36 protein-coding genes are annotated in these 48,255 nt (G+C 36.9%); 24 read left to right on the plus strand and 12 right to left on the minus strand.

All coding sequences use genetic code 11. The features are described from left to right. Positions 1 to 224: 224 nt before the first annotated feature. Positions 225 to 1,169: a hypothetical protein gene (locus tag Rain11_RS09485; RefSeq protein ID WP_133121560.1), complete on the minus strand. Its 945-nt coding sequence runs from the start codon at positions 1,167 to 1,169 to the stop codon at positions 225 to 227. A gap of 121 nt (positions 1,170 to 1,290) precedes the next feature. On the opposite strand from Rain11_RS09485, the gene Rain11_RS09490 reads away from it, so the two are divergent. Continuing rightward, positions 1,291 to 2,343, plus strand: coding sequence for a cytochrome-c peroxidase (locus Rain11_RS09490; protein ID WP_101359127.1), 1,053 nt, complete (start codon positions 1,291 to 1,293; stop codon positions 2,341 to 2,343). A gap of 8 nt (positions 2,344 to 2,351) precedes the next feature. Here the strand turns inward: Rain11_RS09490 and pseC are convergent, their stop codons facing one another. Both pseC and pseB read right to left on the minus strand, forming a co-directional pair. Further along, the gene (pseC, locus tag Rain11_RS09495) at positions 2,352 to 3,500 is read right to left on the minus strand and encodes a UDP-4-amino-4,6-dideoxy-N-acetyl-beta-L-altrosamine transaminase (protein WP_101359128.1); all 1,149 of its coding nucleotides are present in this window, start codon (positions 3,498 to 3,500) and stop codon (positions 2,352 to 2,354) included. Beyond that, entirely contained in the window at positions 3,497 to 4,543 is a 1,047-nt protein-coding gene (gene pseB, locus Rain11_RS09500; RefSeq protein ID WP_101359129.1) for a UDP-N-acetylglucosamine 4,6-dehydratase (inverting), read from the minus strand. The genes pseC and pseB overlap by 4 nt, the downstream gene beginning before the upstream one ends. 183 nt (positions 4,544 to 4,726) lie before the next feature. On the opposite strand from pseB, the gene ppk1 reads away from it, so the two are divergent. Next, positions 4,727 to 6,847, plus strand: coding sequence for a polyphosphate kinase 1 (ppk1, locus tag Rain11_RS09505; protein WP_101359130.1), 2,121 nt, complete (start codon positions 4,727 to 4,729; stop codon positions 6,845 to 6,847). Here the strand turns inward: ppk1 and Rain11_RS09510 are convergent. Continuing rightward, the gene (locus tag Rain11_RS09510; RefSeq protein WP_101359131.1) at positions 6,844 to 7,257 is read right to left on the minus strand and encodes a tellurite resistance TerB family protein; all 414 of its coding nucleotides are present in this window, start codon (positions 7,255 to 7,257) and stop codon (positions 6,844 to 6,846) included. The two genes, ppk1 and Rain11_RS09510, sit on opposite strands and share 4 nt — an antisense overlap. A 117-nt stretch (positions 7,258 to 7,374) precedes the next feature. Between Rain11_RS09510 and Rain11_RS09515 the strand changes: the two genes are divergently transcribed. The 4 genes from Rain11_RS09515 to Rain11_RS09530 all read left to right on the plus strand — a co-directional run bounded on the left by Rain11_RS09515 (position 7,375) and on the right by Rain11_RS09530 (position 11,590). Further along, entirely contained in the window at positions 7,375 to 8,406 is a 1,032-nt protein-coding gene (locus tag Rain11_RS09515) for an aldo/keto reductase (protein WP_101359132.1), read from the plus strand. 93 nt (positions 8,407 to 8,499) lie between these two features. Further along, complete coding sequence (locus Rain11_RS09520; RefSeq protein WP_101359133.1) at positions 8,500 to 9,660, plus strand: homogentisate 1,2-dioxygenase; 1,161 nt, start codon at positions 8,500 to 8,502, stop codon at positions 9,658 to 9,660. 67 nt (positions 9,661 to 9,727) lie between these two features. Beyond that, on the plus strand, positions 9,728 to 10,378 hold the full coding sequence (locus tag Rain11_RS09525; protein WP_101359134.1) for an ATP-binding cassette domain-containing protein: 651 nt from the start codon (positions 9,728 to 9,730) through the stop codon (positions 10,376 to 10,378). A gap of 21 nt (positions 10,379 to 10,399) precedes the next feature. Next, entirely contained in the window at positions 10,400 to 11,590 is a 1,191-nt protein-coding gene (locus Rain11_RS09530) for a phosphoglycerate kinase (protein ID WP_101359135.1), read from the plus strand. A gap of 49 nt (positions 11,591 to 11,639) precedes the next feature. Here Rain11_RS09530 and Rain11_RS09535 read toward each other — a convergent pair whose 3' ends face one another. Next, positions 11,640 to 12,329 (minus strand): peptidoglycan DD-metalloendopeptidase family protein, encoded by a 690-nt coding sequence (locus tag Rain11_RS09535; protein WP_207764448.1) that lies wholly within the window; start codon positions 12,327 to 12,329, stop codon positions 11,640 to 11,642. 54 nt (positions 12,330 to 12,383) lie between these two features. Between Rain11_RS09535 and Rain11_RS09540 the strand changes: the two genes are divergently transcribed. Continuing rightward, positions 12,384 to 13,223 carry a dienelactone hydrolase family protein gene (locus Rain11_RS09540; RefSeq protein ID WP_101359136.1) on the plus strand — a complete coding sequence of 280 codons (840 nt, stop codon included), beginning with the start codon at positions 12,384 to 12,386 and terminating at the stop codon, positions 13,221 to 13,223. A 55-nt stretch (positions 13,224 to 13,278) separates the two neighbouring features. Here the strand turns inward: Rain11_RS09540 and pabB are convergent, their stop codons facing one another. Both pabB and Rain11_RS09550 read right to left on the minus strand, forming a co-directional pair. Continuing rightward, entirely contained in the window at positions 13,279 to 14,538 is a 1,260-nt protein-coding gene (pabB, locus tag Rain11_RS09545) for an aminodeoxychorismate synthase component I (protein WP_101359137.1), read from the minus strand. Further along, positions 14,513 to 16,645 carry a sensor histidine kinase gene (locus Rain11_RS09550; RefSeq protein WP_101359138.1) on the minus strand — a complete coding sequence of 711 codons (2,133 nt, stop codon included), beginning with the start codon at positions 16,643 to 16,645 and terminating at the stop codon, positions 14,513 to 14,515. Before Rain11_RS09550 ends, pabB begins: the two co-directional genes overlap by 26 nt. A gap of 137 nt (positions 16,646 to 16,782) precedes the next feature. On the opposite strand from Rain11_RS09550, the gene Rain11_RS09555 reads away from it, so the two are divergent. From Rain11_RS09555 to Rain11_RS09575, 5 genes are all read left to right on the plus strand, one after another. Continuing rightward, entirely contained in the window at positions 16,783 to 18,708 is a 1,926-nt protein-coding gene (locus Rain11_RS09555) for a putative porin (RefSeq protein ID WP_165778111.1), read from the plus strand. A gap of 50 nt (positions 18,709 to 18,758) precedes the next feature. Next, positions 18,759 to 18,971 carry a hypothetical protein gene (locus Rain11_RS09560; protein WP_101359140.1) on the plus strand — a complete coding sequence of 71 codons (213 nt, stop codon included), beginning with the start codon at positions 18,759 to 18,761 and terminating at the stop codon, positions 18,969 to 18,971. Further along, positions 18,971 to 19,153 (plus strand): type II toxin-antitoxin system PemK/MazF family toxin, encoded by a 183-nt coding sequence (locus Rain11_RS09565; RefSeq protein WP_101359141.1) that lies wholly within the window; start codon positions 18,971 to 18,973, stop codon positions 19,151 to 19,153. Before Rain11_RS09560 ends, Rain11_RS09565 begins: the two co-directional genes overlap by 1 nt. A gap of 241 nt (positions 19,154 to 19,394) precedes the next feature. After that, positions 19,395 to 20,675 carry an acetyl-CoA hydrolase/transferase family protein gene (locus Rain11_RS09570; protein ID WP_101359142.1) on the plus strand — a complete coding sequence of 427 codons (1,281 nt, stop codon included), beginning with the start codon at positions 19,395 to 19,397 and terminating at the stop codon, positions 20,673 to 20,675. A gap of 77 nt (positions 20,676 to 20,752) precedes the next feature. Continuing rightward, positions 20,753 to 22,912: a tetratricopeptide repeat-containing sensor histidine kinase gene (locus Rain11_RS09575; protein ID WP_133121561.1), complete on the plus strand. Its 2,160-nt coding sequence runs from the start codon at positions 20,753 to 20,755 to the stop codon at positions 22,910 to 22,912. On the opposite strand, the gene Rain11_RS09580 is transcribed toward Rain11_RS09575, so the two are convergent. Continuing rightward, positions 22,875 to 24,200: an O-antigen ligase family protein gene (locus tag Rain11_RS09580; protein ID WP_101359144.1), complete on the minus strand. Its 1,326-nt coding sequence runs from the start codon at positions 24,198 to 24,200 to the stop codon at positions 22,875 to 22,877. The genes Rain11_RS09575 and Rain11_RS09580 overlap by 38 nt on opposite strands. A 46-nt stretch (positions 24,201 to 24,246) precedes the next feature. On the opposite strand from Rain11_RS09580, the gene Rain11_RS09585 reads away from it, so the two are divergent. Together Rain11_RS09585 and Rain11_RS09590 are read left to right on the plus strand one after the other, a co-directional pair. After that, a complete protein-coding gene (locus Rain11_RS09585) occupies positions 24,247 to 25,008 on the plus strand; it encodes a WecB/TagA/CpsF family glycosyltransferase (protein ID WP_243390576.1) in 762 nt (253 codons plus the stop codon). Further along, entirely contained in the window at positions 25,005 to 25,979 is a 975-nt protein-coding gene (locus tag Rain11_RS09590) for an NAD-dependent epimerase/dehydratase family protein (RefSeq protein WP_101359145.1), read from the plus strand. Before Rain11_RS09585 ends, Rain11_RS09590 begins: the two co-directional genes overlap by 4 nt. A 56-nt stretch (positions 25,980 to 26,035) precedes the next feature. Here the strand turns inward: Rain11_RS09590 and Rain11_RS09595 are convergent, their stop codons facing one another. Together Rain11_RS09595 and Rain11_RS09600 are read right to left on the minus strand one after the other, a co-directional pair. Continuing rightward, positions 26,036 to 28,615: a ligand-binding sensor domain-containing protein gene (locus Rain11_RS09595; protein ID WP_165778112.1), complete on the minus strand. Its 2,580-nt coding sequence runs from the start codon at positions 28,613 to 28,615 to the stop codon at positions 26,036 to 26,038. A gap of 14 nt (positions 28,616 to 28,629) precedes the next feature. After that, a complete protein-coding gene (locus Rain11_RS09600) occupies positions 28,630 to 29,004 on the minus strand; it encodes a hypothetical protein (RefSeq protein ID WP_101359147.1) in 375 nt (124 codons plus the stop codon). Between the two features lie 148 nt (positions 29,005 to 29,152). Between Rain11_RS09600 and Rain11_RS09605 the strand changes: the two genes are divergently transcribed. After that, positions 29,153 to 33,238 (plus strand): DUF445 family protein, encoded by a 4,086-nt coding sequence (locus Rain11_RS09605; RefSeq protein WP_101359148.1) that lies wholly within the window; start codon positions 29,153 to 29,155, stop codon positions 33,236 to 33,238. A gap of 1,563 nt (positions 33,239 to 34,801) precedes the next feature. Here Rain11_RS09605 and Rain11_RS09610 read toward each other — a convergent pair. After that, complete coding sequence (locus tag Rain11_RS09610) at positions 34,802 to 35,752, minus strand: tryptophan 2,3-dioxygenase family protein (RefSeq protein ID WP_101359160.1); 951 nt, start codon at positions 35,750 to 35,752, stop codon at positions 34,802 to 34,804. A gap of 385 nt (positions 35,753 to 36,137) precedes the next feature. Between Rain11_RS09610 and Rain11_RS09615 the strand changes: the two genes are divergently transcribed. The 9 genes from Rain11_RS09615 to acs all read left to right on the plus strand — a co-directional run bounded on the left by Rain11_RS09615 (position 36,138) and on the right by acs (position 47,135). Further along, positions 36,138 to 37,565, plus strand: a complete 1,428-nt coding sequence (locus Rain11_RS09615) for a porin (protein WP_101359161.1) — start codon at positions 36,138 to 36,140, stop codon at positions 37,563 to 37,565. A 47-nt stretch (positions 37,566 to 37,612) separates the two neighbouring features. Continuing rightward, on the plus strand, positions 37,613 to 39,202 hold the full coding sequence (locus tag Rain11_RS09620) for an MFS transporter (protein WP_101359149.1): 1,590 nt from the start codon (positions 37,613 to 37,615) through the stop codon (positions 39,200 to 39,202). A gap of 33 nt (positions 39,203 to 39,235) precedes the next feature. Then, positions 39,236 to 39,511: a DUF6814 family protein gene (locus tag Rain11_RS09625; RefSeq protein ID WP_101359150.1), complete on the plus strand. Its 276-nt coding sequence runs from the start codon at positions 39,236 to 39,238 to the stop codon at positions 39,509 to 39,511. Positions 39,512 to 39,604: 93 nt separating this feature from the next. Beyond that, positions 39,605 to 39,799 carry a hypothetical protein gene (locus Rain11_RS09630; RefSeq protein ID WP_101359151.1) on the plus strand — a complete coding sequence of 65 codons (195 nt, stop codon included), beginning with the start codon at positions 39,605 to 39,607 and terminating at the stop codon, positions 39,797 to 39,799. Between the two features lie 35 nt (positions 39,800 to 39,834). After that, positions 39,835 to 41,037, plus strand: a complete 1,203-nt coding sequence (locus Rain11_RS09635; RefSeq protein ID WP_165778113.1) for a PP2C family protein-serine/threonine phosphatase — start codon at positions 39,835 to 39,837, stop codon at positions 41,035 to 41,037. Positions 41,038 to 41,046: 9 nt separating this feature from the next. Beyond that, positions 41,047 to 43,773, plus strand: coding sequence for a sensor histidine kinase (locus tag Rain11_RS09640; RefSeq protein ID WP_101359153.1), 2,727 nt, complete (start codon positions 41,047 to 41,049; stop codon positions 43,771 to 43,773). Positions 43,774 to 43,785: 12 nt separating this feature from the next. Next, entirely contained in the window at positions 43,786 to 44,154 is a 369-nt protein-coding gene (locus Rain11_RS09645; RefSeq protein WP_101359154.1) for a response regulator transcription factor, read from the plus strand. Positions 44,155 to 44,168: 14 nt separating this feature from the next. Then, entirely contained in the window at positions 44,169 to 45,137 is a 969-nt protein-coding gene (locus Rain11_RS09650; protein ID WP_101359155.1) for a PDDEXK nuclease domain-containing protein, read from the plus strand. Positions 45,138 to 45,212: 75 nt separating this feature from the next. Then, entirely contained in the window at positions 45,213 to 47,135 is a 1,923-nt protein-coding gene (gene acs / locus Rain11_RS09655) for an acetate--CoA ligase (protein ID WP_101359156.1), read from the plus strand. A gap of 132 nt (positions 47,136 to 47,267) precedes the next feature. Here the strand turns inward: acs and Rain11_RS09660 are convergent, their stop codons facing one another. Next, complete coding sequence (locus Rain11_RS09660) at positions 47,268 to 47,957, minus strand: hypothetical protein (RefSeq protein WP_101359157.1); 690 nt, start codon at positions 47,955 to 47,957, stop codon at positions 47,268 to 47,270. Positions 47,958 to 48,255 lie beyond the last annotated feature (298 nt).

The raw sequence follows: 48,255 nt of genomic DNA on the forward strand, positions 1-48,255 counted from the left end.
GTCAATTTGTGGTCTGGAATTATTGCCTACAAATTCCTAGATAAAAAGCCCACTATTAGAGATTTTCAAGAAAAAAATCTACTTACAAATTTTGAACTTTTTCAAGATATTGCCGCTTAACTCACGTTGTTTTAGTAGGATTATACAGCGAATAGAAAAATGGTTGTAGCAAAAAAAAGGCTTTGCTTAACTGCAAAGCCTTTTTTTCAATGTATTTTGAAAAACTATTTTCTTACCAAGAAACTTCTCAAATCAGAAACTTTTGTGTGAATTTGCTCAACAGCGGCTTTGTTGATTTCTACTTTTTTAGTAGTTTTCACAAGCACTTTATCACTAATTTCGTCGGCATTTTGCACTTCTGCAATGTCCAAAACATCTATATCGTTACTTGCGTTTTCTACTTTTACACTTTCATAAGCCTTGTAAAGGTCTTTAAGTTTGGTAAGAAGTTGTTTATTTTCTTCGTTTTGCTCCATTTTTCCTACGATATTGATAAGATTTTCCAAAGAGGTTTTCTGACCGCCTATACGCCATAAAGCAAGTTTGTATTTTTCATCTTTATCGTAATTGGGTATTTCTTTGAGCAGACTTGTTCCTAAATACAAACCTTCTACCCAAGCTCCGATAAGCACATAAGTTGCCACATCAGTTCTTTCATTTTTACGCAGGTATTCGTCGATAGAAAAATAGCCTTCGCGGGCAATAGAAAGCAAGGAATCGCGGTTTTCAAGATTTTTTTCAAATTTCAAAACCATTTCTTTGGTTTGCTCATCAAGAATATTGAGTTGGTCAGTGAGTTTTTTGACAGATTTTAGATATTTTAAGCCTTCCTGTGCTTTCATATACAGCGAATTGTAGCCTAAATCTACTAAATATACCCCCAAATTGATAGCACTGCGTTGGGAAGTGCTTAAATACGCCTCAACATTTTCGGCATTGTTGAGATATTTGGCATTGTATTCCAATTTAGCTTGATTGATGTGAGCAATAAAATCCACAGGTGAGGGAAGTTCCGAAGCCACTTTGGCAACTTCATTGCCAATTTTAGTAGTATCTTGGGAAACATTTTGGGTAGAATCAGCTTTTTTTACTTCGCCCCCAGTATTATTTTCTTTGCAAGCCGTAAGCAAACCGCCTGCAATGAGCAGAAAAAGGAATTTTTTTATCATACCTTGCATAATTTTTGTGGCAATTTAGTAAAAAACTCAATACTTGCAAATTTGTATTGAAATTTTCCTTATGTAGAAACTTTTTTTTGTGAAAAAAGTTACATTTGTAGAAAAGTAAAATATGAAAACAAGTGCTTATTATTTATTGATTGTATTTGTTTGGATTGCTTGTCAGAGAAAAGAAGAGCAAAAGCCCGATATTTATGCCTCTATTCGTTTTGAAAAACCTCAAAATTTCCCCGAAACACATTACAATGTGAGCGAAAATCCTCCCACACCTGCGGGTTTTAAGCTCGGCAAAGCACTTTTTTATGATGGCATACTTTCTCGCGATGGTACGATTAGCTGTGGAACTTGCCACCAACAACCTTTTGCCTTCACGCATCACGAGCACGATGTAAGCCACGGCATTGATGATAAACTTGGTATTCGGAATGCTCCTTCTTTGCAAAATTTAGCTTGGCACAAAGAGTTCAATTGGGACGGAGGCGTAAATCACTTGGATTTCTTTTCAATACAGCCCATTGAAAGCCCCGTAGAAATGGACGAAAAGCTAAGCAATATTCTGCAAAAACTTCGTAATCACGCTACTTATCCCAAACTTTTCAAAGAGGCTTTTGGCTCGGAAGAAATTACTACCGAACGCTTTTTGAAAGCTATCTCGCAATTTGTAGTGATGATGATTTCTGCCGATAGCAAATATGATAGATATTTAGCGGGCAAAGAATCGCTTAATGCTGATGAATTAGCAGGTTTTCAGGTTTTTCAGAACAAATGTGCTTCTTGTCATCAAGGGATTTTATTCACAGATTTGAGCTATCGTGATAATGGTCTTGCTCCTTTATCTCGCAATGACACAGGCAGGGAAAAGGTTACCCTTAATCCTGCTGACCGCTACAAATTTAAAGTTCCCAGTTTGCGGAATGTTGCGGTTTCTCGTCCTTATATGCACGATGGCAGATTTTCAACTTTGGAGCAAGTGTTGAACCATTACCAGAATGGGGTTCGGAACAATCCCAATCTGGATAACCTTTTACGCAAACCTAATGGTTCATTGGGAATAGACCTCAACGAAACTGAAAAGCGTCGGATTATTGCTTTTTTGCAAACACTCACCGATGAAAAATTTTTGAAAGATGAGCGTTTTTCAGAGTTTAATCTAACTATCAAATAAACACCCTTTTACGCAAAAAAAGCTTTTATCTTTTCAATAACAAAGCTCTGTTCGTTTTCTGTGAGCGTAGGATACATAGGCAACGAAAGACATTTTTCATAATAATTTTCTACCATAGGGAAATCCCCCTTTTTGTATCCTAAATTTTTGTAAAAAGGTTGCAAATGGACAGGAATGTAATGTACTTGGCAGAAAATTTGATGTGCTTTCAGGTAGTCGTATAATTCCTTTCGTTTTTCAGTTTGAATGATGTACAAATGATAAGCGTTTCCTTTGTCGTAAGGTAAGATTTTTACTTCTGAAAGGCTCTCAAAGGCTTGCTGGTAGCGTAGAGCAATTTGATGACGTTTTGCCAAATTTTCTTTGGCTCTTTGAAGCTGGCTAATACCCAAAGCACATTGCAAATCAGTGAGGCGATAGTTGTAGCCTAAGGTTTGCATTTCATAATACCAGCCTCCGTGATTTTCTTGCAAAAGTTCAGGGTTGCGGGTAATACCGTGAGTACGCAAAAGCAGTAGTTTTTCGTATAGGTCTTGGCGATTAGTGGTAATCATTCCTCCTTCGCCGCAGGCAATATGCTTGACAGGGTGAAAAGAAAAAATAGCTAAATCTGCAAAATTACCATTACCGCAAAATTGCTTTTCGCCTTTGCTATCCACAAAATACCCACCGGGAGCGTGGCAGGCATCTTCCAAAATCCAAAGATTGTATTTTTGGGCAAGCAGTTTGAGCCTTTCTAAATCAACCGCTTTACCCGCAAAATCAACAGGTATGATGCCTTGAAAAAAACCTTTGGGTTTAGATAAAATGAGTTTTTCAACTTTTTTAAGGTCTAATAGCAGAGTTTTTTCATCAATATCAGCAAAGAATACATTTCCCCCTGCATATTTTATGCAATTGGCTGAGGCTACAAAAGTAAGTGGCGAGGTGATAACATTAACGCCTTCTTTTACCCCCAGAGCCAGAGCCGAAAGATGCAGTGCCGCAGTGCCATTGGCTACTGCTACGGCGTATTTAGCTCCAACGTACTCGGCAAATTTTTGTTCAAATTCGGCTATTTTAGGTCCTTGTGTCCAGAAATCAGATTGTAGTGTGTTTATCACAGATTCAATATCGGCGGAAGTAATTTCTTGTTTGCCGTAAGGTATGGGTTTCATAGTTTTTGAGGAACTTCAACGTTAAAACTACTATCTACGTGCAAGCGTATTTGCTCACGAATTTGCTCTACGCTGAGCCATTCGGTATTTTGTCCCGAAGAATAACGAAACCCCTCTTTCACTTTCTTGCCTTTATGGTGAGCCATAAAGCGTGCTAATGTATTTTCATAGCTTTCAAAAGGGAAGTTAGGCACGATAACGTAATATTTATCCAACTCAATGGTATTGAGCGAATCAGTTTCGGTTATCATTTCCTCGTGGATTTTTTCGCCGGGTCGTATGCCCACAATACGTTTCTCGCAAGCAGGGCAAATAGCTTCTGCCAAATCTAAAATGCGATATGAAGGAATTTTAGGCACAAAAACTTCACCCCCCAGAGCGTTTTGCAAAGCGAAAAGCACCAAATCTACACCTTCTTGCAAAGAAATATTGAAACGTGTCATTTCGGGGTGAGTGATAGGCAAAACACCTGTTTTTCTTTTTTCTAAAAAGAATGGCACTACCGAGCCACGTGAGCCTATCACGTTGCCATAACGCACCACTGAAAAAGTAACTTTATGCTCGCCTACCATATTGTTGGCGGCAATAAATAACTTATCTGAGCAGAGTTTGGTTGCTCCGTACAAATTGATAGGTGCGGCGGCTTTATCAGTGGAAAGAGCTACTACTTGCGAAACGCCACAATCCAAAGCGTTTTCAATGACATTCTGAGCCCCGATAACATTTGTTTTGATAGCTTCAAAAGGGTTGTATTCGGCGGTAGGAACTTGTTTGAGTGCAGCAGCGTGAATAACTATATCTACCCCCTCAAAAGCTCTTTTGAGGCGTTCTTTATCGCGTATATCACCTATAAAATAGCGGATTTGAGGATATTTAGAAGGCGAAAATTGTTGTGCCATCTCAAATTGCTTCAACTCATCGCGAGAAAACACAATCAATTTCTTAACATCAGAAAATTTTTCTAAAATAGTAGAGACAAATTTTTTCCCAAAAGAGCCTGTTCCGCCTGTTACCAGAACAGATTTGCCCGCAAAAATACTCATATAAAATATTGATTTTTCCTAAATGAAATGCAAATTTAGAAAAATGACTTCTTTCCTACAAAAAATCATAGACATAATTGTCAAATGATTTTCATAAACATTTTTTAATGCGTATTTAATCTTGTTAGGATTTGTTTTTTTGGTTTTTTGCACTAATTTTGAAAATAACAAAATTTCTACGCTATGTTAGTAAGAGAAAAAGTTAGTTCTACCATAGAGCAAAGCGAATACATCAGTCGTGATTTGAGTTGGTTACAATTCAATTGGCGTGTATTAGACCAAACCCAAGCTGAAAGGAGAAATTTGTTTGAAAAAATGAAATTTCTGGCTATCACCGCCTCCAATTTAGATGAATTTTTTACAATACGAGTAGGAAGTTTATACAATTATCTGGACTACAACAAAGAACGTTTGGATTATTCGGGCTTGAAGGCTCGTCCTTTTCGAAAAGTACTACTTGACGAAGCACACCATTTTGTAGCAGACCAATACCAAGTTTTTCAGGAGCTAATGAGCCATTTTGAAGAAAATGGTTTCCGACTGGCTACCATCCGAGATTTGCGAGAAATAGAAAAAGAGGAAGTAGAACTCTATTTCCGAAAGACTATCTATCCGATGCTTACCCCAATGGTTTATGATAGTCATCACGCTTTCCCAATACTCAGGGCACAAACGCTGGTGTTTGGTGTAGTTACACAAGCCGAAGAGGGGGGGAAATCAGTACGAAAAGCTTCTTTTGTGCAAGTACCGCAAAATTTGCCTCGTTTTTATGAAATCAAACGAAAAGAAGATGAAGAAATACTTTTTGTGCCGATAGAAACGATTATCCGTTGGCAGATTGGCAAACTTTACAAAAATATCAAAATCCTTTCAGTGGATTTATTTCGTATTACGCGTAATGGTGATTTTACGCTTGAAGAAAGCGATGATATAGAAACTGATTTTATCAATGAAATCCGAAGCAAGCTCAAAAGCCGCCGAACAGGGAGAGTAGTACGTGTTGAAGTACTTTCCAAATATTCGGAGTGGCTGATGAAAATTTTGAAAGAGCGTTGGCAAATTGATGATGATAATATTTTCATTGTTGATAAACTTTTAGACCTAACCTGCCTTTGGCAAATTATCAAACACCCTGATTTTGCAGATGAATTGCCACCCTTGCCCAATCAGGTTCTGCCTTTGCGTATGCGAGGTTTTGAAGCAGATACTGATTTGTTTGATATTTTGAAAGAAAGAGATATTTTGCTGCATCACCCTTACAATTCTTTTGAGCCTTTCATTGAGTTGTTGGAGCAAGCCGCCGAAGATGCCCATACTTTGGCTATCAAAATTACTATTTACCGACTTGCTAAAAATTCCCGTATTACGGAGGCTTTGCTCAAAGCCGCTGAAAATGGCAAGCACGTTTCTGTGCTTTTTGAACTAAAAGCTCGTTTTGATGAGGAAAACAATATTCGCGAGGCTCAAAGACTGCAAAAAGCAGGCTGTTATGTAGTGTATGGCATAGGTGGCTATAAAACCCATACCAAATTGTGCTTGATTGTACGTAAAGAAGATAATCAAATTGTACGTTATGTACATCTTTCAAGTGGTAATTACAACGAAGAGACTGCTCGGCTTTATACAGACGTGGGATTGCTGACTACTGATGAAGATTATGCCGAAGATGTTTCCGAGTTTTTCAATGTCATTACGGGGCATTCGGTTCCCGATTATTACAAATGTCTTATCACCGCTCCCCGTGAAATGCGAACTCGTTTAGCCCAACTTATTCGCAATGAAGCTGAAAATGCCCGTAAAGGTTTGAAAGCAGGGATTGCTATCAAGGTCAATTCTTTGGAAGATAGAGAAATTATCAATGAATTATATGAGGCTTCCAAGGCAGGCGTGCCTATCAAATTGATGATACGTGGCATTTGCTGTTTGCGTCCCCAAAGGGTAGGGTTAAGCGAAAATATTGAAGTACGTTCTATTGTAGGGGATTATTTGGAGCATACACGTTTGTATTATTTCTACAACGATGGCAATCCTTTGGTGTATGGGGGGAGTGCCGATATGATGGTGCGTAGTTTTGATAGACGTTTAGAATCATTGTTCCTAATAACTGATAAGTTTTTGCGTATGCAAGCTACGGCTATTTTGGCTTATAATTTCCGTGATAATGTCAATGCTTATGTTTTGCAAGAAGATGGCTCTTACAAGAAAGTGGAGATTAAGGAAGACGAAAAACCTTTCAATATTCATAAAGAGTTTTACAAAATTACAGAGGAAGACGTAAAGCAAGCAAAGATTTTTGATTTTTAGTCAGCAAAATGGCTTTCTTTGAGTATTTGGAATGCTTCCTCAAAAGTTTTACCCTCTTGTATCATTTGTAAAGTGGGCTGAATAATTTGGGGGCTGTATTGGAAAATTTGCGTTAGTTTTTCAACGAAAGCAACTTCTTTTTCGTGAACAACTCCATCGGCAAGAACCATTGTGAGCAAGTCGTACCAATAATGAAACCTATCCAAAGGTTTTTTGGGTAAAGAAAGTGAAAGAGGGTCGGCGTTTTTTTGTAGCTTTTGCAAATACCCCGACGAAACACCAAACTTGCGTGCAATGGCGAGTAAAAGCTCGTATTCGTGTAAGTGGAAAAAACCATCTACTTTCGCTAGACTCAAAAGATTGGTCAGATGTTTTTTGTTTTGTGAAGATACAAATAAATCGTCAAACATAGTTGTTCCTGTTTTTTTACATAGATACGAAAAAACTCAAAAAGGTTTTGCACTTTCTAAATAGAAATGGCATATTTGTAAGATTTCAATTCATTTTCTAATAAAACGCCGAGTAGTATGCTTTACAAACTTTTAGGAAAAAGCGGTTTGCGAGTTTCTGAACTCTGTTTGGGAACAATGACTTTCGGAACAGAATGGGGCACAGGTGCCGATTGGGCAGAAAGCAAAAGAATTTTTGATGCTTATGTGGAAAAAGGTGGAAATTTCATTGATACCGCCAACCGATATACCGAAGGCACAAGTGAAAAATGGGTGGGGGAATTTATTGCTTCGCAAAGAGATTATTTTGTGCTTGCAACCAAATATACTCTTTATGATGATAGAAAAAACCCAAATGCTTCGGGTAATCATCGGAAAAATCTGAAACGTTCTGTGGAGCAAAGTCTCCGAAGGCTCAACACAGATTACATAGATTTGCTTTGGCTGCACGTGTGGGATTTTACAACCTCTATTGAAGAGGTGATGCAAAGCCTCAATGATTTGGTGCGTTCAGGGAAAGTACTGCATATAGGCATCTCTGATAGCCCTGCGTGGATTGTAGCCAGTGCCAACACTATGGCAGAATTGCGAGGTTGGGAAAGTTTTATAGGCTTGCAAATTGAATATAGCCTCATTCAACGTACTCCTGAACGGGATTTGCTTCCTATGGCAAAGCATTTTGGACTGGCAGTACTTGCTTGGTCGCCTTTGGGGGCAGGAGTACTTACGGGCAAGTACAATCAAGGCATTCCCGCAGATGTTCGCCTTACTGAAAATAGCCGAAAACTTATTCCGCAGAACATCAAAATCGCTCAAAAAGTGGGTGAAATTGCTCAAACTTTGGGTTACACACCTACGCAAGTTGCTTTGAATTGGCTTCGCAGTCAGCACCAGCAAGTTTTTCCAATAATAGGGGCAAGGAAATTAAGCCAAATTGATGATTCATTAGGCTGTTTGCGGTTTCAACTGCCTAATGAAATGCTCAAAGAACTTTCAGAATTAAGTGCAGTAGAAATGGGTTTCCCTCACGATTTTATTGCTTATCCTGCGGTGCAAGATGTTATTTTTGGCGATTATGCAGGTAAAATTCAAAATCACAGGCTTAAATGAGGAAAATCAGGGATTTTCCTGAAAGTTTTGCAAAAATTGCAAAGATTTGTAAATTTGAAAAGTCTTTTTTCTAACCTAAAAACGCAACTCTGTATGACCTACTATTATAGAATGGGTAAAATTCCACCCAAACGCCACATTCAGTTTCGTCAGCCTGATAATTCGCTTTATTACGAAGAGTTAGTAAGTTCAAAAGGTTTTAGTGGTATTTACTCCAACTTGTATCATACTTACGCACCTACCCGCGTAAAACGTGTAGAAAAATCTGTGCCTTTACCTTTGAAGATGCTTACAGAAAGACCTTTACTGCAAACACACCTAAAAACTTCTAATGCGGGCTTTACAGGCAAAGATTATTTGGAGGCTCGGAAAATCTTAATGGCTAATCAAGATATTCGCATTGCCATTTGCAATCCTGAAAATCTTTCAATGGATTATTACTACAAAAATGGCGAAGCTGATGAAATGATTTATCTGCACGATGGCAGTGGTTATTTAGACTCTCAATTTGGTAGATTGCGTATCAAAAAAGGTGATTATGTAATTATTCCACGCACAACCATTTATCGCATTCATTTTGATGAAGCACCTGTTCGGTTGCTCATTATGGAAGCAATGGGACCTATTGAAACCGTAAAACGTTATCGCAACGAACTAGGGCAACTTTTAGAACATTCCCCTTACTGCGAAAGAGATATTCACCCTCCCCAAGAACTTATTACTGAAACTGAAAAAGGCGAATATCACGTAAAAATCAAAAAAGGAGGATTTTTACATCATTATGTCTATGAGCATAGTCCTTTTGATTTGGTAGGCTGGGACGGCTTTTTGTATCCTTATACTTTTTCTATTTACGATTTTGAGCCTATCACGGGGCGTATTCATATGCCACCCCCTATTCATCAGACTTTCCAATGCTGGGGGGCTGTGGTATGTTCTTTTGTGCCTCGTTTGTTTGATTATCACCCTCTTGCTATTCCTGCTCCTTACAATCATTCCAATATAGATTCTGATGAGGTGCTTTTCTATGCTGAAGGGGAATTTATGAGTCGTAAAGGCATTGATAGAGGTTCTTTTACACTTCACCCTGGGGGCTTGCCTCACGGACCTCACCCTGGCACCGTAGAAAAAAGCATCGGGGCAAAAGAAACCCACGAATACGCCGTGATGATTGATACATTCAGACCGCTTTTCATTACCGAAGAGGCTTTGTCTTTTGTTGATGAAAAATATCCGATGAGCTGGACGGAGTAAAAACAAAAATCAACGGACTTTTCTTTTTCGCTGAAATTTTGCCAAATTTGCAGGCAAAATTTCAGCTATGCAGATTACCCTTGAAAAAATTGTCCCCGAACCGCTTGCCGAAGTCTTTAATCCGCAATCGGAAGTTTGGAATACTACTATTCGCTTTGAAAAAGGTAAGAATTATCTGATTTACTCCCCTTCGGGTAAAGGGAAATCTACTTTTTTGCATATCATCTACGGGCTTCGCAAAGATTTTCAGGGCAATTTGCTTGTAACAGGCAAAAATAGTCAGCAACTTTCTGCCGAAGAGTGGGCTAATATTCGTCAAAATCATTTTTCCATTGTTTTTCAGGATTTGCGTCTTTTTTTACATCTTACCGCTTGGGAAAATTTGCTTATTAAAGCCGCCCTCTACGCTCATACGCAAGAAAAAGAACTGCAAGAACAGGCTGAGTTTTTGGGGGTTGCTCACGTTTTACACAAAAAAGCTCATACGCTTTCTTATGGCGAAAGGCAACGCATAGCGATTATTCGTGCTTTGATACAGCCTTTTGAGTGGCTTTTGCTTGATGAACCTTTCAGCCATTTGGATAGTGCCAACACCGAAAAAGCTTGCAAATTAATTGCCGAAAAAACACAAAAGCAGAATGCTTCTATTCTGATGACTTCTTTGGGGGCAGAGCAAAGTTATTTTTTGAATTTTGATGAAAAAAAGTTGTTAGGATAAACTAAAACCACTTCAATACTTATGCTAAACATAGAAAATTACAATTTTTCAGGTAAAAAGGTACTCGTAAGGGTAGATTTTAACGTTCCTTTGGATAAAAACACCTTTGAAGTTACAGACCTTACCCGCTTAAAAGCTCACGTGCCTACTATTCGTAAAATTACCCAAGAGGGCGGTTCTGCGATTTTGATGTCGCATTTGGGCAGACCCAAAGGAGGTTATGAAGAAAAATACTCTCTCAAACACGTAATACCCGCTTTGGAGAAACTTTTGGGGCAAAAAGTATCATTTGCAACTGATTGTATTAGTGAAGAGGCTTGGCAAAAGGCTCAAAACTTAAAAGCGGGTGAGGTATTACTTTTAGAAAATGTACGTTTTTACGCCGAAGAGGAAAAAGGAGATGAAGTTTTTGCCCAAAAATTAGCTCGTTTGGGTGATGTATATGTAAATGATGCTTTCGGAACGGCTCATCGCAAACACGCTTCTACGGCAGTTATTGCTCAATTTTTCAAGGAGAAAATGGCAGGGTTTGTGATGAAAGCTGAAATTGATAATGCTCAAAAGGTTCTGGAAAACGCCGAAAAACCCTTTACCGCCATTATGGGTGGAGCAAAGATTTCTGATAAAATTCTCATTATTGAAAGACTTTTAGAAAAAGTAGATAATTTGCTGATTGGTGGCGGAATGAGTTATACTTTTTTCAAGGCGTTAGGAGGCGAAATAGGCAGTTCGCTTGTGGAGGAAGATAAATTAGATTTGGCTAAAAATCTGCTGGAAAAGGCAAAAGCCAAAGGGGTAAATTTAGTTTTGCCCAAAGACTCTGTCATTGCTGATGCTTTCAACAATGAGGCAAATCGCAAGGAAGCAGATAATATGTGTATTCCTGCGGGGTGGATGGGCTTGGATATTGGTGTAAAAGCAGTTGAGGAGTTTTCAGAGCTGATTAAGCAATCCAAAACCATTCTTTGGAATGGACCTATGGGGGTTTTTGAAATGCCTAACTTTGCCAAAGGCACAGCCGCTGTAGCCCAAGCCATCGCAGAAGCAACTGCCAAAGGAGCTTTTTCACTCATTGGCGGTGGTGATTCGGCGGCGGCGGTCAATCAGTTGGGGTTTGGTGAGCAGGTTTCTTACATTTCCACAGGAGGCGGAGCTTTGCTTGAATATATGGAAGGCAAAGAATTGCCCGGTGTGAAGGCTTTGGAAAGTTAATGAATTTGGAGCGACCATATCTGCTAAAATATGGTCGCTTTATGAAAATTTATTCCAAAAGCGAGCTTTTCAAAATTAGATTAGGATTGGGGCAGATTTGTTTGTAGAAATTTAATTTTTCAGCAGAACATACCCCAGGAAAATCCCCTTGCCAGCCTTGCATATCCAAAATAACCTGAAAATGTAAATGTGGAGACCAATCACCATTTTCAGGATAATTGCCTATTTCAGCAAACTGCTCGCCTTGCTTGATAGTTTGTCCTACTTTTTTGTTTTCTAAAGACTTTCGGCTCAAATGCCCGTAGAGTGTGTAAAATTTGATATTTTCAGCTTGATGCTCTAAAATAATAGTAGGTCCATAATCTCCAAAACGATTATTATCTTGGAAACTATGCACTACTGCATCATAAGGGGCAAAAATAGGCATACCCGCCTGTGTCCAAATATCTATTCCCAAATGAAATTCTCGTTTTTCGGTACCATTGTTGAAATGTTTGCTTCGGTGATAAAGAGTTCTTTTTTCCAAATATCCGCCAATAAGAGCTTTTTTGAAAGCGAATTGTAATTGATTATCAATCCATTTTTGCATTTTATCACTTCCCCAAGAATAAATTACTTCACTGACGGCATTGTTTTCGGAAAGGTCTAAAAATAGCGTATCACTTTCATCAAGAGCCAAAGGCAATATGCGAGCAAAAGAAAGCTTCGCTAAAATAATTTCAGCTTCGTATGAACGCATCGTTTTACAATTTTTTTACAAAAAAAACGTTCTTTGAGAAAAAGTACAACTGCAATGAAAAAAATATTTTACCCTTTGCTATTTTGCATAGTTAGTCAGTGGGTGGTAGCACAAACTTGCTGTCAGTTGCCCTCTGCAAATGCTACTTTTGCTCAATTTGCAGAAGACAAAGAATTTCAGATGAGTCATCTTTTGCCATTACCCTACACGCACATTAGCGAAGTAGGCAAAGATATTACTTTCAAAGCCGCAGATGGTACTGATGCTTACGCCTACGAACTGAAAGCTAAGCAGAAAAGTAATAAGTTTATTTTGGTTTTTCACGAATGGTGGGGGCTGAATGATTACATCAAAAAAGAAGCAGAAAAAATTTACAACGATTTGGACGGAAAAGTAAATGTAATTGCCTTAGACTTGTATGACAAAAAGGTAGCCACTACACGCGAAGAGGCTTCGCAATTTATGCAATCAGCTAAAAAAGAACGTATAGAAGCAATCATTCAAGGGGCTTTCAGTTATGCAGGTAAGAAAGCTGTTTTTGGAACAATTGGCTGGTGTTTTGGAGGAGGTTGGTCTTTGCAGGCGGCAATTTTAGCCGAAAAACAAGCCAAAGCCTGTGTAATTTACTACGGAATGCCCGAAAAAGATGTAGAACGTCTGAAAAAGTTGAAAGCAGAAGTTTTAGGTATTTTTGCAGGCAGAGAGCGTTGGATTAGTCCTGCGGTAGTAGCTGAATTTGAAAAAAATCTGCAAATGCTCAAAAAAAGTTATAGCCTGCAAAGTTTTGACGCCGAACACGCTTTCGCTAACCCGAGCAACCCCAACTACAACCAAGAAGCAACCCAAAAAGCCTATCAACTGACAATCAGTTTTTTTAGAAAAAAAATGTTGTAGTGAATTTACTGGTTCGTAGAGGCTTCATTTATAATGAAGCCTTTTTAATTGATTTTTAGGGCAAATTTAATACCTCTCGAATAGCCTCAGCTTTGAGCAAACATTCTTGATATTCTTGCTCTGCTTGCGAATCGTAGGTAATGGCACTACCTACCATAAAAGAAAGGTATTTTTGAGCTTCATCATAAAATAACGTGCGAATAACTACATTGAAATCAAAATCTTGCCAGGGCGAAAAATAACCTATTGCACCTGAAAATAAACCTCGCTTGCTATTTTCGTATTGTTCAATAAGTTCCATAGCTTTTATTTTGGGGGCACCTGTCATTGAACCCATCGGAAAAGCATTCCGGATAACTCGCTGATTAGAAATGCCTTCTTTTAATTCAGCTTCAATAGTAGAAATCATTTGCCAAACTTTTGGGAAAGCATACATTCCGAACATTTCACTGACCTTGGTAGAACCTACTTTCGCACTACGAGCCAAATCATTACGTACCAAATCTACAATCATCATATTTTCGGCACGTTCTTTTTCGCTTTGAAGTAACTTTTGTTTTTGCAGTTCATCGGTTTGCAGGTTTTCTCCTCTGCGAATAGTCCCTTTGATAGGTTGCGAAATGATTTTAGTCCCTGTTTTTTTCAAAAACCTTTCAGGCGAGGCACAGAGAGCATATTTTTTGCCTAATTTCAAAAAAGCTGAAAAAGGCATCGGACTAACCTGACACAAATGCAAGTATGTTTGTAGAGGTTCTATAAGGGCGTTTTCTGAAAAAAATTCAATGCAATAATTGAGTTCATACACATCGCCTGCAAGAATATGAGAGCGAATTTTTTCAACGTTTGCTAAATATTCTTGCTTGCTTACGCGTGTTTGAATACAGGAAACTTGATTTTTTCTTTGTGGCGGACTAATCTTTTGAATGTTTTCCCAAAACTTTTCTTTGCTGATTTCTGTTTTGCCCCAAACCTGAATATGTTCTTTTTCCCAAATTAAGAGCCATTCGGGTACAAAACACAAACTTTCGGGAAATTGTAGAAAATCAAGATTTTGGCTTTGCAAGTTTTCTATCTGATTTTTTAGGTCGTAACCTAAATAGCCAAAAATCCATTCATTCTGAGGCAATTTTTCATCAATAAAAGAGTTTTCAAGGCAAAAGGAACTCACCGCAAGCATTTTCTGCCAAGTACCGAATGGATAATTTTTATTTTGCCATTCATTAGGGTTGAGAAAGCAGATGTATTCAAATTGGGTAGCCCAAGAAAGGATTTCAAAATCACGAATTTGTTCAATTTTGAACAGAAATTTGGTCATTTTCTTGTTTTTGAAATACCTCCGTTTTAGGAATAGAATTAGGAATGATAATTGTAAATTTCGTACCTTCACCCAATTCGGAATGAACACTAATTTTACCGCCAAGTTTCTGAATAGTTTCTTTCACAATGTACAAGCCTAAACCTGAACCTTTGCTATCATAAGAGGCTCGGTAGAACATATCAAAGATTTTTCCTAAATGTTCGTGGGCAATGCCCAAGCCATTATCGCTGACTTCAATTTTTGCTTCTTTGTCAGTTATAGTTGCCTCAATATTGATAAATGGGTTTAACTTGCGAATATTGTGATAGTTGATAGCATTAGAAAGCAGATTATTCAGAACGATAGAAACTCTTTTGCTATCGGTATAAAAAGGACTTTCGGCTTGAATGCGAATATTTTTTTTAATGAAAATAGACTTTTCAAGATAATTGAGATTTTCGTAAATTTCATCAATAATTTTTTGTAAATCTACGGGTTCGCAGGCTATTTCCAAACGAGAATTGCGAGAGTAGTCAATAATATCTTTGATGAAATTGTCTAATTTATGAACACTTTGCTCCATCATATCCAAATAATGGAAAAGCATTTCTGCATTTTTTTCCATTTTAGCAATATTGATAAGCCCGAGTACCGAAGCCAAAGGAGCTTTAAGGTCGTGAGAAGCACTATACACAAACCTATCAAGCTCGCTATTGATTTTTTTGAGTTCTTCGTTTTGCTCTTGCAGTTTTCGCTGATTTTCTTTGTTTTCCGAAATATCACGAATGGCTCCGTCAAAATAGATATTGCCGTCATCATCTTTTTGAGCAATTAAACTCATTAGCCCCCAAAATTGTGAACCATCTTTTTTACGAAAAATTACTTCTTCGTTTTTTACTATCTCATTTTTAAGCAGGCGGTTGATAACTTCGCTTCTTTTTTGAGGATCTACATACAGGATTTCGGGGTTGAGATTAAAAGCTTCTTTTTCGTCATAGCCAAAGAGTTTCATAAAAGCATCGTTGGCATAGATAAGCCCTTGCGTAGGGGTACTGCGATAGATAGCCTCTTGAATATTTTGACTGATAGAGCTTAAAAGTTGCTGGTTGTATTGAATAGTTTGCTCGGCAATTTTTTGTTTGGTGATATTTTTGCCAAAAATAGAAACGCCCACAATCTCGCTATTTACTATCAGAGGAAATAATTCTACTTGAATGTAGTGTTGAAATTCAGGATAATAATCTACATAAGTTTGCTTTTTACCTTGTAAAAGTGCTTTTTCAAAACGTTCTTGCCAAAATTTAGCTTTGGGAAAACGTTCAATTTTTTCTAAGAAATTATCACCATACTGAACTCGTTCCTGATAGGTATGCCACATATATTGCTCAAACTTGATATTGTATTCTAATAAGCAGAATTTATTATCCAAGAGCCAAATAGCCATATTACTATTATCCAGAATGGCACGCAAATTGTGTTCTTTTTCAATAATTTGACGAGATTTTTCGTTGATTTCTGCTTCTTGTTTGGCAAGTTTTTGGTTAGAATGGTAAATAATGGTTTGAGCAATGAGTTCTCGCAGAGTCATTCGGAATCGTTGGAATGCCGTAAAAGCCGCAACAATTACACTGCCTAAAATTAGGAAAAAGTCATAGACGGCGTGAGGAGTGCCAAAATGGTCTCGTAAGGCGATAGTAAAAAGAATAAGCCCTAAAAGACTTTGAGCTACAATAAAAGGTATTTTTACTACCACAAACAAATGAATAGCAATCAGCCCTGCTGAAGCGATGATGATGAAAATTTCAGGAACATTGGCAGTAGAGCATTGTTCCCAAATCATTCCCGAGGCAATTGTGGCATTACTGCTTAAAAAGTAAAAAGTATTAGGGGCTATATCGTGAGAGCGAAAAAAAGCATATAAGCTAAAAGGCAGAAGCCAAATTAGGTTTGCCCATAAAAAATAGTAGTCTGCTTTCACTCCTGTAAAGAAGGCTACTATATTTTCCACCAAAAAAATACCTACAAGAATAAAAAATATGTATTTTTGGCGGTTTTTAGAAACAACTAATAATTTCCGTTCAATAAGTTGGTTGAATACTTCTTCGGCTTTGTAATGCGTACTCATTCTATAAACCGATGGTTAAAGACAAAAAAAATCTTTCAAAATTAACTGATTTTCAAAAGAAAAACAAAATTCTATCGGAGTTTTTGGGGCAAAACCTTGTAAGTTTGCAGGGCTTAAAATACCAAAAAGTTAGGAAATTGCTAACAAATTGTAAAATTTTATTTGCATTTCTGCTTGTTTTGCAAAATTTTTCAAATTCTACATCTTCGGCACAGGTGCTAAATGATAGTACGCAAAATGTGTATGGCTTTTCTACTACTTTCCGAATAACTGAATATCAGATATTTCGCAAGCAAGATAGCGTTTTACAAAAGATAGATAGCTCGCTTACAAACTTTCATACCTTTGATTTGGTAAGAAAAAATCGTTTTTTATACCAAGATTTAGGGCATAATTTGGGTACGCCTGTTAAACCTATATTTTATCAGTTACCTTTGCAAGCGGGGGTGCAATGGGGCATCAGAAGCTATGAAGCCCATAAAATTCACCCTGATAGCGTATATTACTACGATACAAAATCTCCTTATTCCGACTTTTTCTTTGTACAAGGGGGGCGTGGGCAACAAATTGCAGGGGTAGAATTTACCCGAAATATTACTGAAAGGTCAAATTTTGGGTTTGTATTTCAGCGAACTAATACCTTTCGTCAGTATGCGGCAAGTCCCAATCGAACTGAAAATGCCATTTTAGAGCAATACAAGGCACTGGCTTGGGTGCGTTTTTTCTCAAAAAATAAACGTTATCAATTTTTAGCTCATTATCATCATCTCAATAGTCCGCTGAAAGAATTAGGAGGAGTAAAAAATGGTGATAATCCCGAAATTTTATACAATTATCAGCAAACCGAAGCTCAACTTACAAGCGACCCTCGCAGTTGGCAAATTTACGATAGAGTGCGAATTTATCAAGAGTACAGCTTAGATAGCACAAGACATTTGAGTATATTCCAAAGTACGCAGTTTGAAAAACAACGTGATAGCTATTTTGATGGAGCTTTTGAAACGAACAAAACTTTTTACTTGGGCACTGCTGAACCAACTTTCCCTGTAATTGATGAATTTCCCATAAATTTGAAAGAAATCAATGATAACTATCAGTTTCGCTTACTTACCAATCAGGCGGGCATACGTACTACTTGGCGAGGTTTGGGGCTTTGGGGTTATCTGAAACGAAGAGATTTAGGAGTAAAAAGCAATTTCAAAGACCTGTATCGCTTGCGAAACTTATCTGAAAATTATTTAGGTGGAATGTTGCAAACTACTTTACCATTCAAAGCTAATTTGGAAGTGCAAGCTGAATATCTTTTGGGAAAACAGGATTATCTTTTGCAAGGCAAACTTTCGCACAGATTTTTGCGGGCAAGTCTGAAAAGTATTTCTTTTTCACCGGCTCTTGTGGAAAATCGTTATTTTTCGCGTGTTAGGTCTTGGGATTATCAAAATAACTTAAAAAACACTTTTGCTCAAGAATTGTGGGCTGAATTGCATTTGCCCTTTCAGGCTTTTTCGCTTAAACCTTCTTTGCGTTATCAAGTAATTACAAATCATATTTACTTCAACAGAGATACCACAGGCTACATTTTCCCTGACCAACTGCCAAACACTTTGCAGATTTCGCAATTAGGCTTGCAGTGTAATTTTAGGGTTAAAGATTTTTACTTTGAAAATCAAATTTTTTATACTCGCAATCTTTCAGTTTTTGATGTAATACGCTTTCCTGAATGGCATTTGTGGGGGAGTTGGTATTATGAAAAAGGACTTTTTCGTAAGGCTTTGCTTTTGCGTGTTGGCGTAGATTGGCATTGGCGTAGTGCTTATTTTGCAGATGCCTATATGCCTGCCTTGAAGCAATTTTACTTGCAAAATGATTTTTTAGTGAGAGCCTATCCTATAAGCGATTTTTTTGTGAGCTTGCGTATTCGTAAGGTAAGGGCATTTCTGAAAATGACCCACTGGAACGAAGGTATTTTGCCTCCGCCCGATAATGGCTATGTAGTAACGCCTTTTTATGCAGGTTTTCGTAGAACTTTCGGATTAGGAATTAGCTGGCGTTTGTTTGATTGAAATTTTGAAATCTGAAAGCTATCAGGTATATTTGTAAAAAAAGTTTGGTTATGGAAATAACTTTGAAAAGTGATAATTTGCAAGATATTCACATCATTTTGCAATTAGCCAGACGTATGAATATGGAAGTAGTGCAGGCTAATAGTTGGGAAAATGATGAGTTTGGGGTTTTAAGTCAAACTTCATTAGATGATATTTGGCTAACTCCTGAAAATGAAGTATGGGATAAACTTTTTACCGAAATACAGCAAAACATAAAGTGATGAGTTACAAACAAGGCGATATTGTATGGCTGAATTATCCTTTTTCTGACGATTCTGCAAAGAGTAAGAAACGTCCTGCATTAGTAGTAAGCAATAAAAAATCCAATAGTTTAGATAATGACTTGTTGATAGTTCCAATTACAACGAATATTAGGGGCGATATTTTTGCTTATAAACTTTGAAAGCTCTGATTTAGCACCGCCATACCTTTTGTGAGCGAAGTTCGTTGTAATAAGATTATTACTATTCGCAATTCACTTATATTAGCTCCATTGGGTTCTTTGAAAGAATCAGCCCTGTCCAAAATTATTCAAAAAATCATATCTGTTTTTCAGTAATTTTCTTGACAAAAATCATCTCTTTTTTCTTGTTATTTCGCTGAACCCTTTGCAATTTGAAACATCAATCAAACTCATTAAAGTTATGGTGTATGTTTCATTTGAGCAAGCCTTTTCGGTGGTAAAATCGGGGCAACGGATTTTTTTTCACGGCGTTGCCGCTAATCCACAGCATTTGGTTCAGAAATTTGGTGAGTATGTTATTGCCAATAATCTGAAAGATTTGGAAATAATAGCTTTTTCGCCTTTTGGAAAATTTGAATTAGCTGATGCCAAGTATGCACCTCATTTGAAAATCAATGCTTTGTTTGTTTCGGATTCGGTGCGTCCTGCGGTAGATGAAGGCAGAGCCTCGTATATTCCTGTTTTTTTGAGCGAAGTTCCCGAACTATTCCTCAATGATGTTTTGCCTACTGATGTGGCTTTCTTTAACGTTTCGCCGCCCGATATTCACGGGTTTTGTACTTTGGGGGTTTCTGTGGATTGTGCTATTTCGGTGCTGAAAAAAGCGAAAATTTGTATTGCTCAAATCAATCCACATATGCCACGTACGCACGGCGATAGTTTTGTGCATATCAGTAAGTTTCAGTATGTAGTAGAATATGATGAACCCCTGCCAGAAATTCCACCGCTAGAAATTAGTGATGTAGAAATGCGTATAGGCAAATTTTGTGCAGGTTTGGTAGAAGATGGGGCTACGCTTCAAATGGGGATTGGGGGTATTCCGAATGCGGTACTCGCCAACCTAACTAACCATAAAGATTTAGGTATTCATACTGAAATGTTTTCCGATGGGGTAGTACCACTTGTAGAAAAGGGCATCATTACGGGTAAATACAAAACTCGCCACCCTGGCAAAATTGTAGCCTGTTTTGTTATGGGAACACGCAAAGTGTATGATTTCATTCACGACAATCCCTTAGTGGCAATGCTGGATACCAACTACACGAATGAGGACTCTGTCATTCGTACCAATCCAAAAGTGGTGGCTATCAATACTGCTATTGAAGTAGATTTGCTGGGGCAAGTTTGTGCGGATACTATCGGATTAAGGCAATATTCGGGCATCGGCGGGCAAATGGATTTCATTCGTGGGGCGGCTCTTTCACCGGGCGGGAAGCCTATTATCGCAATTCCTTCTACAACCAATAAAGGGCAATCCCGTATAGTACCATTGCTCAAACCGGGGGCTTCAGTAACTACTACACGAGCTCACGTGCATTATATTGTTACGGAGTATGGAGTAGCTTATCTGTTTGGTAAAAATATCAAACAGAGAGCAAAAGCCCTTATAGAAATAGCACACCCCGATCATCGCGAAGAGTTAGAGCGTCAGGCTTTTGAAAGAATAAAGACTTATTGGTAGTGCTACAAAAATTTCTCATAACACTCTTTCTCCACCGATTGAATTTTGTTATCTTGCCAATCGGTGGTAAATTTTTTATGAAAAAGCTTCTATTTTTATGGTTTTTGCTTACAATTTTTATTCACGCTTTTGGACAAGGCATACAGAACAACTCTTTATTTACGCAAATCCCTTCTCTTTCACAAAAAAATTACCGCACTCATTTACAAAAAGTTTATGAATTTCTGGCAAGTCAGAATAGGAATTTTCTTGAAAACAATGCTACCAAAATTTTAGACATATCGCTTCAAAACCCTTTTTGGGAAGTGCGAATTTATACACAAATATTGCTTGCCAAAGCTCTTTATCATAAGAACTCTCAAAAAAGTATTTCCATTGCCATAGATGCCTATTCCGTAGCGAAGGCAAGAAAGCTAACTTTTGAGTTAGCCGAAGCCTCAAAACTTTTAGCTTTTATCTATAACTATGCCCAAGATAATGAAAAAACTATCAGATATGCCTTGGAAGCCTCTGAAAACTACTTAAAATTAGATTTGTATGATGAGGTAACCTTTCTTTACTATGACATCGCTCTTACGCAATATCGTTTAGAAAATTATGAGTTGGCTTTGGGATATTTTCTTGAACTTATCAAGAATCCAAATTTTGAAAAACTAATGCCCCGTGAGCAAATCAATACCTATAATGCCATTGCTTTGTGTTACAAAAAACTTCAAAATTTTTCTAAAGCCTTTGAGTATTTGAATAAGGCTATGGGAAAAGCCCTAAAGTTCAAAAGTGGGGTGTGGGTAGGGATTTTGCAAGGCAATAAGGGAGATGTATTTTTTGAGCAAAAACTTATAGATTCTGCTCGGTATTATTGGAAAATAGACTTGGATACCTGCCAAAAATATTCGGAGTGGCAAAACGTGGCTTCTACGCTCACTTTCTATGCTCAAAGTTATGAGTATGAAAAAAACTATACACGAGCTTATCAGTATTACAAAGAAGCAGAAAAAATTTTACAAAAAACCAATCAGCCTGAACTAATACATAAGATTAGAATTTATTCTGGACTTGCCAATGTTCTTTACTATTTAGATAGTATAAAATTGGCTTTTGAATATCAAAGGAAAGCACATCTTACCCAAGACTCTCTGGAACGTTTTCAGAAAACCAATCAGGTTTTGCAAAGCCAACTCAAATTTTTATTACAAAACAAAGAGCAAAATTATCTACTTGAAAAAAAAGTAAATGAGCAGATAGATTTTTGGACAAGGGTAGGTATTGTTATTTTGTTTATTATCGTCTTGATTTTGGGGTATTTGCTACTAAGGCAAAGCCGTTTGAATAAAGTCATAGCCTTGCAAAAAATGAGAATAGAAGCTAAAAACGAGGAAATTAGCAGGCAGAATATTGAGCTTGCTGAAAAGAAACAAGAGGTAGAATCTCAACAGCAAACCATCGAGCGAGTTAATGAAATTTTGGAAAGATACACCAAAAATTTAGAAGAAGAAGTAGAAAAACGTACCCAAGAAATTCGTGAGAAAAATACAGCTCTGTTGCAGACGGTCAGTCAATTAGAGCAATTTTCCTATATCTTGGCTCATAACGTAAGAGCCCCTATTGCTCGCTTACAAGGGCTATTGATGTGTTTGGATATGGGAAACATTAGTAACCCTCAAAATCTAAAAATTTTTGAATTTATCCAACAATCAGCCAAAGAACTTGATGATACGATTAAGAATCTCAATACTATTATCCAAATCCGCAAGGGAGCGAATGAAATTTATGAGAAAGTAGATTTGAAAAGAAAAGTAGAAAAGCAGCGGGCTTCCGTAATAGAAGTTGGGGGAATTTTGGAAACTGACTTACAGGTGCGTTATGTATATGCTATCAAGGCTTATGTTGAAAGTATTTTTTACAATCTTATCAGCAATGCTATCAAGTACCGCGATATACAACGCCAACTCATAGTAAAGGTAAAAACCTATCAAGATGATACGTTTTTGTATGTAGAAGTAGAAGATAACGGAATAGGTATTGATTTAGAGAAAAATAAGGATAAAATATTTGGCTTTTACAAAAGATTTCACGCTAACGTTGATGTAGAAGGCAAAGGAATAGGTTTGCATATCGTAAAATTGCAGGTAGAGGCAATGGGTGGGAAAATTGAAGTAGAAAGTGAACTGGGCAAAGGCACAAAGTTTAAGATGACTTTCAAGAAGCCTGTTCAAATTGATTGGGAGAATGTCTAAGAAAAGCTATTCCATAAAAAATAGCAAAAACTATCACCCCATAATTCCTTTGCAGGTATGATTCTGTAAAGGCTGAAAAAAATAACAATAGCCAAATGCTCAAAGCTAAGTAGTTTTTTTGTTGCCAAAGCATAGGCAAGGGTACCATAAACAAAGTTAGCCAAGCAAGCAAACCTATTATTCCTAAGGCAATCCAAATTTCAAAAAACTGATTATGGGCATTATATCGGTTGTATTGTGAGGCAAAATAAAATTTGTATTCATCATAAACTTTTTGCAATTCGTCCTGACCATCGCCTGTGCCAACCCCCCACAGCCAATTGCGTTTAATGAGTTCTAAGCCACAAGTCCATTGAGCAAAACGTAAAGAAGCTCCGTCCCAATTTCTACCCAAGGAGTGGTCTTGTTTTTTATCTAAAACAATTCTTTCTTGTTTGTCCCATAAAAAACTAAAACGTTTGCGTGTGTTGGGGGTAAGTAAAATAGCGGTTATCAGAATACTAACCCCTACAATACTCCAAAATATTCCTTGCCAAATTTTATTTTGTTTTCGGAAGTATTCTAAAAAAATGAGAATTACGCCCAGTATGAAAATACCAATTTGCATACGAGCCGCAAGCAGAAGCATTGTGAGTAAAAAAAAGCCAAGAAGTAAAATTTTCATTTTCTTTGCAGAAAATATGGAAAGATATTCAGGAAAAAAAAGGTCTATAAGTAAAAAAAGATTAGCAAGACAAATGAGCATTGCTAAATAGGTAGGTTCGGCACGAAAAGCTGTAAAATTATGATAGTAAAAATAATTTTCCCAATGAAAATTAGGATTATTCCAGTCTATTAAAACTCTATAAAATGCCCTTAAATAGCATAAGCAAACAAAAATAGTCGTTCCGATGATAAAAAGACGCAGATAATTCTGTAAAGTTGTCTTTTTTAAGGGAAAAATCTGCACTGAAAGTGGTAAAGACCACAAAGGCACTATTAAACCTATCAAAAACCAGCCCCACTCAGTATTTTGGGTATAAAACATTCCTACAAAATGTAATAGCAGAAAAAAAGATAGCGAGAAAAATAAGTTTTTATGTTCCCATAAATTTTTTCTATAATTTTGATGTAGCAAGAGAGCTATTATAGCATTGATGCCAATAATCACCCAAGCTACATTACGAGGAGCAGGAACATAAAAAGGCAGAGTAAGCAAAAATAAACTTACTAAAATTTCGTGTATAACTACTTGAATTGGCGTTTGAGCAAAGTAATTTTGAATTTTACTTTTCAGAATTGCAACCATTTTTGTTTTTTTGCGGTCAAAGATATAAATTTGCGAAAAAAAACGAGTGGAAAACGCTGTTAAAGTTTTAGGTATACCGCTTTACAACCAAAATATACCAAGAGCAGTAGCCGAATTGATACGAATTTGTAAAGAGGAAAAACCCCAAAATCGCTTGGTCAGTGCTACAGGGGCTCACGGTTTGGTGTATGCTCAAGAAAATGAAAATTTTGCCAAAATTTTACAGAACTTTTACTGGAATTTGCCAGACGGAATGCCCGGCGTATGGATAGGCAGGTGGAAAGGAGCTAAACAAATGCAAAGATGCTACGGACCCGGTTTTTTTGCTGAAACAATGCAAAAAACAGCAAGCACACCTATCAAACATTTTTTCTGCGGTGGGAAAGAAGGAGTTGCAGAGGAACTGAAAGAAAAATGTGGCAAAAAATTTGGCAATTACAACATAGTTGGAACATTTTGCCCTCCTTTTAGAGAAATGACAGATGAAGAAATGCGAGAGCTGGGGCATAAAATTCAAGAAAGTGGGGCAGAAGTTGTATGGATAGGTTTGAGTACGCCTAAACAAGAATTGTTTGCAACAAGGTTGGCTAAATTTGTAGAATGTCATTTTATTATCACGGTGGGAGCGGCTTTTGATTTCCACACTGATAAAGTAAAACAAGCTCCTCGTTGGGTACAAAATATTGGTATGGAATGGTTTTTTCGTCTGCTGATGGAGCCGAAACGTTTGTACAAACGATATTTGCATATTGTACCAAAATTCATATACTTAAATTTTTTGGAATTTCTTAAACTACGAAAAGTATGAAAAAAGTTTTAGTTTGTGGTGCAGGTGGCTTTATTGGGGGTCATCTGGTAAAAAGATTAAAGCAAGAAGGTTTTTGGGTGCGTGGGGTAGATTTGAAGCATCACGAATACACTCAATTGCCTGCCGATGAATTTATTATTGGCGATTTGCGTGACGTACAAGTATGTAAAGAGGTTTTGAAGGATATTGATGAAGTTTATCAACTTGCCGCTGATATGGGAGGAGCAGGCTATATTTTTACAGGAGAAAACGATGCCAATGTAATGCACAACTCGGCTACTATCAACCTAAACATTGCCGATTTGGCTGTAAAAATGGGTGTAAAAAAGGTATTTTACTCATCTTCGGCTTGTATGTATCCTGCCTATAACCAAGAAGATCCTGATAATCCGAAATGTTCCGAAGATTCTGCTTATCCTGCCGCTCCTGATAGCGAATATGGCTGGGAAAAACTTTTCAGCGAAAGGTTATTTTTGGCGTACTATCGCAACTATGGCTTGGAAGTTCGCATAGCTCGCTTTCATAATATTTTCGGACCTGAAGGCACTTGGCAAGGTGGTAAAGAAAAAGCTCCTGCCGCTATCTGCCGTAAAGTAGCCGAAGCAGAAGAAGGAGGCTTTATTGAAATATGGGGAGATGGCAAGCAGACGCGTTCTTTCCTTTACATTGATGAATGTATTGAGGCAGTTCGCCGACTAATGGAATCCGATTTTACGGGTCCTGTAAATATTGGTTCAGAAGAAATGATTAGCATCAATGGATTAGCGGAACTTGTAATGGATATTGCAGGTAAAAAACTTACTATCAAAAATATACCCGGTCCCGTAGGTGTGCGAGGCAGAAATTCTGATAATAAGCTAATACGTGAAAAATTAGGTTGGGATTATACAATGACACTCCGCCAAGGGCTTGAAAAAACTTATGCTTGGATAAACCAGCAGGTACAAGCCAAAAAGAAAGTTGCGGTGTAGTAGGTTTGCTTGGCTTTCAACCAAACGGATATATCCAAGCAGATATGTTCGTTTGGTTACACCAAGTCATCTTCGGGGTTACCGATTTCATATTCAATTCTATTGAAGCGAGGAGGTTCTTCTGGAATTTTAATGGCAGGTTTAGCAGGAAACAGATAATTTTTTAAGGCTTTTTCAAAAGGGGCAATTAGCGAAGCCAATACTACGTTGGCAATTACTTTGAAAATAGGAATATTGCCTGTGTAGCTTTCTACGAAGTTTTCAATATACACGCTCACAAACTCAAAAAGCATCAGCATTGTGGTAAAGGCTAAAATAATAGTATAGCGTGAATTTTTACGAGTAAGTCCTAAATAAACGGAAACAATTACCAAAGTTAAGAAAAAAGAAACCTGTGCTAAATAAAACCACCATTTTTCCCAATAGGGTAAATCTATTCTGAACTTAAACATTATAGGTTGTGGGTTCATTTCGTCATCACTATTGTAAGAACGCACATAAAATGTATAAACTCCCGGTGGTAAATTGGTATAAGTTGCAGTATTTTGCTCACTTTTTTCCGACCATTCTTTTTCAAAACCTTCTAATTTGTACTGATACTTAATTCTTTCGGGTACGGTGAAATGCACACCGACAAACTCAAAAGTGATGCTGTTTTCATTGTGAGCAAGTTTTACAGCTATGCCATCAGAAATTTCACTTAACGGAATAGCAAAATCGGGGTCTAAAAGTTTGGCATATTTGCTCCAATCAGTTTTTCGGTTGAATAGTTTGACATCAATCAGGTGTAAAGTAGGCGGGTTTTTATTAGGTACATCTTCATAAGGTAGGTATTTTATAATTCCATTAAACGTGCCAATCCAAAGATTTTGACGAGAGTCTTTGAAAAGTGCATTGGGGAAGGTTTGCATCAGCGAAAAGCCATCTATGTAGCTGTAGTTTTTTACTTTTTTTGTTTTGGGGCTAAATCTATCAATGCCATTTCGGTGTCCTGTCCAGATATTGCCTTCACTATCAACAATCACACTCCACAGATTTTGAGAAGCGAATCCATCTTTTTCGGTATAACATATAAAACAATTGGTATCTTTGGGGCTGGCATTGGGCTTCATTTGGCAAAGCCCATTTTCAGTAGCGAGCCAAATCGTACCTTGGGCATCTTGGGCAATAGAAAGTACAATGTTATTAGCCAAACCATTTTGGGTAGTAAAGTTTGTAAAAATACCATTTCGGAAACGGCTCAATCCTTTGTAAGTGCCAAACCATAGATTACCTTTTCCATCGCTTAAAGCACAACGAACATAGTTATCCGCAAGCCCTTGATTTTCGGAAAAAGTAGTGATTTTCCCGTCCTTTTCAATACGAGCTACTCCTTTATCAGTGCCAGCCCATATTCGGTTTTGTTCATCTTCTACAAGACAATAAATGGTATTATCTCGCAAACCATCGGCAGTTGTAAAATTTTTGTAACGAGTGCCGTCATATTGCCAAAGTCCTTCTCCTACCGAGCCAATCCAAAGATTTTTTTTATCTTTGTCCCAAAGCAAAGAACGCACATTAAGGGCTTTTTTTTCAGAAAATTTTTTGCTTTTAATATCATAGGTGAGCAGACGCTCGTTAGTGCCAATCCAGATGAGTTGCTTGTCATCTTCGGTAAAAGCACGGATAGGTTTATCGTAAATGAGTGGTTCATTAAAGGTAATAAAACGTCTATTATTGATTTTAGAAATGCCTTTATTGCTTCCAAACCAAAAATTAAAATTTTTATCTTGCCAAATACAATTGAGATTATCGCTTGAAAGTCCGTTTTGAGTAGTGAGATGTTCTAATAAAAATCCGTCTTGCAAAACAAAAGCACCTTCATCAGATACGAGCCATACTTTACCTTCCTTATCGCAAAGTCCTGCTGAAATTTCTCCTTTGATACCTTTCAATTCACCAAAAAACTGAAATTCGCCTGAAATATTATCTAATTTGTAAGCTCCTAACGGAGTTCCAAACCAGAGATTGAGTTTTTTATCTTGAAAAATGCAATGAATAGCAGTGCTAACAATTCCATCGTGTACGTTGTAAGTCTTAATTTTTTTGCCGTCATAGCTTGCCAGTCCGTTATCAGTTCCTATCCATAGAATATTGCGGTGGTCAAAATGAAGTGAATGAATAGTATTGTGTGGCAATCCTTGAAAGGTTGTAAAGTTAGAAAAGCGTTTGCCATCATATTTGCTCAAACCTTCGTTGGTTGCACACCAAATATTCCCGTTTTTATCTTCTAAAATAAAATTGACATCATCATCAACTAATCCATTCTTTTCAGTAAAAACTTCAAAATGTTCGCCGATAAGCCTTGCGATACCCTGACGAGTAGCTACCCAAATATGGTAGTTTTTATCTTCAATGACACACTTGACGAGATTGCTGAGTAGCCCTTGCGTAGTGGAATATTTGTAGAACTTTCTGCCGTCAAATTTACAAACACCGCCTTGGGTAGCAATCCAGATAAAAGAATTATGGTCTTCGGCGATATAATTAACATTTTCTTCGGGCAGTCCTTCAATCAAACCATAATGCCGAAATGGATATACTTGTGCCACTGCGGGCAAAGCCAAAATCCAAGCCAAAAATAACAGGTATCTCATCATTCGAAGGGCTACTAATAGGCATTTTTGTTATTTTTCTTGCTTTTGGTATCAGTTTTAGAATTACTATTTGGGTTTTTCTGATTTTTTTCTAAAAAAGCAAGTTTAGCTTCTAAGTCTTTTATCTTTTTTTCCAAAGAAGCTATCAGTTCGTCTTTGGCATTTTTAGAGGCAGAAGTGAGTTTGCGAAGGTCTTGAGTAAGTGATTTTTTTTCAGCTTGCAAACTTTCAATTTGCTGTTGGAGGTTTGTAATGGTGGCTAGGGCTTCTTTGAGTTCTACTTCTTTGGCATCATAACTTTTTTGTAAGGCTACATATTTTTTATTGGAAACGCAAGAAAACAAAGCAAAAGCCGAAAAAATCAAAAATAATAAACGGGTGTGTAGCATAGTTTTGTAATTAAGATTTTAGGGATAGCATAAACACTTTGTTTTCCAAAACAACAAAATTTATTTTGGAAAAACAAGTAAAATTTGAAATTGTTTTGGGAAAAGGTATTTTTGCAAAAATACTCTGAATTTCAAAATATAGCAATAGATGCTCGGAGAAATATTTAGCAAAATCGCTTCGGGAGCAGTGGTAGGCTATACTACCAACGACCTTGCCGTCAAGATGCTTTTTCGCAAAAAGTTTGGTTTGGGCGGGATTGTTCTCAAAACACACCAACAATTTGTAGAAAATATTAGCAAACTTGTGGAACGTGAAATTATCAATCACCACACGCTTGCTAAAGAATTTGATAGCCCTGCTTTCAAAAATGCTATTGAACAAAGTGTTCAAGATTTTTACACCGAGCATTTGAGTCAAATCCTTCAAAATACTCATTTTGCCGATATTCCGCTTGCCGAAAATTCTTGGGATAATTTGAGCGAAGTGCTTTGCCAAATTTTACAAATACAATTGCAAAGCCACTTACAACATTTTTGGCAGTTTATAGAAATCAAGGACTTACTTTCTGTTCAGCAGATTGAGCATATCAGTCAGTATATTAGCGAAAAAATAGCTGAGTTACCTTCGGAGATAGATTTGGAAAGTTCTTTACAACGTCTCATTCAGGGGGTTAGTGAAAATAGCTTGCAAGATATTTTTGGAGAAATTTTTGTACAAAGGCTCTCTGAAAATGTGCAGAAAATCATTGCAAGTTATTATGATTTTTTACTGCAAACCCCTTCTGAGGTTCTCATACCTTTTTCGCAAGCATTTTTACGAAACATAGAAATTGAACGTTTTGTAAAACTTTTTTCTCAAAGCCTTACTCAAAAAGAAATTGACCAACTCATTTCAGTTGAGCAGTTTCATCTGATTGTTGCAGAGGTTTTGAAGCAAATTCATCAACTTCTTAACTCTCATAAAGGGAAACTGATTACCCAAACGCTTGCTAAATTTGTAATAGAAACGCTCCGTAACGAGCATACTACCATTTTTGAACTGCTCAATCCTTCCTTAGAGCAAGAATTTGAAAGTTTTTTACGAAGACATCTGCCTCGTATTTTACGGAGGTTCATTGCATATATTCAAGCCCAAAAAAGCAAAATAGATAGTCTTATAGACCAAACCTTCCGAGATAATACACAATTCGCCCTGCAAGAGTGGCTTTTAGATATTTTTATTGGCAGTGTGAGTGAGCAGGCTCAGGTAGTACGGCGAATTATTGAATTTATTGAAAACTACGATACGGGCGAGCTTGCCCAAATGGTTACGGAGTATTTGATTAGCTATCTGAAAGGCAACACTATCAGCGAAATTATCAAAAAAATAGATAATCAGAAAGCAATTGATTTTCTTACAGAAAGTTTGCTCAAAAATTTCAACGAAATTCTTTCTCAAATACAACCTATTCATTTTGATAGATACTTACAGCGAAAAATTGCTGATTTTATTAGCTCTGCACAGGTAGAAGTTTTTTTGCAAAAACAGATTCAAAAGATTCGTGAAAGTGCTTGGCTTCACAATCTTTTACGAGAGCTTCGCTTTGAAAAAATTCTGATTGCCAAAATTCAGGAAAAACAAGAAAATTTTACTAAAACTGCCCTAAAAAGCATTTTTTCTGAAACCAAATTCAACGAGCTTGCTCACTGGCTTTCGCAAAAAGCTCAAAAAAAACTACAAGAAAAGGAGGTAAAGCAGAAAATTCAAGATTTTTTGAAAATACAAATTAGCAAAAATCTTGAAAAAGTACAATTACAGAATTTTTTCTCCGAAGCTGAAAATCAAGAATTGGCTGATAAATTTACGAAACAACTTCGTAAAGTGTTGAAGGATTATTGGCAAAATATTCATCAGGAAAACCTAAAAAAATATCTCCCTTTCCTGAATGCAGATGTTACTTTACATCAGAAAACTGCTGATTATCTACAAAAAACCTTGCTTTTAGAACTTGAAAGCCTACTTAAAGGACGCATAGAAGCCCTTGTGAAGCAAAATCTTGCCCCCTTGCCTCCTGAACGCATACGCGATATGGTAGAGAATTTTATGGGTAGGGAAGTGGCTCCCATCAATGTACTGGGAGCTATCTTGGGGGCAGGGGTAGGCGGGATACTTGCCGCATTACCTACTTTGTCAAATCCTTATTGGGCAAATACTTTGAACGGCTTGGTCTATGGCATTACGGGTTATGGGACAAATTGGCTTGCCTTGCGAATGATTTTTCGTCCTTATGAAGCCAAGCGTATAGCAGGGCTGAAATTACCTTTTACGCCGGGCATTATCACTAAAAATAAAAGTCGTTTTGCTCAAAATATGGGCAAATTTGTTCAGCAAAGCCTTTTGAATCGTGAAAGCATTGTCAATAATTTTCACGGAAGCCGAAAAGTATTGAGAGATTCGCTCCTGCGAATGATTGCCCAAGATGATTATGCTCTTTTGCAAAGAACGCTTACGCAAAACGAAAAAGCTATCAGTGAATATTTGCAAGCAAAAGCCAATTACTTTCTTGATAATCAGCAAGAATCAATTTGGAAAAGTATAGAAAAACAACTGCAAAAGTTACTAAAAAATAATTTGAGCAACTTAGATACCAGCACGCTCAAAAATGCAGTCAAGACGCAAATCAATTCGCAAAAAATGCTTTTGCAAAATGAAAACGTACTTACAGAAATTTTAGGACTTGGCAAAAAAGCCCCCAAACACCTTGCCGACCTTCTGCCCGAAGGTACTTGGGAAACTACCGAAAAGCTATTAGATACTTTTCTCAAAGAAAATATAAGCCGTTTTGTAAAACAGGAAAATACTCATTTGTGGCTTCCGCCATTGCAAAACTATCTTTGGCAGGAATATCAAAAAATTATCATACGTAAGATTTCCGAAATTTTACACAAAAATCAAATAGAAGAACTAAAAACGCAATTTGCAGACTTTTTACGCAAGCAAATGCGTAGCGAAAAAACACAAGAAAAAGTTTTTGAAGGGGTTTCCAAAAGGCTATACAGCGAAATTCACCCTGAACGAAAAATTAGTGAGTTGTTGGGAGGAAGAATCATTGATTTTCTGCGAGAGAATGCTATTTCGCTTGTAAAAAATCTTATCCAAAAAGGCTTAGATTGGCTCAATGAACACAAAAGAGAATTGGCTAATGAAGTGTATGAACGTGCCTATGAGGAAAACCGAGCGGCGTTTATTTACAAAACGGTTATCAGAGAAACGGTTTTAGAACTTTGTGAATATGGCATACCTCGTTTTTTCCGACAGCAAATGCCTGAAATTGAACTTACTTTGGAGCAAGAAATTGATAAAATCGGGCAAATTCAACTATCCGAACTCAATATTCGTGCAAATGACGAGGCTCTCCGCCGATGGATTAGCAATTTTCTGAATAATCAAGATTTACAGCACACCACAGGCAAAATTGCTGAAATTTTCTTGGAATATAGCCTTTTGGAAACGCCACTTTTAGATTTTGTGAAAAATGAGGATATTTTAGGTTTGAAAAATCTTTCGTCAAAATTTGCCCCTGAAATTGCTTTACTGCAAAGTCATTTAGAGTATTTATTGAACGAAAAACCTATTTTTACGCAACATACTGCTCATTTTATTACGCAAAATATGCGAGCCTTTGCCGAAAATTACGCTCAACACTGGATTAGCGAGGATAGCACCCTCATTGCCCGAAAAATTGCAGAGTATATTTTGCAGAGCAAAGTATTTGAGGAAGAGAAAAATAAATGGATTGATGAGGCTTTTCGCTTGTTCAAAGCGGAAAGTTTGGAAAATTACTTGCAAACGGAAACTTTACTAAGCGACTTACATCAGGCGTTTGTTAAAATTATTCAAAAACCCGAAGTGAGGATTTTTTTGCAAGAACGCATTTCTGCGATTACTCACGAGCTATTGCCTAAAATCTTGCCTAATATCTCGCCTTCTACCAAAGAATATTTGGCTTTTCAAATTTTAGAGGCGGTCTTTGAGGCGTTAGACGATAATTTGCCCCAAATTTTGCTTTCTATTGATTTGCACCGAGTGGTAGTGGAGGAAATAGAAGCAATGCACCCCAAAGAAGTAGAAGCACTTTTTTACAGCTTTGCGTCAATTTATTTCCGCGAACTTATCAATTATGGGTTTGGCTTTGGGGTAGTTTTTGGCTTGGCTATGGATGGTTTTTTGCAAGGAATAGCTATGTTTTTCTAAAAATAATTACATAAATTCTTTGAAAAATTTAATTTTTGAAAAAAGTTTGAAAAAAGTTTAGGCTTGCTATATCATTGCACCAAGAAATTTTTGAGCTCAAAATTTCGAGTTTTATGTTTAAATATTTAATAACACAGAGAGAAAAAGATTATATTCTGATTTTTTTGCAAATAGCAATTGGTTCAACAGGGTATTGGAATAAAAACTTATACAAATGGAATAACTTGTTTTCTCAAAATTCGTCTTGAAGATGTTGTGGCTTAGGTGGCAAAAAAGCAATCAAATCTGATATTTCTGGTGAAGTAGGACGAATTGCTGGTGCCATTGTTGGAGATTCTGTATCTTTTGGAGTTTTAGCCGTGCGAGGTTGGGCTGTAAGATTAATCAGTAGAGAGATAGGTGTTTTCCGCTAAATCTGTAGTTGATGATTTATTAAATTATTCTAATCCATAAGTTTATGAAAGTTTTACTTAAAATAATTGTACTTATACTAACATACATTTTATTTTCTTGGTTAGTTATGTATTTTTTGGATAGAGAGTATGCTTTGAGCTACAAATATTTAAGATTTGCGATATTATCAAGCCTATTGTATGTAATTGTAATGTACTTTATTATTAGAAAAAAAATGTTAAATTAACTTGAGTTATGAGCTTAACTAATTGATTTTAAGATATTTATACAAAAATTTTAGAGCAATTGTAGAAAGAGCTATATTTGTAGTTGTACTTTTCTAATCACTTAAACCAATAGCCTAATGAAACGACTTGCTCTAAATTCTATAAAATTAGTAGATGCTTTTGTATCCATATATGACTTTTTGAAAGAATTTAACCCTATCCTGCAAGCACATCTTGTAAGAAAACAAATGGACAATAATTGTAAAAAATAGAACATTCAAAGCAAAAAAGTCTTATCAATTTTTATCGAAATTGTACTTTGCAAAGAAATCGCAGCATAACTCACTTTATTCAAATATTTTATGGTATATTGATGATAAAAAAATACAGAAACGTAGATTTTAGGTTTCAGCAACACTTGAAATTATCGCTAATTTGCTTGAATTTCATTTGCTTGTTTAATTTTTGAAAAAAATAGTAACTTATACAAGTTTATGATTTTCAGGTATATAACTCCCCTCTCCTTTGGAGAGGGGTTGGGGGTGAGGTTAAGAAATGGCAAATTTTGGTAGAAAGCTCAATAATTTTTTATTCTTAAATTTTTGTTTTTCAGTTACTTGACTTCATAACTCACGTTAGTTTAATAATAAAATGCTTGAAATAAAATTTCAAGCATTTTATATTCACCAAAAAAATGATATTTTTATGAAATTGTTTAATTTATTTATTATCTATGTTTTATGTCTATATTATTGATTTTTTTTGATAGCATAAAACTTATAAGAAAACAAGGCTTTATAAATTTCTGGCAATCTCCCGAGAGAAAATATCAAATCCTTTTGCTATTTATATCTATTTGGATAATTTTAAGAAAATTAGAAAAGTTTTAGGAAAAGAGCAAAAGACAACGTCACTTGCGGTGATGTTGTCTTTTTGTAATAATTTATCCCAACATTTCTTCTACTTTTTTTCTTCCCCATTCAGTTTTTTCGGTTTCGCTCCATAGCGAGGGGAAAAAGATGATTTTCTGAAAATTAGGAGGTAGATATTTAGTCCAGTTGGTGCCTCCTGTGGCATCAATAGGTTTGCCTTTTTCGCGTAAGTATCGTACCGCTGATTTTAGGTGGGCTAATGCCCATTCTACGTTGAACCAATAATCCATTTCTCGCAAAGCCTCGCAGATAGGCTTGTACAATTCATCTTGGGGAGATATTTTCTTGAATTGCTGATAAAGGTTTTTATCTCGGAATTTGTAAGCCCATTCTAAAAAAGTAGTAGAGTATTTTTCCTCAAAATGTTGCAAGGTAATGGTTTTTTTGCCTGTTTCGGCTTCGGTAGCTCCTTTTTTCCAATAAATATGCTCATACATTTCGGCAGTGGTGGTGCTTGGGGTAATTTTAGCTCTGAAATCAGCCGAGAGCAGATTTACAAAGTCGGTAGAGGCAATTTCAATCAGGCGAAATTGTGCCGACTGAAAGCCACTGGCAGGCAGAAGTGCCATTCGGAATTTTTTGAACTGCTCGGCTTGCATACCTACACTCATAATTTCAAAAGAATTCACAAGTGCCTTGATATAACGATTGATACGCTGTATTTTTTCTAAATACTCAGGGGTAGAAATTTCCTGCCAAGAAGCAATTTGTTCTATTTCCCATAAAATCAGCTTGAAATATAGTTCTGTAATTTGATGATAAATGATAAAAACCATTTCATCAGGAAAATGTGTTTTAGGCTTTTGAAGTGTAAGCAGAGTATCTACGTGAATGTAATCCCAATATTTGAGATAATCCAGATGTAAAAGCCCCTCTAAATTTGCCGCAAGGCTCTGACCCGTTTGGCTGTACTTATGTTCAAGAGCTTGTAGTAAGTTTTGAATAGTTGCGTTGTTTTCCATAATAGTTTTTTTAAGCCAAGCAAAGTAAAATAAAAACCCACAAAAACCCAAAAAAACTACAAAATTGTCTTGTAAGAGACATTTTTTGCAAAAATATTGCTAAATTGATATATTTTTGCTAAAAAAATATATTTAATCAAAATTTTATTTTGAATTAAATTATTTGAATTGTATAAAATTTTAATTAAGTGTTATTTTGTAATATATTACTCTAAAAATATTTACTTATTTTATAGAAATAAATGAATTTTAAAAATTTCAACATAAATCTATTAAAAATAATTCAGCTATACTATTAACAAAACTATACATTAAATTATATTTTTCCAAGTTGTTTTTGCACTTTTGTAACGTGCTTTTTGAAATCAACTTATTTTTGATTTTTATGAAAAAAGTTTTTCTTTCTCTCGCCTTGCTGACCTTTATGAGCCATTGGGTAATGGCACAAGGTTCAGAAATCTACGGAAAAGGTATCCGTATCAACTTGGATACCAGCGGTAAGCGTTACATACGCTTTATTACGTGGCATCAGATGTGGATGCGTTACATTGACAACAACCCTGGCACTTCCGTCAATGGTATTCCCGAAGCCAGCACTTGGGACGTAGGATTGAGACGTTCGCGTTTCTTATGGTACACACAGATTTCTCCCAAATACCTCATTTTAGCTCACATTGGCATCAATAACCAAACTTTTGTAAATGGAGGTGGTTCGGGTACGCAAGGAGTAGGCGGGTATGGAGTAGGTAAAAAACCCCAACTCTTTTTACACGATTTTTGGAACGAATATCAAGTGGTAAAAGATAAACTCTACATTGGTACGGGTTTGCATTATTGGAATGGCGTAAGCCGTATGGCAAGTGCTAGTACATTGAATTTCCTTGCTCTTGATGCACCCATTTTCAATTGGCCCCTAATTGAAGAAACTGACCAATTTGCTCGTCAATTTGGTATTTATGTAAAAGGTAAATTACCTATGGGCAAAAAAAGTTTGGATTATAGAGCGTACTTGAATAAACCTTTTGCTACCCCTACTCCTGATGCCACCATTCAGGCAACCCCCGGAAGAGCTTTTGCAGGCAACAATAACACAGGAGCCGTAGGCGGATATTTTACCTTAGAACTTGCCGAAAAAGAAAGCAATGTGTTGCCCTTTTTTGTAGGTACTTATTTAGGAACAAAAAAGGTTTTGAATATTGGAGGAGGTTTTCACATTCACCCACAAGCTACCCGAAGCTATCAGCCCACAGGCGATGGCGTAACTTTCAAATGGGAAAGCCACGATATGAAACTCTTTGGACTTGATGTATTTGCCGATTTGCCACTCAACAAAGAAAAAGGTACAGCTTTCACGGGCTACTTGCTTTACCAAAATATGGATTTTGGTCCTAACTACATCAGAGCCATTGGGATTATGAACGAAGGTTTGAATGGCTTGCCCGGTTCGGTATTGCAAGGTGGAGGTAACGCTGACTGGAGAATCGGCACAGGAGATATTATTTATGGAGAAGCAGGCTATTTATTGCCTAAAAATACTTTGGGTAGTAAAGGCAAGTTGCAAGTTTTTGCAACAGGTACTTACAGAAATTTTCAATTCTTGGCTGAACCTTCTTTGGATTATGGAGCAGGTTTCAATTATTACATAGATGGACATCACGCTAAAATTTCCTTGAAATACCAAACCCGACATATCTACGAGGGAACTTTCAATGTCAATACAGGCGAAAAACCTAAAATCAATACCAATCCTGACCTTGTAGGGGGTAAAAAACGTTTGGGCGAACTGATAGTTCAAACAATGATTTATTTGTAAAACAACTTCTATCTGAATATTAAAATCAACTCTTAAAACATACGAGTATGGCAACTGTTTCAGCAGAAAAACAAGGATTACAAACCCAAACCGATAAAGGCATTTGGGGAGTAATTACAGCGTCTTCGGTAGGTACGCTGATTGAATGGTACGACTTCTACATTTTTGGAAGTTTAGCGGCAATGGGTATCATTGGAAAGCAGTTTTTCCCTTCCGATAACCCTACGGCGGCATTTTTGAGTTCTTTGGCAACTTTTGCGGCGGGGTTCATTGTACGTCCTTTTGGGGCTTTATTCTTTGGCAGATTAGGTGATTTGATTGGCAGAAAATATACCTTTCTGGTTACACTTATTCTAATGGGAGGCTCTACCTTTCTGATTGGTCTGATACCCGGTTATGCTTCTTGGGGAGCCGCCGCACCGCTTACCGTGCTTGTTTTGCGTTTATTGCAAGGTTTAGCCTTGGGAGGAGAGTATGGCGGTGCCGCTACTTACGTAGCCGAACACTCTGCATACAATCGCAGGGGGTATTTTACAGCCTTTATTCAGACAACGGCTACTTTGGGATTGTTAATGTCTATCGGTGTAATTATGATGACACAAGGCATTTTAAGAGATTCCAATGCTGTTAATCCTAATGAAGCTTTTGAAACTTGGGGCTGGCGTATTCCTTTCTTACTTTCTATTTTCCTGATTGTAATTTCGGTGTTTATACGTATGCGTATGCACGAATCGCCTATGTTCAAGAAAGTGAAAGCCGAAGGTAAGGTTTCTAAAAACCCCTTGAAAGAAAGTTTTACCAAAAAGGCAAATCTCAAAATGGTACTCTTGGCTCTTTTTGGGGCAACAGCAGGGCAGGGCGTAGTTTGGTATACAGGGCAATATTATGCACTTTCATTTATGAATAAAACTTGTGCTATTGATTCAGCTCAAGCCAATGAAATTATTATGATTGCCATTGTACTGGTTACGCCTTTCTTTTTGGTATTTGGTTGGCTTTCAGATAAAATCGGTCGCAAGTATATTATGATGGCGGGGCTTCTTTTAGCTATTCTTGCATACAGACCCATTTACCAAACAATGTATGATGTATCGGATATTAGCAAGAAAAAAGAACTGACCGAGCAGACCAAAAAAGACACTAAAACCGAACCTATCAAGGGCAAACCTGATATGCTTCAAACTGAAAAGGTAACCAAAGCCTTTGAAGATGGTACCAAAGCCATTTTAATCACCAAAACTACCCAATTTGCCGAAGCAGGCAAAGAGCCCAAAGTAGAAAAGTCTAAATCTGTTACTTTGAATAGTGGCGATAAATGGACAATGATAGGGCTGATATTCATTCAGATTTTCTTTGTAACAATGGTATATGGACCTATTGCGGCATTCTTGGTAGAAATTTTCCCTACGAAAATCCGTTATACTTCTATGTCTTTGCCTTATCACGTGGGAAATGGTATTTTCGGCGGACTTACCCCTTACATTGTTACACGCATCATTGAAGCTACCAAAACCGAAGCTCAACCTTCGGGAGATATACTTGCAGGTTTGTGGTATCCGATTGGTATTGCGGTGCTTACGCTTATTATTGGTATGGTTTATTTGCCTGCTCGCACCGACAAAGATGTAACAGACTAATAACAAAATGTTTAACCTGAAAAAATTACAAATATGAATGCACTCAAAAAAATTCTCGGTATAGTTTGGTTAGTGCTTGCTCCTGTGCTTATTGTAATGATGTTCAATCAGCTTTTTACTGAAATTCCAGCATTGGAGAAAGCTATTGCCTCAGGTAAAAAACCTGCAAGCGAATTGCAAAGCACTTATCTGTTTTGGGTAATTACTATTACCATATTTGTGCCTATTGCATTTGGACTTGCTCTCTTTGGTTACTATTCACTAAAAGGAGAGTACGACAGAACCGTAATGTCTTCTGCGGATTTATGAGCTTTTGAGTAGCCCCTCTTATCGGGGGCTTGCTGAAAAAGTAATGAAGAGAATTGAAAAATTATGAACTTTTATCTAAATTGAGCAAAACAAATGGCTAAAACATTGAAAAAAACAGGTCAGCAATTACTTTTGGTGTTTTTCTTGGGATTGGTTTTGCTCAATTTCCCGATACTTTCTGCCTTCAACCAGCCTATTTTGTGGAATGGCTTTCCACCTGCTTTTGTGTATATTTTCATTGTTTGGTTTTTGATGATTGTAGCTTTGCGTCTCATTCTTAAAAAATGATTTTGGGTTTATATTTTCTAAATTTTCGTATGCTTATGAAAAGGTTAAAATGCTTAATAGTTTTTCTCTGCTTTTTTCCTTATCTAATTTGGGCTCAAGAAGCTAATCATATACAAGCAGATACCACTAAAAAACTTCAAGAAAATACATATCAAAATTTACTTGATTCGCTTACTCAAACCATAAAAAAATATGGGTTAGAAAAGCAAATTATGCAAAAAAGCTTGCAGGAAGCAGAAACTCAAAAAAATCTGAGTTTATGGGGGTTTATTGGGGCGGGCATAAGTGTTTTGATAGTAGTTTTCTTGATTATTAGAAATGTAAGGCAAAAAGATTTGCTCATAGAACAACAGCAGACTATTGAGGAGCAAAACCACGAATTGCAAGCTCAAACTGAAGAGTTAAGACAACAACAGGAAGAAATTGCCGCTCAAAGAGATGATATTATTCAGAAAAATAAAGTTCTTGCCGAAAAAAATAAACTTATTCAGGAAAGCATACAAGTTGCCTCGCTTATACAAAAGGCACTTTTAGCAAAAACCACCAACTTACAAGATTATTTTAGAGGTTTTGCAATCCTTTCTAAACCGAAAGATATAGTAAGTGGTGATTTTTATTGGGTGGGTAGGGTTCAACATACTACTATTGTAGTCTTGGTAGATAGTATGGGACACGGCGTACCTGCAGCTTTCATCAGCCTGACTATCAATATGCTACTCAAAGAAATTGTTTTAATTCGAAAGCAAATTAGTCCCGATATTATTCTTGAAGAGTTAAACAACAACTTACGGCAGATAATTCATCATAATGGAGAAAACTCACATAATATTTCTGCTGATATTGCGATTTGTAGCATTCAGAAAACCATAGGAGATAGTTTTTGTATTGATTTTGCGGGAGCAAGACGACCTATGCTGTATGTGCTAAATAACGAAATTATGCGATTCAGAGGCAACAGAGTGAGTGTAAGTTCTGATACTACTTGGGAAGAGCATTTTGAAAATGAAACGATAGAACTATCCTCAAAAACAAGAATTTTTATATTTTCTGATGGCTTAACAGACCAAAATAATAAGGAAGGTAAAAAATTTGGCGAGAATCAATTGATACAAATCTTACAGAAAGGCATTTCAGAAAGCATACAAAATCAGATACAGAATGTAGAAAGAGCTTTATTAGAACATCAAGGCGGGTGTCCGCAAAGAGATGATATTTTAATGGTAGCCATAGAACTATAAGACTATAAGATGCATTGGAGTATAGTTATCATAGTATCTTTGTTTTACTTACTTCTGCTTTTTGGTTTGGCTTACTGGGCTGAACAAAAAGCAGAACAGAGAAGCCATTTTATCAATTCTCCTTATATTTACGCACTTTCGCTGGCGGTGTATTGTACCGCTTGGACGTACTATGGCTCTATTGGCAGAGCCTCTAAAACAGGTTTTGATTTTCTGCTAATTTATCTGGGTCCTACGCTTTCAGCACCTATTTGGTGGTTTGTGATGCGTAAAATTATTCGTATTGCTAAAATTCAAAATATTTTCAGCGTTGCTGATTTGATTGCTACTCGCTACGGCAAAAACGTAACACTTGGGGCAATAGTGAGCATTTTCACGGTTTTTGGAATAATTCCTTATCTTGCTTTGCAAATCAAGGCAATCAGCGAAACTTTTACTTTGCTTATTGAGTATCCTAAAAATTACTCTCAAAGTCCTGTTTTTTTAGATTACGGCTTTTATATCACCATTGTTTTAGCGGTTTTTATTATTTATTTTGGCACTCGCCGTTTAGACCTTACGCGTAAAAATGAAGGAATGGTTTTCGCTATTGCTTTTGAGTCGGTTTTCAAACTTTTGGCTTTTTTGATAGCAGGTGGGTATGTTACTTTTGTGGTTTTTGGTGGTTTTGATGATATATTCCAAAAAGCATTTCAAAAGCCTGATTTACAAAAACTTTTGTTTTTTCAAGAAACTAACAAACAGCAAGGTTGGGAGTGGTTTTTAATAGGTTTGTCGTCTCTGTTTGCAGTAATGTTTCTGCCTCGTCAGTTTCAGATGATTGTCGTAGAAAATAAAAATGAAAAACATCTTGAAAAGGCAATTTGGCTTTTCCCTTTGTATTTGCTTGTTATCAATATTTTTGTATTGCCTGTGGCACTGGCGGGCAAACTTACCTTTTCGGGTGGCGTAGATGCTGATACTTATATTTTAGCTTTTCCTTTGCAAAATGGTGTATATTGGCTTGCATTGCTGACTTATTTGGGAGGCTTTGCGGCGGCAACAAGTATACTTATTGTAGCTTCGCTGGCATTGAGCCTGATGCTTACAAATAATCTTTTTATCCCTTTGAGCTTGCAAGTGGGCATTACGCAATATCTCAAAGATAAGCAGTGGGGCAAGTGGGTGCTGTATATTCGTAGAATGAGCATTATTTTGGTCTTGATTTTAGCTTATTGGTATCTCTACACAGCTTTTGATTTACCGCTTGTTTCCATAGGATTAATTTCTTTTGTAGCGGTTTCGCAGTTTGCTCCTGCTATCATTGGAGGGCTTTATTGGAAAGATGCCACTCGTAAAGGAGCTATGACGGGCATTGTGGTAGGTTTTGCAGTATGGTTTTATACGCTTATTGTGCCAAATTTTGTGGAGGCGGGCTTGCTTTCACGGAACATTATGCAAGAAGGACTTTTGGGAATTAGTTGGCTTCGTCCTCAATCTTTGTTCGGTTTGGAGTTTTCGCCAATAGCACATTCACTTTTTTGGAGTTTGTTTGGAAACGCATTGGCTTATGTAGCAGTTTCCATAGCTACTTCGCAAAGCTCGCAAGAACGCAACCAAGCCGAACTTTTTGTAGATGTTTTCAAGTTTGCTGATGCCTACGATGAAGCCGTAATTTGGAAAGGGATTGCCCATAAAAAAGATTTAGAGGAACTTTTGGCTCGTTTTGTAGGCGAAAGCAAAGCAAAAAGTTTGCTCAATGAATTTGAAAAGGAAAATCAGGGAAAACTCTTTGCCGATGAGCAAGAACGCAATGCAAAACTCGTAAAATATGCCGAACGAATTTTAGCTACGGCAATAGGTTCTACTTCGGCTCGCATATTAGTAGCTTCGGTAGTGCAAGAGGAAAACCTCACCCAAGAAGAAGTACTGAAAATTCTCAAAGAAACCCAAGAACTCAAAAAAATCAATTTTGAACTCAAAAAAGCCGATGCTTTGAAAAATGAATTCATCAGTACCGTAACACACGAACTCAAAACACCTATTACTTCTATTCGGTCGCTTTCAGAAATTTTGTACGAAAACCCCGATTTGGAGCAAGAGCAGAAAGAGCATTTTCTCAAAACGGTTATTAGCGAAACAGAACGAATGGAACGCCTTATCAATCAGGTGCTTGAACTTGAAAAATTTGAGTCGGGAAAACAAAAACTACATCTTACTCCTTGCAATTTGAATGAAATTATCCGAGAGGCTGTTAGTATCTATGAGAGTATTGTAGCAGAAAAGCAGTTACAATTCATTCAGCAAACTTACCAAGAAAACCTTTGGGCAGAAGTGGATAGAGATAGAATTTTGCAAGTTATTCTAAACTTTCTTTCCAATGCTGTCAAATTTGCCAAAACAAAAATCGTGATAAATAGTGCCTTGAAACAAAATTTTGTAGAAATTAGTGTGTTAGATGACGGAAAGGGCGTACCTGATGAGCTTAAAGAAGCGATTTTTGAAAAGTTTTTTCAAGCGGAAAATCAAAACATTCGCAAACCCAAAGGAAGTGGATTAGGTTTAGCTATTTGTAAGAAAATTATTCAGTATCATAAAGGAACAATCGGGGTAGAGCGTGAGCAAGGAATGACTAAATTTTATTTTCGGATTTTTCCGACCTTATCACCTGCAATAATTGATGAAATGCACGGCGAAGCGAAAAATCAATTTTTCAAGAATAACCCCCTGATGGGTAATAATGGATTTAGTTCTTAAATTTTTTGACCTATGAAAGTTTTAATTGTAGATGATGAACCTAATATTTTGATGTCATTGGATTTTCTGATGCGAAAAGAAGGTTATGAGGTATTAGTCGCTCGTAACGGCACAGAGGCAATGGAAAGTTTGCATAGCAATCTGCCCGATGTAGTATTACTGGATATTATGATGCCCGATGTAGATGGCTACGAAATTTGCAAGCATATTAAAAGCACCGAAGAACTGAAACATTGCAAAGTAATCTTCATTAGTGCCAAAAGCAAAGAAGCAGATATTCAGAAAGGTTATGAAGTAGGAGCAGATTTTTACATTACCAAACCTTTTACGAATAAGCAAATAGTGAGTAAAGTGAAAGAGTTATTAGTGGTTGGAATATAAAAGATAACACGCTTATGCTTGATAGTTTGGTAGCACATATTAAAGAAATCGTTAATCAGGCTCGTTTGCAGGCTTTTCAAGAGGTGAATAGCATTTTGCTGAAAATGTATTGGGAAATTGGCAGATTGATAGTTGAAGAGGAGCAAAATGGCTACAAAAGGGCCAAATATGGTGAATTTAAGTTGAAAAATTTAGCTCAAAAATTAACCATAGAGTTAGGAAAGGGTTTTGATGAAAGAAATCTTAGAAATATGCGAGCCTTTTACATAGCTTTTCCAATTTGGAACGCAGTGCGTTCCGAATTGAGTTGGACGCACTACCGAATTTTGTCAAGAATAGAACAGGAGAATTGGAGAAACTTTTATATGAAAGAAGCCATACAAAATGCTTGGACTACCCGAGTGCTTCAAAGAAATATTGACAGCCAATATGTAAATCGGGTTCTTGAAGTTCCAAAAGAAACGAATAGCACTAGCAATATCAAAGAGTTTATAAAAGACCCATACATATTTGAGTTTTTGGGCGTATCTCAAGAAAAACTAACCGAAAAAGAATTAGAAACAGCACTGATTAGTCATTTACAGAGTTTTCTGATGGAATTAGGAAAAGGTTTTGCATTTGTAGCACGCCAGCAACATATATGTACTGAAACTGCGGACTTTTTTATTGATTTAGTGTTTTACAATTATATTCTCAAATGCTTTGTTCTTATTGACTTAAAAATAGGCAAACTTACGCATCAGGATATTGGGCAAATGGATATGTATGTACGTATGTACAACGATTTAAGAAAAAACGAAGATGACAACCCCACTATTGGTATCATTCTTTGTACAGATAAAGATGAAACTATTGTAAAATATTCAGTTTTAGCCGAAAATGAGAGGCTTTTTGCAAGTAAATATCGTTTGTATATGCCTACTGAAGAAGAGTTAAGGCAGTTGATTGAAAAAGATAAAAACTGGATTGAATATGACAATTAGTGGCTTATTTCTAAAAATTCAAGCAATAACACCTAACTCAATCTAAAAATATTCACCCTTAAAATCTTAAAAACTATGCTTACCAAAATCAACACCCTCAGTGGGTACTTGTACGAGTACCAAAAAAGCGTTGCTAATCCCGAAGATTTTTGGGATAGTGTAGCACAACAATTCTATTGGCGTAAAACTTGGGACAAAGTCGTAGAATGGAACTTTGAAAATCTTGATGTCAAATGGTTTATCGGTGGCAAGCTCAATATCACCGAAAACATCTTTGAGCGAAATTTATTTACATTAGGCGAAAAAACAGCTATTATTTTTGAACCCAATGACCCCAACGAACCTGTACGCAAACTAACCTACAAAGAGCTTTACGAAGAGGTTTGTCGTTTTGCAAATGTTTTGCTTGCCAATGGGGTTCGCAAGGGCGATAGGGTGGCTATTTATATGCCAATGACCCCCGAGGCGGCAATAGCGATGCTGGCTTGTGCAAGAATAGGGGCAATTCATTCAGTAGTATTTGCGGGTTTTTCGGCTTCGTCTCTTGCCGACCGCATTAACGACGCTCAGGCTAAAATGGTAATTACTTCTGATGGCAATTTCAGAGGGGCTAAAACCATTGAAGTAAAGGCAGTAGTTGATGAGGCTTTACAAAGTTGTACTTCCGTAGAAAAAGTAATTGTGCTGAAAAGAACCAATACACCTGTGCAAATGCAAGCAGGTAGAGATATTTGGTGGCACGAGGCTGTGCAAGGGGGTTCGGTGCAAAATAAAGCCGAAGAAATGGACTCCGAAGATATGCTTTTCATTCTCTATACTTCGGGTTCTACGGGTAAGCCTAAAGGCGTTGTGCATACCACAGGGGGATATATGGTTTATACGGCTTATACTTTCCGTAATGTGTTTCAGTATGAGCCGCAAGATATTTTTTGGTGTACGGCTGATGTCGGTTGGGTTACAGGGCATTCTTATATTGTGTATGGACCGCTTCTCAATGGGGCTACCGTAGTAATGTTTGAAGGCGTACCTACTTACCCCGATGTAGATAGATTTTGGGCGGTGGTAGAAAAACACAAGGTTACGCATCTTTATACTGCTCCTACGGCTATTCGGGCTTTGATGGCGTATGGCACAGAGCCTATTCAGAAGCACGATTTAAGCAGTCTGAAAGTTTTAGGAACCGTTGGTGAGCCTATCAACGAGGAGGCGTGGCATTGGTATTACAATCACGTAGGCAAGGGAAATTGTCCTGTGGTGGATACGTGGTGGCAAACCGAAACAGGCGGCATTATGATTTCTCCTATTGCAGGGGTAACCCCTACTAAACCCGGTTATGCTACCTTACCGATGCCCGGCATTCAGCCTGTTATTGTAGATAACGAAGGCAGAGAACTGAAAGGCAATAATGTAGAGGGCAATTTATGTATTAAGTTCCCTTGGCCCTCAATGATACGCACCACTTACGGCGATCACGAAAGGGCAGTGAATACTTATTTCAAAACTTTCAAGGGCTTGTATTTTACGGGAGATGGCGTAAAACGTGATGCCGATGGCTACTATCGTATTTTAGGACGTGTTGATGATGTTATCAATGTTTCAGGGCATCGTTTGGGTACTGCCGAAGTAGAAAATGCTATCAATTCGCACCCGCTTGTGATAGAAAGTGCTGTGGTTGGTTACCCTCACGAAATCAAGGGGCAGGGCATTTATGCCTATGTGATTTTAGATAGTGCCGCCAAAGAACACGACCCCGAAAAACTCAAACAAAGCCTGCTTACTACGGTTACGAAAGTGATAGGTCCTATTGCCAAACCTGATGTTATTCAGTTTGTTTCGTGCTTGCCCAAAACACGTAGCGGTAAGATTATGCGTAGGATTTTGCGTAAGGTTGCAGAAAAAGACATTTCCAACCTCGGCGATACTACTACACTTTTAGACCCTACGGTAGTTGATGAAATCATTGAAGGAGCAGGTCTGCGGCAAAGTTCGGCTAAGTGAGTAATGTGTAATAAAATGAAAAAACAATCGGCAACATCACACTTGGCGATGTTGCCGATTACAAACTACTTGCTCCCAAAAATTTTCAGCTTTCCTACTTTTTTGCTTACTTTTTTACGAATGGCTTTTTCATCAATCTAATTGCTGTTTTATACCGAACCTAATGCCTCTTAACAAATAAGGTTCATCTTGCGAAATCATATCTTTTTGAAAGAAATAACCCAAAGTGAGAGTACTCTTATCATTTATCTGATAACCCAAACTCAAATCCGCTTGATAAGTGAGTCTTTTTATGAAAAAATCTGTATTATTAAACCAGACACTTCTGAATGAATAAGGGCTGTCAATTAGATGTATAACCTGATTTTTTGTAGTTCCTAATAGCAAGGAAAAAGAAGGAATCAACATTAAAGACTGCTTCGGAAAGCGAAAATAATAACTTATTTTCAGAGGAATTTCAATTTCGTTTTGCCAAGTTACTTTTCTTATTCCCTCACCTTTGGATAGAACTCTGTTATCATCAAAAAATATCTGAAATGTTCTTTCGGTGCTGTATTCTCGCTTTGGTGAAAAATGCACTCCTGTTGAAAAACTTAAATTTTTACCAGTTTTTTCAATTTGAATTTGCAAGCCCATTCCATTACCAGCATTATATTTAGTGATAAAAGAAGTGTCTATGAAATTAGGAATGTTAATTTTAGATTCTATCAAAGTCTGTTTTCCTCGTCTGATGTTTTCCCAGCTCATAGTAGCATTCACAAACCATTTTTGTGCAAACAACTGGTGCGATAAAATCCAAAACAAGAAAAAAATTTTTTTCATAAAACTACTTTTTGTTGAACAATGATTTGAGCACAGAAGAATTTATTTGATATGCTATACGAAGCCCTGATGTAAAGTAAGGCTCTTCCCATTCAGCATTTCTGAAAGGAAGCAGGGCTTGCGAAAAATACCTCATTGATATGAAATTACCTTCTTTCAATTTATAAGTTAACGTGAGTTAAGCGGCAATATCTTGAAAAAGTTCAAAATTTGTAAGTAGATTTTTTTCTTGAAAATCTCTAATAGTGGGCTTTTTATCTAGGAATTTGTAGGCAATAATTCCAGACCACAAATTGAC

The sequence above is a fragment of the Raineya orbicola genome, assembly GCF_002843425.1.
Classification (GTDB): Bacteria; Bacteroidota; Bacteroidia; order Cytophagales; family Thermonemataceae; genus Raineya; species Raineya orbicola.

Bases quoted from the DNA above. Each gene is read 5' to 3' on its own strand.
- Rain11_RS09485 (WP_133121560.1), bottom strand. From the start codon at position 1,169: ATGATAAAAAAATTCCTTTTTCTGCTCATTGCAGGCGGTTTGCTTACG.
- Rain11_RS09490 (WP_101359127.1), top strand. From the start codon at position 1,291: ATGAAAACAAGTGCTTATTATTTATTGATTGTATTTGTTTGGATTGCT.
- pseC (WP_101359128.1), bottom strand. From the start codon at position 3,500: ATGAAACCCATACCTTACGGCAAACAAGAAATTACTTCCGCCGATATT.
- pseB (WP_101359129.1), bottom strand. From the start codon at position 4,543: ATGAGTATTTTTGCGGGCAAATCTGTTCTGGTAACAGGCGGAACAGGC.
- ppk1 (WP_101359130.1), top strand. From the start codon at position 4,727: ATGTTAGTAAGAGAAAAAGTTAGTTCTACCATAGAGCAAAGCGAATAC.
- Rain11_RS09510 (WP_101359131.1), bottom strand. From the start codon at position 7,257: ATGTTTGACGATTTATTTGTATCTTCACAAAACAAAAAACATCTGACC.
- Rain11_RS09515 (WP_101359132.1), top strand. From the start codon at position 7,375: ATGCTTTACAAACTTTTAGGAAAAAGCGGTTTGCGAGTTTCTGAACTC.
- Rain11_RS09520 (WP_101359133.1), top strand. From the start codon at position 8,500: ATGACCTACTATTATAGAATGGGTAAAATTCCACCCAAACGCCACATT.
- Rain11_RS09525 (WP_101359134.1), top strand. From the start codon at position 9,728: ATGCAGATTACCCTTGAAAAAATTGTCCCCGAACCGCTTGCCGAAGTC.
- Rain11_RS09530 (WP_101359135.1), top strand. From the start codon at position 10,400: ATGCTAAACATAGAAAATTACAATTTTTCAGGTAAAAAGGTACTCGTA.
- Rain11_RS09535 (WP_207764448.1), bottom strand. From the start codon at position 12,329: ATGCGTTCATACGAAGCTGAAATTATTTTAGCGAAGCTTTCTTTTGCT.
- Rain11_RS09540 (WP_101359136.1), top strand. From the start codon at position 12,384: ATGAAAAAAATATTTTACCCTTTGCTATTTTGCATAGTTAGTCAGTGG.
- pabB (WP_101359137.1), bottom strand. From the start codon at position 14,538: ATGACCAAATTTCTGTTCAAAATTGAACAAATTCGTGATTTTGAAATC.
- Rain11_RS09550 (WP_101359138.1), bottom strand. From the start codon at position 16,645: ATGAGTACGCATTACAAAGCCGAAGAAGTATTCAACCAACTTATTGAA.
- Rain11_RS09560 (WP_101359140.1), top strand. From the start codon at position 18,759: ATGGAAATAACTTTGAAAAGTGATAATTTGCAAGATATTCACATCATT.
- Rain11_RS09565 (WP_101359141.1), top strand. From the start codon at position 18,971: ATGAGTTACAAACAAGGCGATATTGTATGGCTGAATTATCCTTTTTCT.
- Rain11_RS09570 (WP_101359142.1), top strand. From the start codon at position 19,395: ATGGTGTATGTTTCATTTGAGCAAGCCTTTTCGGTGGTAAAATCGGGG.
- Rain11_RS09575 (WP_133121561.1), top strand. From the start codon at position 20,753: ATGAAAAAGCTTCTATTTTTATGGTTTTTGCTTACAATTTTTATTCAC.
- Rain11_RS09580 (WP_101359144.1), bottom strand. From the start codon at position 24,200: ATGGTTGCAATTCTGAAAAGTAAAATTCAAAATTACTTTGCTCAAACG.
- Rain11_RS09590 (WP_101359145.1), top strand. From the start codon at position 25,005: ATGAAAAAAGTTTTAGTTTGTGGTGCAGGTGGCTTTATTGGGGGTCAT.
- Rain11_RS09595 (WP_165778112.1), bottom strand. From the start codon at position 28,615: ATGAGATACCTGTTATTTTTGGCTTGGATTTTGGCTTTGCCCGCAGTG.
- Rain11_RS09600 (WP_101359147.1), bottom strand. From the start codon at position 29,004: ATGCTACACACCCGTTTATTATTTTTGATTTTTTCGGCTTTTGCTTTG.
- Rain11_RS09605 (WP_101359148.1), top strand. From the start codon at position 29,153: ATGCTCGGAGAAATATTTAGCAAAATCGCTTCGGGAGCAGTGGTAGGC.
- Rain11_RS09610 (WP_101359160.1), bottom strand. From the start codon at position 35,752: ATGGAAAACAACGCAACTATTCAAAACTTACTACAAGCTCTTGAACAT.
- Rain11_RS09615 (WP_101359161.1), top strand. From the start codon at position 36,138: ATGAAAAAAGTTTTTCTTTCTCTCGCCTTGCTGACCTTTATGAGCCAT.
- Rain11_RS09620 (WP_101359149.1), top strand. From the start codon at position 37,613: ATGGCAACTGTTTCAGCAGAAAAACAAGGATTACAAACCCAAACCGAT.
- Rain11_RS09625 (WP_101359150.1), top strand. From the start codon at position 39,236: ATGAATGCACTCAAAAAAATTCTCGGTATAGTTTGGTTAGTGCTTGCT.
- Rain11_RS09630 (WP_101359151.1), top strand. From the start codon at position 39,605: ATGGCTAAAACATTGAAAAAAACAGGTCAGCAATTACTTTTGGTGTTT.
- Rain11_RS09635 (WP_165778113.1), top strand. From the start codon at position 39,835: ATGAAAAGGTTAAAATGCTTAATAGTTTTTCTCTGCTTTTTTCCTTAT.
- Rain11_RS09640 (WP_101359153.1), top strand. From the start codon at position 41,047: ATGCATTGGAGTATAGTTATCATAGTATCTTTGTTTTACTTACTTCTG.
- Rain11_RS09645 (WP_101359154.1), top strand. From the start codon at position 43,786: ATGAAAGTTTTAATTGTAGATGATGAACCTAATATTTTGATGTCATTG.
- Rain11_RS09650 (WP_101359155.1), top strand. From the start codon at position 44,169: ATGCTTGATAGTTTGGTAGCACATATTAAAGAAATCGTTAATCAGGCT.
- acs (WP_101359156.1), top strand. From the start codon at position 45,213: ATGCTTACCAAAATCAACACCCTCAGTGGGTACTTGTACGAGTACCAA.
- Rain11_RS09660 (WP_101359157.1), bottom strand. From the start codon at position 47,957: ATGAAAAAAATTTTTTTCTTGTTTTGGATTTTATCGCACCAGTTGTTT.